The sequence below is a fragment of the Brevibacterium sp. CFH 10365 genome, from assembly GCF_009299785.1.
Lineage (GTDB): Bacteria > Actinomycetota > Actinomycetes > Actinomycetales > Brevibacteriaceae > Brevibacterium > Brevibacterium limosum.
Genome location: NZ_VIGO01000005.1, coordinates 171,816 through 229,486, shown reverse-complemented (window position 1 = coordinate 229,486; position 57,671 = coordinate 171,816). Strand labels below are relative to the sequence as shown.

General features: G+C 65.8%; 46 protein-coding genes (2 of these 46 cut by a window edge). 18 read left to right on the top strand and 28 right to left on the bottom strand.

Translation table 11 applies throughout. The annotated features are described in order from the left end of the window. A protein-coding gene (locus FHG09_RS11820) for a hypothetical protein (RefSeq protein ID WP_152347859.1) crosses the window boundary here: on the bottom strand, nucleotides 1–92 show its start. Its footprint begins 424 nt before the window's first position; only the first 92 of its 516 coding nucleotides appear in the window; its start codon is at nucleotides 90–92; its stop codon lies off the left edge, out of view. 149 nt (nucleotides 93–241) lie between these two features. On the opposite strand from FHG09_RS11820, the gene FHG09_RS11815 reads away from it, so the two are divergent. Both FHG09_RS11815 and FHG09_RS11810 read left to right on the top strand, forming a co-directional pair. Further along, nucleotides 242–1,081, top strand: a complete 840-nt coding sequence (locus FHG09_RS11815; RefSeq protein ID WP_152347858.1) for a LysM peptidoglycan-binding domain-containing protein — start codon at nucleotides 242–244, stop codon at nucleotides 1,079–1,081. Then, nucleotides 1,078–1,548: an Rv3235 family protein gene (locus tag FHG09_RS11810; RefSeq protein WP_152347857.1), complete on the top strand. Its 471-nt coding sequence runs from the start codon at nucleotides 1,078–1,080 to the stop codon at nucleotides 1,546–1,548. The genes FHG09_RS11815 and FHG09_RS11810 overlap by 4 nt, the downstream gene beginning before the upstream one ends. Nucleotides 1,549–1,566: 18 nt before the next feature. Here FHG09_RS11810 and secA read toward each other — a convergent pair whose 3' ends face one another. From secA to mtrA, 7 genes are all read right to left on the bottom strand, one after another. Further along, nucleotides 1,567–4,257, bottom strand: coding sequence for a preprotein translocase subunit SecA (gene secA / locus FHG09_RS11805; protein ID WP_152347856.1), 2,691 nt, complete (start codon nucleotides 4,255–4,257; stop codon nucleotides 1,567–1,569). 54 nt (nucleotides 4,258–4,311) lie between these two features. Next, complete coding sequence (locus FHG09_RS11800; RefSeq protein WP_152347855.1) at nucleotides 4,312–5,553, bottom strand: winged helix-turn-helix domain-containing protein; 1,242 nt, start codon at nucleotides 5,551–5,553, stop codon at nucleotides 4,312–4,314. An 87-nt stretch (nucleotides 5,554–5,640) separates the two neighbouring features. Further along, nucleotides 5,641–6,303, bottom strand: coding sequence for a ribosome hibernation-promoting factor, HPF/YfiA family (hpf, locus tag FHG09_RS11795; RefSeq protein ID WP_152347854.1), 663 nt, complete (start codon nucleotides 6,301–6,303; stop codon nucleotides 5,641–5,643). 65 nt (nucleotides 6,304–6,368) lie between these two features. Further along, nucleotides 6,369–7,091 (bottom strand): ComF family protein, encoded by a 723-nt coding sequence (locus FHG09_RS11790; RefSeq protein ID WP_152347853.1) that lies wholly within the window; start codon nucleotides 7,089–7,091, stop codon nucleotides 6,369–6,371. A 53-nt stretch (nucleotides 7,092–7,144) separates the two neighbouring features. Next, nucleotides 7,145–8,869, bottom strand: a complete 1,725-nt coding sequence (locus tag FHG09_RS11785) for an LpqB family beta-propeller domain-containing protein (RefSeq protein WP_227492728.1) — start codon at nucleotides 8,867–8,869, stop codon at nucleotides 7,145–7,147. Further along, the gene (gene mtrB / locus FHG09_RS11780) at nucleotides 8,866–10,842 is read right to left on the bottom strand and encodes an MtrAB system histidine kinase MtrB (protein WP_227492727.1); all 1,977 of its coding nucleotides are present in this window, start codon (nucleotides 10,840–10,842) and stop codon (nucleotides 8,866–8,868) included. Before mtrB ends, FHG09_RS11785 begins: the two co-directional genes overlap by 4 nt. Continuing rightward, nucleotides 10,839–11,519 carry an MtrAB system response regulator MtrA gene (gene mtrA / locus FHG09_RS11775; RefSeq protein ID WP_135807711.1) on the bottom strand — a complete coding sequence of 227 codons (681 nt, stop codon included), beginning with the start codon at nucleotides 11,517–11,519 and terminating at the stop codon, nucleotides 10,839–10,841. The genes mtrB and mtrA overlap by 4 nt, the downstream gene beginning before the upstream one ends. Nucleotides 11,520–11,778: 259 nt before the next feature. On the opposite strand from mtrA, the gene FHG09_RS11770 reads away from it, so the two are divergent. Genes FHG09_RS11770 through FHG09_RS11750 form a run of 5 tightly spaced genes read left to right on the top strand, consistent with a single transcriptional unit; the run spans nucleotide 11,779 to nucleotide 17,175 of the window. Next, entirely contained in the window at nucleotides 11,779–12,828 is a 1,050-nt protein-coding gene (locus tag FHG09_RS11770; RefSeq protein ID WP_152347852.1) for a hypothetical protein, read from the top strand. Further along, nucleotides 12,825–13,559 carry a DUF4129 domain-containing protein gene (locus FHG09_RS11765; protein WP_152347851.1) on the top strand — a complete coding sequence of 245 codons (735 nt, stop codon included), beginning with the start codon at nucleotides 12,825–12,827 and terminating at the stop codon, nucleotides 13,557–13,559. Before FHG09_RS11770 ends, FHG09_RS11765 begins: the two co-directional genes overlap by 4 nt. Beyond that, entirely contained in the window at nucleotides 13,556–14,812 is a 1,257-nt protein-coding gene (locus FHG09_RS11760; RefSeq protein ID WP_152347850.1) for a DUF4350 domain-containing protein, read from the top strand. Before FHG09_RS11765 ends, FHG09_RS11760 begins: the two co-directional genes overlap by 4 nt. After that, complete coding sequence (locus FHG09_RS11755; protein ID WP_152347849.1) at nucleotides 14,809–15,888, top strand: AAA family ATPase; 1,080 nt, start codon at nucleotides 14,809–14,811, stop codon at nucleotides 15,886–15,888. The genes FHG09_RS11760 and FHG09_RS11755 overlap by 4 nt, the downstream gene beginning before the upstream one ends. Further along, entirely contained in the window at nucleotides 15,889–17,175 is a 1,287-nt protein-coding gene (locus FHG09_RS11750; protein ID WP_152347848.1) for a DUF58 domain-containing protein, read from the top strand. A gap of 12 nt (nucleotides 17,176–17,187) precedes the next feature. Here the strand turns inward: FHG09_RS11750 and FHG09_RS11745 are convergent, their stop codons facing one another. After that, complete coding sequence (locus FHG09_RS11745) at nucleotides 17,188–18,186, bottom strand: stage II sporulation protein M (protein WP_152347847.1); 999 nt, start codon at nucleotides 18,184–18,186, stop codon at nucleotides 17,188–17,190. A 115-nt stretch (nucleotides 18,187–18,301) separates the two neighbouring features. Between FHG09_RS11745 and FHG09_RS11740 the strand changes: the two genes are divergently transcribed. Then, nucleotides 18,302–19,126 (top strand): RDD family protein, encoded by an 825-nt coding sequence (locus FHG09_RS11740; RefSeq protein WP_227492726.1) that lies wholly within the window; start codon nucleotides 18,302–18,304, stop codon nucleotides 19,124–19,126. A gap of 71 nt (nucleotides 19,127–19,197) precedes the next feature. On the opposite strand, the gene ahcY is transcribed toward FHG09_RS11740, so the two are convergent. The 3 genes from ahcY to FHG09_RS11725 all read right to left on the bottom strand — a co-directional run bounded on the left by ahcY (nucleotide 19,198) and on the right by FHG09_RS11725 (nucleotide 22,650). Further along, a complete protein-coding gene (gene ahcY / locus FHG09_RS11735) occupies nucleotides 19,198–20,658 on the bottom strand; it encodes an adenosylhomocysteinase (protein WP_152347846.1) in 1,461 nt (486 codons plus the stop codon). Nucleotides 20,659–20,812: 154 nt separating this feature from the next. Further along, nucleotides 20,813–22,297 carry a phosphomannomutase/phosphoglucomutase gene (gene manB, locus FHG09_RS11730; RefSeq protein WP_152347845.1) on the bottom strand — a complete coding sequence of 495 codons (1,485 nt, stop codon included), beginning with the start codon at nucleotides 22,295–22,297 and terminating at the stop codon, nucleotides 20,813–20,815. Then, nucleotides 22,294–22,650, bottom strand: coding sequence for a DUF3499 domain-containing protein (locus FHG09_RS11725; protein ID WP_152348043.1), 357 nt, complete (start codon nucleotides 22,648–22,650; stop codon nucleotides 22,294–22,296). The genes manB and FHG09_RS11725 overlap by 4 nt, the downstream gene beginning before the upstream one ends. Before the next feature lie 88 nt (nucleotides 22,651–22,738). Here FHG09_RS11725 and FHG09_RS11720 point away from each other — a divergent pair, with 88 nt between their 5' ends. After that, nucleotides 22,739–23,101 carry a metallopeptidase family protein gene (locus FHG09_RS11720; RefSeq protein WP_152347844.1) on the top strand — a complete coding sequence of 121 codons (363 nt, stop codon included), beginning with the start codon at nucleotides 22,739–22,741 and terminating at the stop codon, nucleotides 23,099–23,101. A 15-nt stretch (nucleotides 23,102–23,116) separates the two neighbouring features. On the opposite strand, the gene FHG09_RS11715 is transcribed toward FHG09_RS11720, so the two are convergent. From FHG09_RS11715 to FHG09_RS20275, 3 genes are read right to left on the bottom strand one after another with little or no spacing between them, the layout of a single operon-like run. After that, nucleotides 23,117–24,574, bottom strand: a complete 1,458-nt coding sequence (locus FHG09_RS11715) for a DUF5719 family protein (protein ID WP_152347843.1) — start codon at nucleotides 24,572–24,574, stop codon at nucleotides 23,117–23,119. After that, the gene (locus FHG09_RS11710) at nucleotides 24,571–27,675 is read right to left on the bottom strand and encodes a glycosyl transferase (protein WP_152347842.1); all 3,105 of its coding nucleotides are present in this window, start codon (nucleotides 27,673–27,675) and stop codon (nucleotides 24,571–24,573) included. Before FHG09_RS11710 ends, FHG09_RS11715 begins: the two co-directional genes overlap by 4 nt. Further along, complete coding sequence (locus FHG09_RS20275) at nucleotides 27,672–28,112, bottom strand: WhiB family transcriptional regulator (protein ID WP_319803259.1); 441 nt, start codon at nucleotides 28,110–28,112, stop codon at nucleotides 27,672–27,674. Before FHG09_RS20275 ends, FHG09_RS11710 begins: the two co-directional genes overlap by 4 nt. A gap of 347 nt (nucleotides 28,113–28,459) precedes the next feature. Here FHG09_RS20275 and FHG09_RS11700 point away from each other — a divergent pair, with 347 nt between their 5' ends. From FHG09_RS11700 to FHG09_RS11685, 4 genes are read left to right on the top strand one after another with little or no spacing between them, the layout of a single operon-like run. After that, nucleotides 28,460–29,587, top strand: a complete 1,128-nt coding sequence (locus tag FHG09_RS11700; protein WP_152347841.1) for a coenzyme F420-0:L-glutamate ligase — start codon at nucleotides 28,460–28,462, stop codon at nucleotides 29,585–29,587. 44 nt (nucleotides 29,588–29,631) lie between these two features. Continuing rightward, on the top strand, nucleotides 29,632–30,324 hold the full coding sequence (locus tag FHG09_RS11695) for a hypothetical protein (RefSeq protein WP_152347840.1): 693 nt from the start codon (nucleotides 29,632–29,634) through the stop codon (nucleotides 30,322–30,324). Further along, nucleotides 30,312–31,082, top strand: a complete 771-nt coding sequence (locus tag FHG09_RS11690) for a CoA transferase subunit A (RefSeq protein ID WP_152347839.1) — start codon at nucleotides 30,312–30,314, stop codon at nucleotides 31,080–31,082. Before FHG09_RS11695 ends, FHG09_RS11690 begins: the two co-directional genes overlap by 13 nt. Before the next feature lie 12 nt (nucleotides 31,083–31,094). Beyond that, nucleotides 31,095–31,757 carry a 3-oxoacid CoA-transferase subunit B gene (locus FHG09_RS11685; RefSeq protein WP_152347838.1) on the top strand — a complete coding sequence of 221 codons (663 nt, stop codon included), beginning with the start codon at nucleotides 31,095–31,097 and terminating at the stop codon, nucleotides 31,755–31,757. A 344-nt stretch (nucleotides 31,758–32,101) separates the two neighbouring features. Here the strand turns inward: FHG09_RS11685 and manA are convergent, their stop codons facing one another. From manA to FHG09_RS11645, 8 genes are all read right to left on the bottom strand, one after another. Further along, complete coding sequence (manA, locus tag FHG09_RS11680; protein ID WP_152347837.1) at nucleotides 32,102–33,421, bottom strand: mannose-6-phosphate isomerase, class I; 1,320 nt, start codon at nucleotides 33,419–33,421, stop codon at nucleotides 32,102–32,104. Between the two features lie 285 nt (nucleotides 33,422–33,706). Next, nucleotides 33,707–36,487, bottom strand: a complete 2,781-nt coding sequence (locus FHG09_RS11675; protein WP_227492725.1) for an NlpC/P60 family protein — start codon at nucleotides 36,485–36,487, stop codon at nucleotides 33,707–33,709. Nucleotides 36,488–36,752: 265 nt separating this feature from the next. Then, a complete protein-coding gene (locus FHG09_RS11670; RefSeq protein WP_152347836.1) occupies nucleotides 36,753–38,273 on the bottom strand; it encodes an LCP family protein in 1,521 nt (506 codons plus the stop codon). 334 nt (nucleotides 38,274–38,607) lie between these two features. After that, nucleotides 38,608–39,756, bottom strand: coding sequence for an acyl-CoA dehydrogenase family protein (locus FHG09_RS11665; protein WP_152348040.1), 1,149 nt, complete (start codon nucleotides 39,754–39,756; stop codon nucleotides 38,608–38,610). A gap of 38 nt (nucleotides 39,757–39,794) precedes the next feature. After that, nucleotides 39,795–40,322 carry a 5-(carboxyamino)imidazole ribonucleotide mutase gene (purE, locus tag FHG09_RS11660; protein WP_152347835.1) on the bottom strand — a complete coding sequence of 176 codons (528 nt, stop codon included), beginning with the start codon at nucleotides 40,320–40,322 and terminating at the stop codon, nucleotides 39,795–39,797. A gap of 117 nt (nucleotides 40,323–40,439) precedes the next feature. Beyond that, a complete protein-coding gene (locus FHG09_RS11655; RefSeq protein ID WP_152347834.1) occupies nucleotides 40,440–41,642 on the bottom strand; it encodes a 5-(carboxyamino)imidazole ribonucleotide synthase in 1,203 nt (400 codons plus the stop codon). A gap of 14 nt (nucleotides 41,643–41,656) precedes the next feature. Then, nucleotides 41,657–42,766: an alkaline phosphatase family protein gene (locus tag FHG09_RS11650; RefSeq protein WP_227492724.1), complete on the bottom strand. Its 1,110-nt coding sequence runs from the start codon at nucleotides 42,764–42,766 to the stop codon at nucleotides 41,657–41,659. An 80-nt stretch (nucleotides 42,767–42,846) separates the two neighbouring features. Next, nucleotides 42,847–43,434: a DUF5998 family protein gene (locus FHG09_RS11645; RefSeq protein WP_152347832.1), complete on the bottom strand. Its 588-nt coding sequence runs from the start codon at nucleotides 43,432–43,434 to the stop codon at nucleotides 42,847–42,849. A gap of 80 nt (nucleotides 43,435–43,514) precedes the next feature. Here FHG09_RS11645 and FHG09_RS11640 point away from each other — a divergent pair, with 80 nt between their 5' ends. The 3 genes from FHG09_RS11640 (at nucleotide 43,515) to FHG09_RS11630 (ending at nucleotide 49,907) form a co-directional block, all read left to right on the top strand. Beyond that, nucleotides 43,515–46,187: a bifunctional GNAT family N-acetyltransferase/acetate--CoA ligase family protein gene (locus tag FHG09_RS11640; RefSeq protein WP_152347831.1), complete on the top strand. Its 2,673-nt coding sequence runs from the start codon at nucleotides 43,515–43,517 to the stop codon at nucleotides 46,185–46,187. Between the two features lie 276 nt (nucleotides 46,188–46,463). Continuing rightward, a complete protein-coding gene (locus FHG09_RS11635; protein ID WP_152347830.1) occupies nucleotides 46,464–47,018 on the top strand; it encodes a TetR/AcrR family transcriptional regulator in 555 nt (184 codons plus the stop codon). A 147-nt stretch (nucleotides 47,019–47,165) separates the two neighbouring features. Beyond that, nucleotides 47,166–49,907 carry a DNA topoisomerase (ATP-hydrolyzing) subunit A gene (locus FHG09_RS11630; RefSeq protein ID WP_152347829.1) on the top strand — a complete coding sequence of 914 codons (2,742 nt, stop codon included), beginning with the start codon at nucleotides 47,166–47,168 and terminating at the stop codon, nucleotides 49,905–49,907. 92 nt (nucleotides 49,908–49,999) lie between these two features. Here the strand turns inward: FHG09_RS11630 and FHG09_RS11625 are convergent, their stop codons facing one another. Beyond that, nucleotides 50,000–51,586 (bottom strand): adenylate/guanylate cyclase domain-containing protein, encoded by a 1,587-nt coding sequence (locus FHG09_RS11625; RefSeq protein WP_227492723.1) that lies wholly within the window; start codon nucleotides 51,584–51,586, stop codon nucleotides 50,000–50,002. Then, nucleotides 51,586–52,458: a biotin--[acetyl-CoA-carboxylase] ligase gene (locus FHG09_RS11620; protein WP_152347828.1), complete on the bottom strand. Its 873-nt coding sequence runs from the start codon at nucleotides 52,456–52,458 to the stop codon at nucleotides 51,586–51,588. The genes FHG09_RS11625 and FHG09_RS11620 overlap by 1 nt, the downstream gene beginning before the upstream one ends. A gap of 67 nt (nucleotides 52,459–52,525) precedes the next feature. Between FHG09_RS11620 and FHG09_RS11615 the strand changes: the two genes are divergently transcribed. Together FHG09_RS11615 and FHG09_RS11610 are read left to right on the top strand one after the other, a co-directional pair. After that, nucleotides 52,526–54,106, top strand: coding sequence for an acyl-CoA carboxylase subunit beta (locus FHG09_RS11615; RefSeq protein WP_152347827.1), 1,581 nt, complete (start codon nucleotides 52,526–52,528; stop codon nucleotides 54,104–54,106). Continuing rightward, nucleotides 54,103–54,477, top strand: coding sequence for a hypothetical protein (locus tag FHG09_RS11610; protein ID WP_152347826.1), 375 nt, complete (start codon nucleotides 54,103–54,105; stop codon nucleotides 54,475–54,477). Before FHG09_RS11615 ends, FHG09_RS11610 begins: the two co-directional genes overlap by 4 nt. Before the next feature lie 104 nt (nucleotides 54,478–54,581). Here the strand turns inward: FHG09_RS11610 and FHG09_RS11605 are convergent, their stop codons facing one another. The 3 genes from FHG09_RS11605 to FHG09_RS11595 form a co-directional block, all read right to left on the bottom strand. Then, nucleotides 54,582–56,423, bottom strand: a complete 1,842-nt coding sequence (locus tag FHG09_RS11605) for an MDR family MFS transporter (RefSeq protein ID WP_152347825.1) — start codon at nucleotides 56,421–56,423, stop codon at nucleotides 54,582–54,584. Next, a complete protein-coding gene (locus FHG09_RS11600; RefSeq protein WP_152347824.1) occupies nucleotides 56,420–57,127 on the bottom strand; it encodes a TetR/AcrR family transcriptional regulator in 708 nt (235 codons plus the stop codon). The genes FHG09_RS11605 and FHG09_RS11600 overlap by 4 nt, the downstream gene beginning before the upstream one ends. Before the next feature lie 153 nt (nucleotides 57,128–57,280). Then, on the bottom strand, nucleotides 57,281–57,671 hold the end of the coding sequence (locus tag FHG09_RS11595) for a carbon-nitrogen hydrolase family protein (protein WP_152347823.1). 407 nt of this gene lie beyond the right edge of the window; 391 of the gene's 798 nt are visible here — the last part of the coding sequence; its start codon lies beyond the right edge, outside the window; it ends in the stop codon at nucleotides 57,281–57,283.

Genomic DNA, 57,671 nt, shown 5'->3' with positions numbered 1-57,671 from the left:
TCATCACCGAACTCACCTCTCCGGGCGTGCGCCTGTGCCGCTGAGTCGGCGGCTTCGATATCCGCCAGAAGTGCGTCGATGCGATCGTCCATAATCGCTAAGCCTGCCCCAGCTGTAGTCCACTTTCAAGACTTGAAACGACGGCGCCTCGAACTACAGTCATGTAGTTAGAGTGGATCCATTGACATCAAATTACATCTAACGGCATCATTATGTTCAATATCCAATGGAGGATGTCTAGATGTATCTCTTGATTGCATGTGCGGGTTCATGGCTGGTTCTGCTCGGTTCGTTCTTCACCGCTTGGACACAGTTGCCCCAGCCACGGACGACCAGCGACATCGTCGTCATCGTCATCATCGGCGCGGCAGCACTCATGTTCGCTCGGCTCGGCCTCGTCTCTCTGCTGGCGCTGCTGCTGCGCGTTCTCCCGTCAGGTCGGCTTCGGGCGAGGCTTGCAGGACTGGTCGTGAAGGTGATGCCGCGGATTCTGGCGTCGAGCGTTCTTGCCATCGTCTCTGCCGGCCTGGTCGTTCACTCCGCTCAGGCGGCACCGGTCGGACCACCCGGGCCCGACACATCTCCGACGGAGGCGTCGGCCGCCCCTGCCGATCCCGGATGGCCGACGGTCGACGATGACGGCCGGGGCGAGGACTCCCCTGACCGAGCGGAGCAGACCGATGGTGCAGGGTCGCCAGCGGGATCCGAGTCACCAGATCGAGCACAGCTGCCCGACCCCGGATGGCCCACCGAACCGCCGTCGGGCGATGTGCCTTCATCACCACCGGGTGACCGAGGCGCGGACAGGTCCGGAGACTCAGCTCAGGATGACGAATCCGACCACGGTGGGAGACCGGATGAGCCCGGTGACGGCGCCGACGCCTCTGTGCCCGCAGGTTCCCGATCCTCCGCACATGTTGTGACTCAGGGCGAGAGCCTGTGGTCGATCGCGGCCGAGCTGACCGACGCTCCTGAAGAGATTCCGCAGCTCGTCGCTGACATCTATACCGCCAACGAGGACACCATCGGACCCGATCCGAGCCTCATCATTGCAGGTCAGAGATTGGAGATCCAGACATGACCGCCCCGCTCACCCTCACCCGACCGCAGGCTCCGACGCCGCCCCGGCGACAAGTCGCTCCGCTGTCCACGGCACAGTCTCCTCGACGGGTCAGCAAGCAGATCCGGGGCCAGGACATCGCAGACGATCGCGCGCGGATCGCGGCCACGGCCACCTCGTTGGCGGTTGCCTGCCTCGAGGTCCTCTCCGGGGTCAGGCGCAGCGAGACGATCGCCCGCTGGGTCGAACCGGAGCTGCTGGCGAAGATCGATCACCGCTGTCAATTGCGCGCCGAGGTGGCTCCGCAGCGGACGACCGTGCCCGGCGCCCGCACGGTACAGCCGGGAACGGCACATGTGTGCCAAATCAGCCCCGAGATCGCCGAGGTCACGGTCATCGTCGCCGCCGCAAACCGCGTCCGGGCGGTAGCAGTCCGCTTGGAACTGCTCACCACCCGGTGGACGCTGACTGCTCTGCAGACGATGTGAGCAGCCGAGGGCCCTGTGTCAGTTCTTCGCCTTCTTCTTCGCGCGACGTTCAGCGCGATTGGCCGGGGCCGGGTCGTCCTCGTCCTCGGTTTCGGAGACCGAGGAGGAACCGGACTCGGACGGGGCCGACAGCTGCATCTTCGGAGTCTTGTGACGCAGCTCCTCAGCATCGACCTCGACCTCGGGCTCGCCATCGTCGGAGCCCGCCGATGAGGTCACCTGGACCTGCAGTGTGTTGGTCAGGCGGACGACGTCCTCCTTGATCCCATCCTGCATGGTCTTGAACATGTCGAAGCCCTCACGCTGGTATTCGACCAGCGGGTCCTTCTGGGCCATGGCGCGCAGTCCGATCCCGTTCTTCAGATAGTCCATCTCATAGAGGTGTTCGCGCCAGCGCTTGTCGATGACGGAGAGGACGACGCGGCGTTCGAGTTCGCGGGTGGCTTCCTCACCGAGTTCCTCTTCGCGCTGGGAGTAGAACACGGCGAGATCGGACTGGATCTCCTGGTTGAGGCGGTTCTTCGAGAGGTTGCCGAGTCCGCCGAGCTCCTCGGCGAGGTCTTCGGAGGTGATCGACGGTGAGTAGATCTTTCCGAGGGCCTCGAAGAGCTCGTCGATCTGCCAGTCCTCGACCGGTCCCGTGGTCGCTTCGGCAACGTAGGCGTCGATGACCTCCTCACGGAACTTCGCGACCTGCTCCTCGAGGTCGGCCCCGTCGAGGACGCTGCGGCGCTCGTTGTAGATGACAGTGCGCTGCCGATTGAGCACGTCATCGTATTTGAGGACGTTCTTGCGCTGTTCGGCGTTGCGCTGTTCGATCTGGGACTGAGCCGACAGGATGGCCCGGGAGACCATCTTCGATTCCAGCGGCACGTCATCGGGAACATTGGCGGTGGCCATGATCCTCTCGGCGGCACCGGAGCCGAACAGGCGCATCAGATCGTCGGTCAGGGACAGATAGAAGCGACTCTCCCCCGGGTCGCCCTGGCGCCCCGAACGACCGCGGAGCTGATTATCGATGCGCCTGGATTCGTGCCGTTCCGTGCCGAGCACGTAGAGCCCGCCGAGCTCGACGACCTCTTCGGCCTCTTCCTTGACCTTGTCCTCGGCCGCTTTCAGCACCGCCGACCATTCGGACTCGTACTGATCCTCATTCTCGGCCGGGTCGAGACCGCGACGTTCCATTTCCGCGACCGCGAGGAACTCGGCGTTGCCGCCGAGCATGATGTCGGTACCGCGGCCGGCCATGTTCGTTGCCACGGTGACCGAGCTCTTGCGTCCGGCCATCGCGACGATCGAGGCCTCACGGGCGTGGTTCTTCGCATTGAGGACCTCATGCTTGACGCCGCGTTTGGCCAGGTGCTTCGACAGGTATTCGCTCTTCTCGACGCTGGTCGTGCCGACGAGGACCGGCTGTCCGGTCTCATGGCGTTCGACGATGTCGTCGACGACGGCGTCGAATTTCGCGACCTCGTTCTTGTAGACGAAGTCGGACTGGTCGGCGCGCTGCATCGGCTTGTTCGTCGGAATCGGGACGACGCCGAGCTTGTAGGTGGACATGAATTCCGCGGCCTCGGTCTCGGCCGTACCGGTCATGCCGGAGAGCTTCTCGTAGAGACGGAAGAAGTTCTGCAGGGTGATCGTCGCCAGGGTCTGGTTCTCGGCCTGGACCTTCACCCCTTCCTTCGCCTCGATGGCCTGGTGCAGGCCTTCGTTGTAGCGGCGGCCCTTGAGCACACGACCGGTGTGCTCGTCGACGATGAGGACCTCGCCGTCGAGGACGACGTAGTCCTTGTCCTTCTTGAACAGCTCCTTGGCGCGGATGGAGTTGTTGAGGAAGCTGATGAGCGGGGTGTTCTCCGCATCGTAGAGGTTGCCGATGCCCAGGTAGTCCTCGACGCGTTCGATGCCGGGTTCGAGGACGCCGACGGTGCGCTTCTTCTCGTCGACCTCATAGTCGCGGTCGGTCTTCAGCCGCTTGACGACCTTGGCGAATTCGCCGTACCAGCGGTTCGCATCGCCTTCGGCAGGACCGGAGATGATGAGCGGGGTACGTGCCTCGTCGATGAGGATCGAGTCGACCTCATCGACGATGGCGAAGGAGTGTCCGCGCTGCACGAGTTCGTCGGCCGACCACGCCATGTTGTCGCGCAGGTAGTCGAAGCCGAATTCGTTGTTCGTGCCGTAGGTGATGTCCGCGGCGTACTGTTTGCGACGCAGATCCGAGGGCATGTTCGCCTGGATGCAGCCGGTCTCCATGCCGAGGAAGCGGAACACGCGTCCCATCAGTTCGGACTGGTAGGTGGCCAGATAGTCGTTGACCGTGATGATGTGGACCGGATTGCCGGTGAGAGCGTTGAGATAAGCCGGTGCCGTGGCGACCAGGGTCTTGCCCTCACCGGTCTTCATCTCTGCGATGTTGCCCAGGTGCAGGGCGGCGCCGCCCATGAGCTGAACGTCGAAGTGCCGCAGACCCAAGGTCCGGCTCGATGCTTCGCGCACGGCGGCGAAGGCTTCGGGAAGCAGGGAGTCGAGGCTCTCTCCGTCCTTGTAGCGCTCCTTGAACCGGCCGGTTTCCTCCCGCAGTTCGGTGTCTGTCATCTCGCTGAACTCATCGGACAGCTGGTTGATGGCATCCGTGTATCGGCGGAGCTTCTTCAGAGTTCTGCCTTCACCTGTGCGCAGAAGCTTCTCGAGGAAATTAGCCACTTTTCTCCTAATCGGCATGTCTGCCGGACAACAACTCGAACGACTGTATAGCCCCTAGCTTAATGGCAGGTGAGTACCTTCGAGGTCCACGGCGGTCAGACCCAGCCATGCGGCCATCGTCTTGAGCTCGTCAGCCAGTTCCGTGGTGTGCTCCTCCCCCGGCTCCCATGTCACCGCGTGAGCGCGGAGGATTCCTGCAGCCCGGTCCCGGTGCAGATCGACTCGCCCGACGAGTCGTTCGCCGAGGAGGAACGGAGTGACGTAGTAGCCGTGGACACGCTTGGCAGCCGGAGTGTAGATCTCGATGCGGTAGTGGAAGTCGAAGAGCCATTCGATGCGCGGACGGTAGAAGACCAACGGGTCGAACGGGGCCAGCAGCGCTCGAGCGTTCACCGTGCGCGGAGTTCGTGCGTCATGCCATTTCAGGGCCCGGACCCCCTCGACGTCGACCTCACGCAGCTCGCCCGAGGCGATGAGATCGGTGATGGCGGCGTCGGTCGGTGCGCGCCGCTGCCGAAAGTAGTCGGCGATGTCCTCGGGTCTGGCGACCCCCAAGGCACGTGCGGCGATGCGGGTGAGCTCGACGACCTCGTTCGCGACCCCGGAGATTCCGCGCGGAAGCTGCGCGGTCGGGTCGAGGCCCAAACGAGGATCATCCGGTGGGCCATAGCTCAGAGGGATCTCCGGCAGCTCCGGTGAGACGTCTCGAGCCAGCGCATAGATGCGTTCGAAGTGGTCATTGCGTCCCGAGGCGCTGATGATTCCGCCGGCGAACAGTGCTTCGAGTGCGACTTTCACCTGGCTGGGATTCCAACCCCAATGGCCGCGGTGCGTCTCCGGCAGATCGTGGTCGACCACCTCGGCGACTTCCCGCGCCGTCCGGGGCCCGGACGACAGGGCGGTGAGGACGGAGGACTGGAGGTTTCGGAACTCCTCCCCGGTCTCGGGGTGGCGCTGCCCGAAGTCGTTGCGCCACCATTCGCTGTGGGCACGGGCGAAGTGCTTCCACGTCTGCGGTGGGACGAAGGCCGCGGCATGCGCCCAGTATTCGACGCCCATGCGCGGTGAGGAGTAGAACAGACGGTCCAGGGTCTCCCGCGGATAGGGGCCCAGGCGAGAGAAGTAGGGCAGGTAGTGGGAGCGGACGACTCGCGCGACGGAGTCGATCTGGGTCAGGCCCATGGTGGCGAAGACTGATCTGAGGTGTCGGGCTGTGACCTTCGCCGGTCGTGGTCGGTCCAGTCCGGTCGCGGCGATCGCCGTCCGGCGGGCCGCGGCCCGTGTCATCCTCTGCATAACCCCACGCTATACCCCTATTGCTACCTGACGGCGGCCCAGCAACCTTGCGCAAGGTTGCTGGGCCGCCGTCAGGTAGTAATTGGGTCAGTCGATGGCTTCTTCGAGTTCGTGGTCGAGGGCGATGACGCCGTAGCTCCAGCCCTTGCGGCGGTAGACGACGGAAGGTTTGCTCGACTCCTCGTCGATGAACAGGTAGAAGTCGTGTCCGACGAGCTCCATTCGGTTCAGGGCCTCTTCGATGCCGATCGGTGAGGCGGTGAAGGTCTTCTCACGCAGAACCACCGGCGAATCGCCTTCGGCCTTGATCCGACCATTCGTCTGATCGACGCTGCGGTCCCCGTCAGCCTTCGCAGCATCGGCGTCCGCGTCGGGGATCATCGGTTCGGCCACCGGCATCTTCGCCAACACCTCGGCCGTGGATTCCTTGCGGTGATGGCCCGAACGCGGCACCTTGTGCCGGTCCCTCGCCCGCCTCAGACGTTCGACGAGCTTCGCCCATGCCAGATCGAGTGCCGCATATTTGTCGCTTGCCATGGCCTCTGCCCGAATTGCCGGTCCCTTCGCCACAACCGTGAGCTCAACCCGCTCGCTCGTCTCGGGCTGGCGGGAGTTCTTTTCGTGAGTGACATGTACTTCGACACGCTGAGCGCGAGGGGCAAGCTGTTCGACTTTGGCGATCTTGTCCTCGATGTGGGCTCGAAAGCTGTCGGAGATGGTCAGTTGACGGCCGTTGACAACGATATCCATGATGTGTCCTTAGCGACTCGTTCTTCGGATTCATCCGATCCCATGCCCTTGGATGGGTACCACCGTTATACAGTAAAGGGAGAGACAAATCGAGTGCCCCCGCGTCCGAGACCGAGAACAGCTCCCACAGCGGGTCTGATCTGCACCGATGCTAGCAAACGTGCGCTTTCTGCCAAGGTTGCTCCCGTGGTGGAGAAGTCGTCGATGAGCAGATCTGCAGACGCGGAGTCTGCGCCCGAAGCCGGGCACGGAGCAGAGATCTCAGCAATCCTCCTCCGGTCGAGATATTGAGTCCGTTCCGCGTTCTGTGCCCGCTCGATCGCGCCCAGTCCGACCTGGTCGCGTGAGCGCTTCGCTGAGAGCACATCGTGGACTTCCATAGGCAGCTCCGGTGCCAGCTCCTTCGCCCGATTCGCCAAGACCGCCGTATGCGATCCGCCTCGGCGACGTCTGGCCCGATCCGAGCTGGGGGCTGGGAAGAGTCGGACGGTTCCGCCGGAGTATCCGATGAGGTCGAGTGCGGCGACGATCGAGCGGGTCAGTGCCAGAGCCAACGGGTCGAGGATGTCCCGACGGCCTTCGTCCTTGAAACCGACGACCATCCGCGAGATCTGCGAGTTGTATTCGCAGACCCCGACGATCGGGATCCTGCCGTAGCGCGGTTCCATCGCCCGCGGAATCCCACCGAGCAGCTGCAGGCAGCGAGTGCACAGGGAGACGTTCTCCCGCCCGCATCCGGCGCACCGGCGGGGCAGGAGCAGTTCGCCGAACTCCCCGAGCAGCCCCATGGGAGCAATCTACTATGCCGAGGCGGACCGGTCAGCTGTGCCCAGCCGACCGGTCAGCCGGGATAGGAGGGATCCTTCGCGGCGACATCGACGAGTTTCTGCCACGCGTTCGAGTTGTAGCTGTACAGGGCGCCATCGGAACTGGTGACCAGGATCGAGCGTCCATCCACCCCGCCGGCGATGCGGCTCCCACCCGAGACTTCGCCGAGCTGTTCTGCAGGTCCGGTGACTCCGATGCGGAACGGCTGCGCAGAATCGCCTTCCTCAGCGGCCAGCGCCACCAGAGAGGTCGACCCTGCCCAAGAGACGTCCTTGATCTCGTCGAAGCTCGCTCCCACTTCGATCGGCGATTCGGAGACATGGCCGGACGGATTGCCCGCCTTGTCCCGCGGCACACCGACCACGTCGACGCGGTCCGGCTCCCCCTTGTGCCGACTGAGCAGAGCGACACGGGTTCCGTCTCGCGAGACTTCGATATCGACGAGCTGCCGATCGTTGAGGAAGTCAGCGGCCACGGTGAAGACCTTTCCGTCACGGCCGACGGCCTTGAGTTCGCCCTCGTTCTCCGCCTCACCGGTCCAGGTCGTATTGAACCGATCGATGCTGGGGCGCACGAGCTTCTTGCCCTTGAGGATCGGAGTGGCGTCGACGGCGTCGGACTTCAACCGCATGAGCTGCTTGCCGTCATCGGCCAGGTACACGTACAGGGAGTCGTCCAGCGACACCGCTGGGTCACTCGCCTTCGCCTTCTTCAGGTTCGGACTGTTCTCGACCTTGGCGACGGTCGTTCCCGAGACACGGGAGAGTCGGTCATCGGCGAGCACGACGGGTGGCCCATCCACTTGGACCGAGGTGTCGGTCTTCGGCTGCAGGCTGGTCGGCACCGTCTGTCCGCCGATGGTCAGCTCGATCGCCGAGATCGAGGGAATGACCTGCAGAGTGGTGGCGATCTGCTGGCGGATCAGTCCCTTCTCACGGTCGGACGGGGCCGGATTCTGCTGTCCCAAGGACACATGGGCAACACCGTTCTCGATCGTGACCACATTCGATTCGCTCAGCTTCGCCCCGTCGGTGATCGCAGTGATCACCGCTCCGGAGAGGTAGGGGGCGGGTCCGCTGAGCAGCTCGTTCATCAGCACGGTCGGGGTCGAGGAGGACCGGAGGAACCAGCGGGAGTCAGGGACGAGATAGGAATAGTCCGAGGTGAAGAACTGCAGCGAATAGTTGAGGAAGATCGTGCGGAAGTCGGTCTGGCTGATGAGCAGACCGTCCGGCGCCGAGGAGATCCTCCACTCCCCGTTCTCCTGCCGCAATGAGAACTCCAGGGTCGACTGGGTGCCCGGTTTGGTGGAGTTGTACACGCCGGAGGAGTCGACGAGGCCGACGACTGGAGCCGAGATGCTCATCGTCTTCTGATCGGAGGTGACCCCGACGTTCAAGGAGTCGAGGTCAGTGCCGTTCGGCAGCACCGACACCGATTCCTGTGGGCTCCATTTCTGTGCCTCGCCCTCGGTGAGGAATGACCGGGCCACGGAGAAGTTGTTGCCTGTGCCGGCTCCTGCCCGAAGGAATCCGCGCACGATGTCCGATGGGCTGTCGCCGGGTTCCGGGCCGTCGGGGATCCGCGCGTTGTTCGCACCCTGGTCACCCGAATCGTCTTCGATATGACCGATAGGTGATGAGGTCGGGATCGACGAGCAGCCGACGAGGGCCAGGGCTGTGAAGACGGAGACCAGCATGGTCCTCACCCGGAAGCCCCGGGGCATCGTGCGCATCATGGCCGTCCTCCTTCTCTGTCGTTCACGCTGGCGTCGCTGTCGTCGTCGCCACCCAGGTCCGGATCAGCGCCACCCAGGACCGGATCAGCGCCATCCAGGTCCGAAACTGCGCCGCCCGGGTCCGGATCGGTCTCGGCAGCGGACAGCTGCCTCGCCGCATCGGTGTCCGGTTCGGCGGTGTCTGTTCGGGCTGTCACGGTATTCGGCTGAGCCGATGCGGAATCCTGCGGGGCCGCCTCGGCGGGGGCGTCGTGGTTCGCCTCGAGCATCTCCGGCTCGGTTTCGACGACGATCGGTATCGACCCGGTCTGAATGCGTACGGAACCGTCCGAGGACAGCGGTCCGGCAACGAGCGCGGAACCGCGGATCTGCGCGTCACGGGGCGGCAGCGGCAGAGGTGACGAGGTGATCTCCTGATCGGGACGCCGCGGAATCGTCAGCCGGAAGCACGATCCTTCACCGGGCTTGCCCCAGACCTGCAGCCAGCCGTTGTGCAGGTGAGCATCCTCGAGCGAGATCGCCAGGCCCAGACCGGATCCGCCGAGGGTGCGCTTGCGGGCCGGATCGGCACGCCAGAAACGGTCGAAGACGTGCTCGACCTGTTCTTCGTTCATGCCGACACCGTGATCGCGCACGCTCACCGCCACCGCCTCGGCGTTGGAGGCGACATAGATGTCGACCGGGTTGTTCTCACCGTGTTCGATGGCGTTGACGACGAGGTTGCGCACGATCCGGGTGATGCGCACCCGGTCGACCTCGGCCATGACCGGTGATGATGGAGCGTGGACGACGATGGCCGTCGACATCTGCTCGGCCACCATCGACACGGTCTCGATCACAGAGGTCACGATCGCCCCGATGTCGACGGGTTTGGCCACCAAGGCTGCGGCACCGGCATCGTAGCGGGAGATCTCCAGCAGGTCGGAGAGCAGATTGTCGAAGCGTTCGGCCTGCGAGTTCAGCAGTTCGGCGCTGCGGGCGGTGACGGGATCGAGGTCCTCGCGGGAATCGAAGATGAGGTCGGCCGCGGCACGGATCGTCGTCAGCGGTGTCCGCAGCTCATGGGAGACATCGGAGACGAACTGCCGCTGCAGCACGGACAGGCGTTCCATCTGCTCGATCTGATGCTGGAGGGTGTCGGCCATATCGTTGAAGCTCTCGCCGAGAACGGCGATCTCATCATTGCCGTGCACGGGCATGCGCTCATCGAGGTCACCGTCGGCGATGAGCCTGGCCACCTCGGCGCCGGTGCGCACCGGGGTGACGACGAGGCGGGTGACGATCCAGGCGACGGCGCCGACGAGGACGACGAGGACGAGTGCGGCGACGAACATCGACCGCTGCACGAAGTTCAGCGTGTCCTGCTGTTCGCTGAGGTCGCCGAGGTAGTAGAGCTGAAACTGACCGGCACCCGGGATCTGCAGCTCCTGGGTGATGAGCAGACCCGGCCCGGTCCCGTCGGGCAGGCTCACCGACTGGTAGAGCTTGTCATCGGACGGGGCCTTGCGGATGGCCTCGCGGAGCTCATCGGTGATCGGCACCTGCGACGCCTCACCGTCCTCGCCCGGCCCACCGGCGGTGATCGTCGAGAACGAGGAGTTCGGGTCCTTCGGCTGCAGGGTCAGCGAGTACACCGACCCGGCCGAACGGTTGTAGATCGATGACAGCTGCGAGCTCAGCGTGTCCTGGGTGACCGCCTGACCGTCGACCGGCGCCAGGGAGCGCAGCTCGGCCAGGATCGACCGTGTCTGCGAGGACAGGGAGTCCAGACGGGTGTCGAAGAGACCGCGGGCGATCTGCTGGGACATATAGGTGCCGACACCGAAGATCGCCACCGAGGTGAGCACGATGGTGAGCACGACGATGCGGACCTGCAGGGAGTGGCTGAACGATCGGAGAATGAAGTTCCAGAACGTCTTCAATGCCGAGGCCGCGGTGCGGACGGGCCCGTCCGCGGCTGACTCGGTGGTCACGCCGCTCGGCCGGCCTTATAGCCGACGCCGCGGACGGTGACGATGATGTCCGGCTTCTCCGGATCGCGTTCGATCTTCGACCGCAGACGCTGCACATGGACATTGACGAGTCGGGTGTCCGCGGCGTGGCGGTAACCCCACACCTCTTCGAGCAGGGTCTCGCGGGAGAACACCTGCCAGGGCTTGCGGGCCAGTGCGACGAGCAGATCGAATTCGAGCGGAGTCAGTGACACCGGGGATCCGCCCTTGGTCACCGTGTGACCGGCGACGTCGACGACGACATCGCCGACGGTCAGCAGTTCGGGAGCCTGCGGTTCGGAGATCCGCAGCCGAGCCCGGACGCGGGCGACGAGTTCCTTGGGCTTGAACGGCTTCGGAACATAGTCGTCGGCACCGGATTCGAGGCCGAGGACGACATCGACCGTGTCGGACTTCGCCGTGAGCATAATGATCGGCACCGAGGAGATCTCGCGGATCTCCCGGCACACTTCGAGTCCGTCCTTGCCGGGAAGCATCAGGTCGAGGAGCACGAGGTCCGGGCTGACCTTCTGGAACTCTTCGAAGGCCTGGTCTCCGGTGGCGCAGAAGAAGGGCTCGAAGCCTTCACTTTTGAGCACAATTCCGATCATTTCGGCCAAAGCCGTGTCATCATCAACTACGAGGATTCGAGCGTTCATGCTCCCATTGTCCCTTATGTTCGCGTGTTCTTCGGTTCTCGACACTCCTACCCTATCGGGCGGAGTCGTCCGCCTCGTGCACCGAGCCCGATGACAGCGATGATCGTCGCCTCGGCCCCACCGCCGACAGAGCCCCGACGAGAGCCGGCCCGGGCTCCCGTCCGACTCCCGATTCCTCGGTTCGACGGGGCCGACGCGGCCGGTATGAAACAGGGAGACCTCTCGGCACGTGCAGACGAATCATGGCAGGATTGGCGTGATGGGACAGACGAATGCATGGACCTCGGAGGTCGACTGGCACACCGGCCGGTGGCAGCGACGTTCACCGTCCCCTCCCTCACGCGGCTGGCAGCCGCCGCCACCGCGCGGGCTCCTGCCCAAACGTCCGCTGACGTTCATCGAGGCACTGGATTCCGGCTTCCGCCTGCTGCGCTTCATCCCGAGCCTGTCCGTCGGCTCCTCCCTCATCGTCTTCGCCCTCTGGAGCCTGCTGCTCACCGCGATCGGCGCCCTCATCGCCGTCCAGTTTCTGCCGTTCTTCAACGACCTCAGCGGCAATGACGATGCCGCTTCGGGCTTCATCGCCCTGGCCCAATTGGGATCGGTGGCGCTGAGCCTGCTCAGCCTGGGGTTGGCCCATCTGCTCTCCGGACTCATCGCCACCGGCACCCGCGCCTCCTTCGGGGCCCGCAGAACCACCCTGTCGATGGCTTGGAAGTCCCTGCCCGGTCGCCGCTGGCGCCTCGTTCTGGCCACACTGCTGATGTCCGGAATCAATCTCGGCCTGCTGCTGGCCCTCACCGCTCCGACGCTGCTCTTCTCAGGCGCCGATTCGGTGATCCTCGCCTTCGTCTGGGCGGCATTGGCTGCGCTACTGTGGTTCATCGCACTCGTCTGGATCAACCTGCGCCTGGCCTTCCTCGGTTCGGCGATCGCGGTGGAGGATCTGAGCGTGCGCGCCGGGATCCGCCGCTCCTGGAGGCTGACCGGTCGCGGGTTCTGGCGGATGCTCGGCCAACTGGCGCTCGGGTACTTCCTGTCCAATCAGCTCGTTCAGCTCATCATCACCCCACTCGTCTTCGTCATCTCGCTCGCCCTGGGCATCGGCATGTCGACGACCACCGACTCGACGACCGCGCAGGCTGCCATCGCGCTCGTCTCCGTCGGCCTGCTGCTCGGACTCACACTGATCTCCTCAGCCGTCCTCTTCGCCTATTTCGCCTGCCTGGTGACGGTCTGCTTCTTCGATCAGCAGATGCGCTCCGAGGGTCTCGACCTCGTCCTCATCCGCGCTGAGGAGGACCGATGATCCTCTCCCCCGTCACCGAGGCGGCCGCTCACCTCCGCACCGTCGTGTCCTCCCAGCCGGGCGGCGCCCAACTCAGCGCCGCCTCGGCGAGCATCGACCGGGACACCGGTCGCGAATGGGTCGAACACGAACTGTCGAAGTCCGAATACGCCGCCAACGACCTCACCCCCTTGGAGCAGATCGGCCGGTGGCTGTCCTCCCTGTGGGATTCGCTGGTCGGCGCCGCCCTGGGCGCGAATTCCCCGTGGCTGCTCATCGTCGTCGTCCTCGGTCTCGCCGCGATCATCGCCCTCATCGTCTGGCGTGTGCGCCGGGCCGGATTCCGCCGCGCCGGAGTGCCGCTGTCGGCCTTCGACCCGGTAGTGTCCCTGCCGGAACCGGGTCCGTGGCGCGAGAGCGCGGCCAGGGCCGCCCGCGTCGGGGACTTCGCGACCGCGGTCATCGACGAGTCCCGTGCGATCTTCGCCGTCCTGTCGGTCAAGCAGATCGTCTCGCTCGAATCCTCGGCCACGGCCAGTGAGATCGCCCGATCCGCCGAGGCGGCCCTGCCCGAGCACGGACCCGCCGTCCACGGTGTGGCCGAGGTGTTCAACGACCTCCGCTACGGGGAGGAACCCGCGCGGACGACGCGTGCCGGTCGCGGCCTCGACGACGTCTATGCGGATCTGTGCGCGCTGGACCGGTCCCTGAGCGCACTGCCGGTCCGCCATCACCAGGGGGCACCGGTATGAGCGCACAGTTGGATGTCGCCGCCCGCGGCACTCGTTCGAGTGCGCGGATCCCGCTGCGGGCCCGTCTGCGTTCGGCCTCGGTCTGGATCGTCGCGGCCTTCGTCATCCTCATCACCGTGATCGCGCTCGTGCTGCTGACCGGTGACGATGAGTCCGAGGAACCGCTGCACTATGATTCGACGGCACGCACCGGCACGAAGGCCCTCGTCGAGACCCTGCGCGACCACGATGTCGACGTCACCACCACCGAGGATCAGGAGCAGGCCCGCACGGCCGCTGCCCGACCCGGCACCACTCTGCTCATTCCCACGAACACTGCGGCGCTGTCGCACGGGGACATCGCCGGCCTCCAGTACGCTCTGCGCACCCACGGCAACCGGCTCGTCCTCGTCGATCCGGGTGCGACGGTCTCGGAGTTCACCGACCGGATCACCGTCAACGACAATCTCAGCCCGCTGGCCGACCCGGATGCCACGTCCCTGCCGGCATGCGACTCATCGATCGCCCGCAGCGCCGGCGCCGTGACCACCGGCGATGTCGAATACGCGGAGACGAGGAAGGCCACGAACGGAATCACCGCCTGCTACCCGTTCGCCGGGCCCGGGGTCGATGAGATCGACGGCGCCGAGGTGGCGCCCGGGTCCGCACGCGGACAGCTGCTCACCGATTCGCGAGGTTCCGTCCCGCTGACCGTGCTCGGCAATCGCGACTGGGTGACCAATGAGCACATCGACGAAGAGGGCAACGCCTCCCTCGTGCTCTCACAGCTGTCGGAGACGCAGAACCTCGTCGTCTACCACCCGACCTTCGACGATTCCGGGCAGCAGCAGCCGTCGTCGCCCATCGATTTCGTGCCCGGCTGGTTCCTCGCCGGCGTCCTGTGGCTGATCCCCTGCGTGCTCGTCCTCCTGCTCGTCATCGGGCGCCGGTTCGGCCCATTGGCTCTCGAGCGTCTGCCCGTCATCGTGCCGGCGGTGGAGACCGTGCACGGCCGAGCCGCTCTGAGCTCCCGCAGCCACGACCGGGACGGGGCCCTGCACACTCTGCGGACGAGTGCACTGCTGCGCATCGCCAAACGGCTGAGCCTCAGACCCGATGCCCGCACCCCGGACATCATCGCCCGCATCGCGACCACCACGGGAGTCGACTCGGGCCACCTCCACCATGTCTTCGTCTCCGCTTCGGCACGCACAGACGCCGAACTCACCGAACTCGTCCATCAGCTCACCCAGATCGAAAGTGAGATCCCATGACCCAGCCGCCCCATGACCCCACGAATCCTCAGGAACCGGCCGCGCCGCAGGCATCGGCAGCGCCTCAGGCATCGCCTGCGCCGCAGGAACCGGCCGCCGAGACTCTGCAGACCCCGGCGGCCGAGCCGGATCCGGTGCGTGAGGCGTTCACCGGTGTGCGCACCGAGATCGCCAAGGCCGTCGTCGGCCAGGACCAGGCGGTGACCGGAATGCTCATCGCGCTGCTGTGCCGAGGCCATGTGCTCCTCGAGGGAGTCCCCGGAGTGGCGAAGACCCTGCTCGTGCGCAGCTTCGCGGCCGCGGTCAGTCTCGAGAGCTCGCGTGTGCAGTTCACTCCCGATCTGATGCCCAGCGATGTCACCGGGTCGTTGGTCTACGACGCTTCCGCATCGGACTTCTCGTTCCGTCCCGGCCCGGTGTTCACGAACATCCTCATCGCCGATGAGATCAACCGCACCCCGCCGAAGACCCAGTCGGCTCTGCTCGAGGCGATGGAAGAGCATCAGGTGTCCGTCGGCGGACGGTCCCGAAAGCTGCCCGAACCGTTCCTCGTGGCGGCCACACAGAACCCCGTCGAATACGAAGGCACCTATCCGCTGCCGGAGGCCCAGCTCGACCGGTTCCTCTTCAAACTCGTCCTCGACCTGCCTGAGCGGGATCACGAATTCGAGATCCTCGACCGCCATGCCCGCGGCTTCGATGCCGGAGCCCTGTCATCGGCAGGTCTGCGTCCGGTCGCGGACGCCGAACTCATCGGCCGGGCACGTGAGGCGATCGCGAAGATCTACATCGCCCCGCAGATCATCACCTATATCGTCGACCTCGCCCGAGCCACCCGCCAGACTCCGTCCCTGGCCCTGGGCGTCTCCCCCCGCGGAGCGACGAGGATGCTCGGTGCCGCCCGTGCTCATGCGTGGCTCAGCGGCCGACACTATGTCACCCCCGACGATGTCAAGGCCCTGGCCCATATGTCGCTGTCGCACCGGGTCATCCTGCGTCCCGAGGCGCAGATGGACGGCTTGGACGTCGGTCAGGTCCTCGATTCGATCATCGCCACGACCGAAGTGCCTCGCTGAATGACCACCCGGCTGCTCCTGCTCACCCTCCTCGGCCTCGTGCCCGTCATGCTGGTGCCCACGTGGCCGACGGCACTGATCGTGGCCGGCGTGATCATCGCGGTCGCGGTCTTCGACTTCTTTCTCGTGCCCCGGATCCACGGACTGGAGGTCCAGCGCACACCCGGTCCGATGGTCCGCCTCGGCGATGGCACCCACAGCACGCTGACTCTGATCAACGGGACGGATCGCCGACTGCGGCTCCATGTCCGCGACGCCTGGGCCCCGAGCGCCGGGGCGGTCGAGACCCGTTCTCGCCACGTGCTGGGACCAGGTGAGCACACACAGGTGCGCACCGAGCTGGAGCCGACGCGGCGAGGGGCGCTGCCCGGCGATCTGGTCACGGTGCGCAGCCGCAGCGTGCTCGGGCTGATCCACCGCCAGAAGAGCATCGACGTTCCCGCCTCGGTGCGCGTGCTGCCTCCGTTCGTGTCACGGCGCGAACTGCCGTCGAAGACGCAGAAGCTGCGTGAGCTCGAGGGACGGTCTGCGGTGATGATCCGCGGAATGGGCACCGAATTCGATTCGCTGCGCGACTATGTCGACGGTGACGATGTCCGGTCCATCGATTGGCGGGCAAGTGCCCGCGCTCAGAACCTCGTGGTCAAGACCTGGCGGCCGGAGAAGGACCGTCGAGTCGTCATCGTCGTCGACTCTTCCCGTTTCGCGGCCCGCCGCTGTGGTGAGGGCACGGTCTTCGATGCCGCACTCGAGGCCTCGCTGCTGCTGACGGCTCTGGCCGCAGGTGCCGGCGACCGGGTCGATGTCATCGTCGCCGATGCCCGGGTCCGCGCAGTCGCATCGAGCCATCGGGCCCACGATCCGGTCCATGACCTGTCGGTCGCGCTGACGCCTGTGCACCCGGAGCTCTATGAGGCGAACTGGGAATCGATCGCCGCCGCCGTTCTGCAGACGTCCAGGCAGCAGGCGCTCGTCGTGCTGGTCACGCAGCTCGACGAAGCGACCTTCGCCGAGGACATCCTGCCGGTGCTGCCCACACTCACGAGTCATCACCGGGTCGTCGTCGCGGGAGTCGAAGATCCCACGCTCGAGGCCCTGGCTGCCGAACGCGGCGACGTCGAGGACGTCTATACGGCGGCGGCCGCTGAAGCGGAGATGCTGGCCACGGCGTCGCTGCAGACTCGGCTGCGCGGGCTCGGCGTCTCCTCCGTCCATGCACTGCCGGAGAAGCTTCCCGGAGCGTTGGCCGATCTCTACATCCGGCTCAAGGTCACCGGCGGACTGTGACCGGGGCGCCGGTCAGCGGTCGGTGGAGATGACCGAATAGCCGGCCTGGTGCTCGTCCAGATCGGCACTGAGTCCGGCCGCGGCCGCGCGACTGCCGAAATACCACGCGTAGACGACGACCGCGGCGGTATACGCCACTCCGATTGAGATCTTGATCGCCGGCGGAATCGGGTTCGGAGTCACGAAGCCCTCGATGAGGCCCGAACCGAGCAGCAGAAGCACAAGACCGCCGGCGACGACGAGCAGCGACCGGGCCTCACCGGCGAGTCGGTCACGCCGCAGCCGCGGCCCCGGCACCACCCACGCGAAGAACAGCCGCAGACCCGCGGCTGCGGCGAGGATGATGCAGCTGATCTCCGGGATGCCGTGCGGCAGGATGTAGAGGAAGAAGTCGGAGGCCCGGTCGAACTCGAACATCATCGCCCCGGAGAAGCCGACGTTGACCGCGTTCGAGAACAATCCGACGATGACGTAGCCGCCGGTGATGCCGAGGAGGACGAACTGGACGGCGATCCACGCGTTGTTCGTCCACACGCCGACAGCGAAGAATCCGTTCGGGTTCTCCTTGTAGTAGTCGACGAAGTCGTGTTCGGCGAACTGTCGTCTGTACTCGGTGCTGCCGAAGGTCTCGAGCACTTCCGGATGCGTTCCCGCCCAGATCCCCGACAGGACAGCCACGGCGAGGAACCCGGCGGCCACGATGACGAAGTCCCACCGCAGCCGGTACAGAGACAGCGGCAGGCTGATGACGAAGAACCGTGCGAGTCCCGACAGTCCCCCGCTGGGCACGGACGAGAGATGGTTGTGGGAGCGATGGACGATCGCCGAGAGTCGCGCGGCTTCGAGCGAATCGGGAGCCACGGTCGTGATCTGTGACAGATCCTTCGACGCGGCACGGTAGAGCTCGAGAAAACGGGTCGTCTGCTCGGGTGTCAGCGTGTTCCTCTTCGCCAACGCCGACAGCTCCAGCCAGTCATCGCCGTGCAGCTGGGCCAGCAGGTTCGGATCCATCCCTCCACCCTATCGGAGACCACCGACCGGCACCTCCGACGCGGCGAGAGATCACACGGGCATGCTCTCGGCGAAACGCCCACCTCGGCGCTCTCGGATATGACACGATGGTCGGGTGAGTACTCTGATCACCGGCGAAGCCGTCGAACTCAATGTCCAGCCGGCCGCTCTGGCGGCTCGCGCACTGAGCTGCCTGATCGACTACATCGTCTATTCGCTGGTGAACATCGGGCTTCTCATCGCCATGTTCTGGCTGATGCTCAAGGTGTTCGACCTCAACGGACTGCTCCTCGGCTCGCTCATGACCGTCATGACCATCTTCGTGTTCGTGCTGCTGCCGATGCTCGTCGAAGTGCTCAGCCGCGGTCGTTCGCTGGGCAAGCTCATCCTCGGGCTGCGTGTGGTCCGCGACGACGGCGGTGCGGTGCGGCTGCGGCATTCCTTCATCCGAGCCCTGCTGTGGCCGTTCGAGATCGTCTCCAGCGGCGGCGGCATCGCGGCCCTGTCCGGGCTGCTCTCGCCGCAGGCCAAACGCCTCGGCGACTACCTGGCCGGAACCATTGCCGTAAGCGAACGCAGCCGACCGCTGCCGCCCATGCACACACATGTGGCCCCGCATCTGCACGACTGGCTGAACCGCACCGACGTGACCACGATCCCCGACGGTCTGCATCGGCGCATCGCCGCGTTCCTCGCCATGGCACCGCAGCTCGGCGCGGAGTCGCGCTGGCAGCGAGCGATCGAGCTCGCCACCGAACTCAACCCCTATGTGGCGCCGGCCCCGCCGGAGGGGACGTTCCCCGAACAGTTCCTGTCCGCGGTCATCCATCGGCAGCGCATCGCGGAGGTCGAGAAGCAGCGCCGGCGTGCGGACCGTGCGCATGCGTTCCGGTCCGGGGTCGACACGCTCCCCTACGGTCTCAGCCTCACCCGCCGCTGATGAGTCGGCCCGACAGCCGATGGAGCGGGCCTCCCTGCAGAAGGGTTCGGCCCGCTCCGCCGCCAGCCCGATCAGTAGCGATAGTGGTCGGGTTTGAACGGTCCCGCGACGTCCACTCCGATGTACTCGGCCTGTTCCTTGCTCAGCTCGGACAGCTTCGCCCCGAGCGCGGGCAGGTGGAGGCGCGCCACCTTCTCGTCGAGCTCCTTCGCCAGCCGGTGCACCGAATTGCCGTAGTCGTCGTGGGCGTGCCACAGCTCGATCTGCGCGAGCACCTGGTTGCTGAACGACGCACTCATCACGAACGACGGATGACCGGTGGCGTTTCCGAGGTTGAGCAGGCGCCCCTCGGAGAGGACGAGGAAGTCCGTGCGATCGCGGCCGAGTCCCGCCTCGGCGGGCACGGGCACGCTCCACTCGTGGACCTGCGGTTTGATCTCGATCTTCTCCACCCCGGGCAGCCGGGACAGACCGGCCAGATCGATCTCCTCATCGAAGTGGCCGACGTTGCCGACGATGGCGCCGGGCTTGAGAGTCTGCAGCACGTCGACGTCGAGGACCCGGGTGTTCCCGGTCGTGGTGATGATGATGTCGGCCTGGGGCGCCGCCTCGGCGAGGAGGTCGACCTGGTAGCCGTCCATCGTCGCCTGCAGCGCACAGATCGGGTCGATCTCGGTGACGATGACGCGTGCACCCTGCCCGCGGAGGGCCTCGGCCGCCCCCTTGCCGACATCACCGTAGCCGATGACGACGGCGATCTTTCCTCCGATGAGGACGTCGGTGGCGCGGTTGAGGCCGTCGGGCAGCGAATGGCGGATGCCGTAGCGGTTGTCGAACTTCGACTTCGTCACCGAGTCGTTGACGTTGATGGCCGGGAACGGCAGTGCACTCTGCTCGGCGAGACGGTAGAGGCGGTTGACTCCGGTGGTCGTCTCCTCGCTCACACCCTTGAGACCCGCAGTCAGGCGAGCGAACCGGCCGGGAGCGGCCTCCATGGACGCGGCGATCTGCTTGAGCAGGACCGTGTATTCCTCCGAGTCCTCGGCTCCGGCGGTGGGCACTCCCCCGGCGGCTTCGAATTCGGTGCCCTTGAGCACGTACATGGTGGCGTCGCCGCCGTCGTCGAGGATGAGGTTCGGCCCGTCCTCGAAGTCGAAGATCTTGTCCGCTGCCCACCAGTACTCGTCGAGGGTCTCGCCTTTCCACGCGAAGACCGGGACACCGGACGGGGACTCAGGGGTGCCGGAGCCGACGACGACGGCTGCTGCGGCTTCGTCCTGAGTGGAGAAGATATTGCAGCTCGCCCACCGGACTTCTGCGCCGAGCGCGACGAGGGTTTCGATGAGCACTGCGGTCTGCACGGTCATGTGCAGGCTGCCGGCGATCCGAGCCCCGGCCAGCGGTGCGGTCGAGGCATATTCCTCACGCAGCGCCATGAGGCCGGGCATCTCTCTTTCGGCGAGGCGGATCTGGTGTCGGCCGGCCTCGGCCAGGCTGAGATCGGCGACCTTGAAGTCGGTGGAATCGAGCACGGTACCTCCATACGGCGGGCTGTCGGATCGACTTCGAGTCTATTGCCGGGCAGGCGGCTTGTCGCGTCGTGCCCGATCCGCGGACAGCACATCTGCTGCGGCATGCGTGCGTCCCCGCGCGCGCGTCCCGCACGCGTGCCGCAGAGAACCGGCCTCAGGCGCGAGCGGTGACGAAGTCCGTGACCTGGCGGGTGAGCGCGTCCATCTGCGCCGAATCGGCGGCTTCGACGTTGAGTCGGATGAGAGGTTCCGTGTTGGACTTGCGCAGGTTGACCCACCAGTCCGCCCCCTGCAGGCCGATTCCGTCGAGGTCATCGACAGTGCTGTCCGGGAAATCTCCCGCATGGGCGGCGAAGTCGGCGAGCACGGCATCGGGATCGGAGACGGTGAAGTTGATCTCCCCGGACTGCACGAACCGATCATAGTCTGCGACCAGCCGGGAGGCCGGGGCCCGTGATTCGGCGAGGGCGGCGATGAGGTGGCAGGCGGCGAGCATCCCCGAGTCGGCGCCGTAGAACTGATCGAAATAGAAGTGCGCGGAGTGCTCGCAGGCGAAGACGGCTCCGGTGTCACGCATGAGAGTCTTGATGCCCGAATGTCCGACCTTCGACCGCAGTGCATGTCCGCCGGCGGCGGTGATCGTCTCGGCCACGCTGCGGGAGGTGATGAGATTGTGGATGACGGTGGGGCGGTCGTCGCCGAGCGCCCGGGCCCGCGCGATCTCCCGCTCGGCGACGAGTGCACCGACGGCAGAGGCCGACATCGTCGCTCCCGTCTCGTCGATGAAGAAGCAGCGATCGGCATCGCCGTCGAAGACGAGCCCGAGGTCGGCGCCGGTGTCGACGACCGCGCGTGCGGCGTCGACGAGGTTCTCGGGTTTCAGCGGATTCGCCTCGTGGTTGGGGAAGGTGCCGTCGAGTTCGGTGAAGAGTCCGATGACGTCGAAGGGCACCGAGGCGGCTCCCGCGTCCGTGCCGAAGACCTCCCCGAGGAGGCGCCCGGCCATGCCGTTGCCGGCGTCGAGTACGATCGTCAGTCCCGTGACCTCATCGACGTGGGTGAGTTCGCGGACCCGTGCCGCATACTGCTCCCGCATCCGGGACGCGGCCGCCTCGTCCTCTTCGACGGTCCGACCGTCGCCCTGTGGTGCAGTGACCGCGAGCTCCTTGACCCGGGCGAGGCCGGAGGCGAGGCTGACGCCGGCCGCGCGGGGTCCGCAGATCTTGATCCCGTTGTAGTCGGCCGGGTTGTGGCTGGCGGTGATCATGGCGCCGGGCAGGTCGAAGATGCCGGAGGCGAAGTAGAGCTGATCGGTCGAGCACAGCCCCAGCAGGACGGCCCTCGATCCGGCGGCATCGACCCCGGCGGCGAAGGAATGGGCGAACCCGGGAGAGCTCGGTCGCATATCGTGGCCGATGACCACCTCGGTGATGGCATGGATCTCAGCCATCGCGCGTGCCGTCGCCCAGCCGAGGGCGAACAGGATGTCCTCGTCGAGCTGATCGGGGATGCGCCCGCGGATGTCATAGGCTCCGACGGCGGCGTCCAGGGCAGTCGTTCGAGCCCGGCCCGACTCGGAGCCCGGGAGAATCTGCGGTGCGGGATCGGACCCGGCCGAGCTCGGTTCGGGGTGGCTCATGAGTCGCCGATGATGCGCAGATGACCGTGTCGGCGCCCCGAGGCAGCCGGGTCGTCGGCCGGTCCGGGTTCTCGACGCGGCGGGGTTCTATCGGCACGGTCGGCGGCTTCCCGGACGGCGTCGGCGATGGCCAGCAGGTCATCGTGGCTGCGTTCGGGCGGGGCCTGCCCGGAGTCGATCCGGATGAGCTGCCAATCCACGGGTGGGGTCAGCTTCGCCGCATGTTCGGCGCACAGGTCATGAGCGCCCGGCTCGGCCCGCCTGCCCAGAGGTCCGATGACGACGGTCGCATCAGCGTGCACGTACGTCATAGTGGCGGCGGCAGGGCGCGAACAGCTGACCTTTGAACACATTCTCACGGCTGACACAGTCCCACACTCTACACGCCACGACCCGCCGATTCGCTCAGGCACGGCGGCCCCACACGTAGAATGAAGTGCTATGAGACCAAGGCGACATCGCGACCGACATGGGCGGGGTCTGCGGTCACCGATGCACCGGGCCGAGGTGCCTGCGCGGCTGAGTCGGCCGGAGAGTTTCGCCAAGGTCGCAGCCGCCGAGTTCGCCCGGGTCCGCGGACGCGAACCCGATCTCCTCGCCGAGGTGGTGCTGGCCGTCGATTCCGTCCCACCGGCGAGCTCGACCGAACCGAGCTTCGGTCGCGTCTTCCCGGCGGCCGGGAACCGTCCGACCCATATCGTCCTCTACCGGCGGGTCATCGAAGACCACGCCGGCAGCGAAGCCCGGGATGCGCTCATCGCCGAGGTGGTTGCCGACCAGGTCGATATCCTCCGCCGCACCTGAGATGGGCCGCGGGAGTCAGCCGAGGCGGATATCCCGGTAGGCCACACCCGCCGGGGCAGGTGCCGGGACGACAGTGGAGATTCCGTCCTCAGTGGTCACGACCAGAGTCGCATGCACCCCGTCGGCCTGCGAACCCGAAGCCTGGGGCCCCTTGAGGACCAGCGCGCGCACCGAGTCGTCGGAGACGTCGCTCGGGTTGAACACGGTCGTACCCGTCGGGTTGAGATCGATCGATTGCGGATCGGTCAGCGAACCGTCATCGAGCATTCCCTGCACCTGCACGTGCCCCTGGCCGGGTGAGAGTTGCAGGGAGGACTCACCGGTGCGCGGCAGCGCCATGAGCTGAGTCTCGGCGAGGGAATCGGTGGACGGGATGCTGCCGAAGTCGGCGGCTCCCTTCTCGCCGTCCTTGCCGATGAAGGCACCCGCCTGGATGCGTCGCGGCGATTCGACGACGAGGCTCGTGGCATCGAGATCGCCGAGTTCGGCTTCGGCGACGCCGCGGCCGACCACGGTCATCGAGGAGCGGGGAATGTCGATCTCGCCGTCGGGACCATAGGCCTTCAGCGAGACCTCGGCGAGATCGCTGCCCGGGTTCGCGACCCGCACTCGCACATCCTTGCCGCTGAGTCCGGTGAGCACCTGCTGGCGGTCGGCTCCGGCGCCGCCGGCGGCGAGGTCGATGCCCTGCGGTCTGAGCCCGTCGAGGACGGTCTCCTGAATGGAGCCGGCCAGGACTCCGCCGTCGACAGTGACGTCGACGGCCAGGGCTTCGGCGCCTCCGGCCAGGCCGCCCAATGGGACGGCACGCTGTTGACCGGCCTTGATGCTCAGTTCGGTCGGCTCGGCAGATTCGCCACCGGGAGTCATGAGGTCGACCTTCGCTTGGACGGGAACGTCTCCCGGGTTGCTCAGCAGCAGTTGCGAGTTCGAGCCGGTGTCACCGGATCCTGCGACGATCCGGAAGCTGCTCGAGGCCTGGGCACAGGTGAGCGTGGCGAGTCCTGTGAGGTCACCGGAGCTGCCTTCGACGGTTTCGAGGCCGGTCGTCAGGGCCGGTGCGCCGGGACGGGCGAAACCAGTGACGAGTTTCGTCGAGTCGATGCTGTCGTCTCCGGAGACGAAGCCCTGACCGGCGGGGTTGTCGAAGTCGACCGAGCCGCCGAGGTCGGCGACCTGCAGGCGGGCCGATGAGGTCGATCCGTCTGCCGCGCCGATCGGCGCGGAGGCGGAGACGGCGCGGGTCGAGACCTTCGAATCGTCGACGAACTCTGCGTCTGTGCCCTCGGCTTCTCCTGCTGTGAGCAGGGGCCCGGGGCAGACGACGCGGGTGTCGGCGGTGGGCATGCGCACCTGTTCGGGACTGCGATCCAGTGTGCCGGGGGTCAACGGGGTGAGGAACGAGGTCATGGCCACGAGCACTCCGGGCACGGCGATGGCCGCGAACGTGACGATGCTGCGCTGATGCTTCATGCTTTCGCCTCCTCACGGCCGGACTCGGTCGTCTTCGCGTTCCCTGCTCGACCGAAGGGAATGGCCACGATGAGGCTGAGCAGTCCGAACACCCATCCGACGATGACTCCGACCGGATAGAGCGGTGAGTTCAGTGAGATCTCGACCGTTCCGCCTGCGGCGGGCAGGTCGAATTCGCTCGCCCACGCCTCCTCACCGGGTTTCGGCTGCGGCAGCGGCTCACCGTCGATGCTCGCGGTGATTCCGTCCGCAGCATCGGCGATGGTCAGGGTCCGGCCCTCCTGGCCGGCAGGCACCTTCGCAGTGGTGCCCTTCATCGCCGCTGTGGACACCTGCCCTTCGGCATCGCGGATGAGGAAGCGGCCGCTGTAGGGCTTGTCGACCCGCCACAGCTGTCCCGACGAGGTGGGTCCGACGGGCAGCAGCCCTTCCGAAACGGACACGGAGTTCGTCAGGCTCCCGGCGTTCTGGCCGACGAGGACGAAATCGACACCGAGTTCGCCGAGGATGCTCCCGAGGTCACCGGCGTCGTCGGCCGAGAGTGCGGACGCGGCCTGGGCCACGAGCACCTGGTCGGAGGTGATCGGCAGGGGGCGGCGCTGCCACGGCCACCCTCCGACGGTCTCGGCCGAGGTCACGGTCGATGTGCCCAGCACTGTGCCGTCGGCAGAGGAGATGAGGGTTGCCAGGACCTCTCCGTCGACATTGTCCAGACGCAGAGTGCGCGCCTGGGTCGCACCTTCTGCACGATCGGCGGCCAGGGCGGGGACGATGCTCTCGGAAGTCGCGGTGACCGCATCGTCCGAGGTCGCGGCCTGTCCGCCGCCGATGGCGATGATCCCGACGGCGGCCACGGTGACGAGCCCGACGAGGCCGCGCATGGGCAGCCGGCCGGAGGCGGCGGAGCGCCCCTTGGCCCCAGTCTTCGCCGTGCTCGCACCGACGGTGCCTCTGCGCACGGATCGTCGGCCGGCGGTGCGATCGGCACCGAGGGACAGCAGCAGGATCGACCCGAGACTGACCAGGGTCAGCCCCGCTGCCGGATACGAGCCGATGAGGTGGAACGGCCCCGTCTGCGCGGGCAGATGCACTTGGATCGCGGAGAGGATGAGTCCGCTGAGGTAGAGACCGACCGCCCAGGTCAGACGGGAGAGTTCGAGCCTGGCTTCGATGAGGGTGAAGAAGGCCAGAATGAGCATCGGCAGCACCAGGACCGGAGCCCAGAGCTGGAGGATGCCGGCCGAGACATGACCGAGGCCGAGGTCTGCGATGAGCTCCGCCAGCCAGGACAGGTCGATCGGCGTGGGGAACCCTACTGCCAGCAGGTACGTCGGAGCCGATTCCGCGGCCACGGTCTGTCCGGGCATCGTCAGGAGGGCTCCAGGCTCGCGGACCACGGCCCACAGCCACGGCCATCCCAGGAACACGGTCGGGGCCAGCAGCCACAGATGGTGCAGACCGCGGCCGGCTGCCAGCAGCACCACGGTGCCGAGGACTGCGACCGGCAGGAGGAGCGGAACTCCGGCGGTGATGACGAACAGCAGCAGGCCCGTGCCGGCTGCTGCGGCGATCGATCCGGCGGTCAGGCTGCGGCGCAGAGTCAGGGCCACCAGCGGCGCACAGATCCAGACGAGGACCACACCGAGGCGTCCCTCCGACAGTGCGGCCGTGAACAGCGGAGACGCGATCCACAGCAGAGCGGCGAAGCCGCGCACCCACCGTCGCGCAAGTACGCTGCCGGCGCCCGCATACGCGGCGACAGCGCCCAGAATCGGTGCCGCCAGCAGCAGGGAGCGGACCATGACGTCGACATGGCCGAAGAAGAGGAGGGAGAGGACGCCGATGACGAGGTGGTAGGGGTCGGCCGGCACGGCGGAACCGGTCGAGACATCGAGGTGGCGGCCGAGCAGGCGATCGAAGATCTCGCCGAGACCGAGATCGGTCGACCCCAGGGCACCGCCGTCGAGGTGGCCGGGGCCGAAGAGTCGGTAGCTGATGAAACCGCTCATCACCACGGCTGCCAGGATGACATAGGTCAGGGGTGCGCGGAGCAGGCTCGAACCGCCGGTGATCTCCAGGCGGGAGAAGGAGTCGATGGCCTCCTCGGTGTCGCCGACCGGGTTGAGTTCGGCATCGGCGTCAGGCCCGCCGGTGGGAACCTCTGCCGGTCGCAGGTCTTCGCTCTCACTGCTCATCGTCCGGCGTTGGACGGCGAGTTCATCGTCGTCGGCGTAGAGCGCGGCGACGTGGGCGGTGCTCGATCGTTTGGCTGCCTTGTTGCGGCGGGCGTTGGCGCGTCGCAGCCTGGCGGTGGTCGACACATCGGCGGGAAGGCCGAAGAGCGCGGAGAGATGCCACCCGGCAGGACGGAGATTGTTCGCCAGCAGCTCTCCGACGATGCGGCCGAGGTGTCCGAGGGCGAGGAGGGAGAACAGAGGGAACAGCCCCTGCCCGGCGAGGCTGAGACGGTAGCGCTGTTCGGTGCGGATCTGTGTCTGCGAGGTCGGCGGATGGGGTGAGGAGCCGAGCCGTGCGGCGGAGGCGGAGGAGATCTCCATCCGAGCGCGCGGAGCCAGCAGCACACGGGCGCCGAGGTCTCGGAGGCGACGAGAGTATTCGAGACCGGAATAGGCGGGACCGAGCACCCGGGAAGGTGCTCCGATGCGCTCGAGTTCGGTGGAGGCCAAGAGCAGGCCGGGCAGATCGAGACCCAGCGTCTCGATCTGGCTGTCGCGCTGTCCCTGGTCGATTTCGCCGGAGCCGACAGGGTTGAAGCGCTCCCCCGCCGAGGTCGTGCTCACTCCGGCAGAGACGATGCGGCCGGAGCACATGAGCTTCGGTCCGACGGCGGCGATGGATTCGGTCTCCCCTATGGCGTCGAGCAGCTCATCGAGGCAGTCGGGCTCGGGACGGGAGTCAGGGGTGAGGAACCACAGGTAGTCCGATTCCGCGATCTCCGGCATCTCGCCGGCATCGCGGACCGTCCGTCCCCCGAGATCCACCACGGGGATCTCGGGGAAGCGCGGACGAAGAGCTGTTTCGAGCTCGACCTTGCTGGCATCGTCGCCGGAGACGACGACGATGGTGACGGCTGGACTCACACGACCTTTTTCTTGAGCCGGCGGCGTTCGCGTTCGGACATTCCGCCCCAGATGCCGAAGCGCTCATCGTTGGCGAGAGCATATTCGAGGCATTCGGAACGGACGTCGCAGGAGGCACAGACACGTTTGGCTTCGCGAGTCGATCCGCCCTTCTCGGGGAAGAACGCCTCGGGGTCGGTCTGAGCGCAGAGGGCTTGGTCCTGCCAGGACAGTTCGCCGTCGTCTGCGGCGCCCAGGAGCAGCGACAGCGGCGAGACGGCTGAGTTGTCCGTCGGCAGCGGTGTCAGATCACTCGGGTCGACGGCCAGCGGATCGGGCAGCGTCTCGGGTGTACGCGCGCCCGGTTCGATGAACCAGTCTTCGGCACGGCGGGAAGTGACTCCCGGTGCGGCGGCGAAGTCTTCTCTCTCCCGCCATTCTCTCTGTGCACTTTGCACGGTTTTCCCCTTTCTCACGCTCGAGCAGGTCCGTTGCCGTGACTGAGCCGATCAGTCCGATGTACGGTCGAATCCACAGGATCCATGCTCGGCGCGTTCCCCTTAGGTATAAATTACACGTGTGTCATTACCGCCCCGTCAAGCCCTCATGGAGTACTGAGATGACTCGTGAGACGCTATTCGAACATGCGTTCACATGCACACGCACTCAGAACCCATATATAGGCAATTCCCCTGCCGTCGGGCACAACCTGTGGGATTCGCCTGAGCAAACCTGAAGAATTTCGAAAGTGGGCGCCCCCAATGGGATTATGGAGGAATGAGAGTGGAATCACCGGTGACCCGGCATGAATGATCGCCTGCTCACCGTCTACGCGCCTCCCGTCGACGAGGAGATCGCGCCGGGTTCCGACCTCTCCGCGATTCTCATCAATGCTCTGCGGCGCAACCGCATCGACCTCAAGGACGGCGATATCCTCGTCGTCGCCTCAAAGGTCGTCTCCAAGGCCGAGGGCCGGATGCGCACGGTCGCCGATCGGGCCGAGTTCGAGGAACTCGTCGCGGAGACCGGCACCCACTTGGTCGCCGAACGCTCCTATCGTTCCGGCACCACCGTTCAGATCGTGCGCACCCCGGCAGGCACCGTACAGGCCGCGGCCGGTCTCGATCAGTCGAACTCCGGCGGTGCCGTCATCCTCCACCCGCGCGACAGCGACCGGTCCGCCGACGGCCTGCGCCGACGGGTGGAGCAGGCCTTCGAAGTGCGCATCGGCCTGGTCATCTCGGATACGAGTTCACGCCCGTGGCGGGTCGGGGTCGGCGATATCGCCCTCGGCCTGTCCGGATTTTCCGGCCTCGACGACCAGCGAGGCCGTCCCGACGACGACGGACGCGTCCAGACCGTGACCGTCCGCGCGATCGCCGACGAGATCGCGGCGGCCGCCGACCTGGTCAAGGGCTCCTCCCGCGGACTGCCGATGGCATTGGTCCGCGGGGCCGGCGGGTACCTCGACAACGGCCGCGAAGGTGCCCGAGCACTCTCCCGCGAACTCGGCGAAGACTGGTTCCGCCACGGCCATGTCGAGGCCATTCAGCGCGGGCTGGGCGTCACCGACCCGCCCGGCAGCGCCCCTGCCGGCGACAACAGCGACGACATCCTCGAACGCGTCTCGCGGGCGATCCGCGTCGTCCGCGCCGGACAGTCGCGGACTCCCGGCCATACCGCGTGGCGGATGCGCATCGAAGGCTCCGGGTCACGGATCACGCTGAGTCCCTCGGACTCACCGGCCACCGCTCAGTCCGGCGGTCCCCCGCTGCTCGAGGCGATGGTCGGACTCGGGTCTCTCGTCGAACGTCTCCACACGGCACTCTTCGCCGAGGATCTCAGCGCCTCCACGCGCTATCACTGGGTCGATGGCGAGCTCGGGGCCTTCCCGCGCGGAGTGACGATCGACATCGGCCTCATCGTGCCCTGACCCACTCGACCGGCACCACCCGACGAACAACCATGGAAGCGGATATGGATCTCTCAGTCATCGCTCACACCGGTGGACCCGTCCTGATCTGGCGCGGGCCCGATTTCGATCGCCTCGATCTCACCGGCCCCGTCGTCTCGAATTGGGTGAATAAGGGAGTCGGTCTCTTCGGCGACTACGACCTCGGCCCGGACTTCACTCTCTTTGCTCCGCTGCCGCAGGGGCTGCACTGGCGCGAAGTCGTCGCGATTCTCAGCGTTCTGCTGGCCGGCGGCCGCGTCGTCATCGCGGCCGAACCGCCTGAAGAGGACTTCGTGGCCATCGTTCCCTTCGGTCATGAGGACGATGACTCGGCGGCCGATGCCGACGAGGTCTTCGTCTTCAATCCCCCGGCCCTGGCACTGAGCACCCCGGTCGATTCCGACTTCATCGACGTCAACTCCGCCATCCGCGCCTACCCCGATGTCGCTGCGCGTCGCCTCGATGCTTCGGGAATCCTCGAAATCGATGGACAGGTCATCGATTGGAGGCGCTCCCAGGCGACCGACCGGGTCCGCCCGCAAGGACTGATCGCCTCGAACTCGACCCCGCTGCCGGCCGAGTGGCCGCGCTTTCTGCAGCACCTCCTCGGCGGTGGCGAGGTCCTGCTCACCAGCAGAGTCGACGATGCTCGCATCACGGACCTGGCCGACGGACTGGGCGTGGTCCATGGCACACTGGGCACATGGACAAAGTAGTTGATACCCCCGCAGCAGCGGTGGCCGACATTGCAGATGGATCATCGATCGCCGTGGGCGGCTTCGGTGTCGTGGGCGTGCCTGAATTCCTCATTCGTGCGCTCCAGGACCAGGGAGCCAAAGACCTCGAGGTGATCTCGAACAACGCCGGAGTCGACGGCCGCGGACTGGGCATCCTGCTCGCCGACGGACGCCTCCGCCGCATCATCGCCTCCTATGTCGGCGAGAACAAGGAATTCGCCCGCCAGTACCTCTCCGGCGAACTCGAGGTCGAACTCACCCCGCAGGGCACCCTGGCGGAGAAGCTGCGCGCCGGAGGCGCCGGGATCCCGGGCTTCTACACCATCACAGGCGCAGGCACGCAGGTCGCCGAGGGCGGCATGCCGTGGAAGTACGACACGGAAGGCAACGTCGTCAAGGAATCTCCGGCCAAGGAGACGAAGGTCTTCGACACCTTCGGCGAAGAGGAGGAATACGTCCTCGAGAAGTCGCTGGCCCCTGACTACGCACTCGTGCGCGCCGCCGTCGGCGACCGCCACGGCAATCTCGTCTTCCACTCCTCGGCACGGAATTTCAATCCCCCGGCCGCGCAGTCGGCTCGAATCACCATCGCTGAGGTCGAGAAGCTCGTCGAACCCGGAGAGATCGATCCCGACGACGTCCACGTGCCCGGAGTCTTCGTCCACCGAGTGGTGCCTCTGACTCCAGAGCAGGTGGCCGACAAACCCATCGAGAAGCGCACCGTCCGAGAAGCCTGAGGAGACACAGAAATGTCATTGACACGCAATCAGATGGCGGCTCGTGCCGCCCAGGAACTCGAAGACGGCAGCTACGTCAACCTCGGCATCGGCATGCCGACGCTGGTTCCGAACTTCCTGCCCGAGGGCGTCCACCTCGTCCTCCAGTCCGAGAACGGCCTGCTCGGAGTCGGCCCCTATCCGACCGAGGAGGAGATCGATCCCGACCTCATCAACGCGGGCAAGGAGATCGTGACGATGAATCCGGGCGCCGCCTACTTCGACTCGGCGGCGAGCTTCGGCATGATCCGCGGCGGCAAGATCAACGCCGCGATCCTCGGCGCCATGCAGGTGGCCACGAACGGCGACATCGCGAACTGGATGATCCCGGGCAAGATGGTCAAGGGCATGGGCGGTGCGATGGACCTCGTCCACGGCGCCCAGCGCGTCATCGTCATCATGGACCATGTGGCCAAGGACGGTTCGCACAAGCTGCTGGGGTCCTGTGATCTGCCGCTGACCGGAAAGGGCGTCGTCGAACGCATCATCACCGATATCGCGGTCCTCGACGTCTCGGGTGATTCCTTCACCCTCGTCGAACTCGCCCCGGGCGTCACCGTCGACGAGGTCAGGGAGAAGACCGGCGCCGAGGTGATCGTCCCGTCCGAAGTGCCCACCATCGAGGTCGCCGCCTGACGCACCCGCCGATCGTCCGGGACGCGGCTCCGCTCGCGTCCCGGACGATCGGCGGGAGGAGTAGCCCGGATCGAGAAGTGGTCACGTTCGGATACAGAATCCCAAAATCAGTATCCGAACGTGACCACTTTTTCATGTTCGGGGCTGCGTCTCTCTCTGCCCGCCCTTGAACAGCGCCTCCAACCGGCGGAAACACAATTGACTGGTCGATCCGCGGTGATTCCCTCTCGAAGAAAATCGCCGCGGATCGACCAGACAATTTCTGTTCAGGGGCCCTGCACTCCGGTTCGCAGGGGTGAGTCAGCAGACGAACTCAGCCGCCGGTGCTGGCGGACAACGCGTGCTCAGCGGCCGGCTGCCCCGGAGCTCAGTCCGGTGGTCGCCACGAACAGATCGCCGTGGCCGTCTGCCGTCACCGTGGGTTCGTTTGCCGCGATGAACGCGCTGTGACCACGCTCGAGGGTGAGCGTCGAACCGAGCGAGCTGAGCGTGACAGTTCCCGCGGTGCACAGCGCGATCGCCGCGCCCCGCCGCTCCACTGTCGTCAGACGCGGGCACCGCAGCGCCTGCAGTGCGAAGTCCTCGGTGGGGCCGTGCAGCATTCCGGCGCGGTCCGGCTCGACCATTCGCGGCGCACCCGCGTGGAAGTCCGTGATCTTCGACAGCTGCTCGATGTCGACGTGTTTCGAGGTCAGTCCGCCGCGCACGACGTTGTCGCTCGAGGCCATGATCTCGATGCCGGTGCCGAAGAGGTAGGCGTGCAGCACTCCGGCGTCCATGGTCAGTGCCTCACCTGGCTGCAGGTGGACGCGGTTGAGCATGAGTCCGACCAATGCACCCGGATCGTGGGGGTAGTCGGTGACGAGTTCGCAGAACGTCTGCGCCGGGTCGACTGCGCTGCCGGCTCGGCTGACGTGCCCGATGGGCAGTTCGTCGATTCCGTGGACGGCCACCTCGTCGACGAGCCCGGGCGTCCGCGGGTCGCTGAGGATGATTTCGACGGCGCGCGAGAGCGCCTTGGACTCGCTGAAGGACTTCAGGGCAGCGAGGATCGCCCCGAGGACGTCCAACGACGGCGGCGTCAGAGGCTGGGAGAGCATCCGTTCGAACGTCGCCCGCACGGCCTTACGAGGGCGGAAGCCCGTGAGCGCGTGGAAGTCCGTGAGCGCGTAGATGAGCTCGGGTTTCGCCGAGGCGTCCTTGAAATTGCGATCGGGTGCGTCGAGGGCTGGTCCCGCCTCCTCCTCGGCGGCGAAGCCGACGCGCGCCTGTTCCCGATTCGGGTGCACCTGGATCGACAGGGCTTTGCGGGCAGAGAGCACCTTGAGCAGGAACGGCAGTCGAGCGCCGAAGGAATCGAGGGAGTCGTGACCGAGCAGGCCCTCCGGGTCCCCTGCCAGGTATTCGATGAGGTTGGGTCCGAGCCGACGCTCCGTCTCGGTCGCCACGCCGCCCGTCGACTCCTGCTCGCCGAGGCGGTTCTGCCGTTCCAGCGGAGCCTGGGTCCGCGCGTGGCCGACGTCGAGGCGAGAGGGGCTGACCGGGTGGGCTCCGAGCCAGAGTTCCGCGCAGGGGGTGCCGTCCGGAACAGTGCCGAGGATCGCGGGAATCGCGTCTGTGCTGCCCCATTCGAAGTTTTTGACCGTGTTGTGCAGACGATGCACTGCGGGCCCCCTTTTAGACAGGATCGAGTCGGATTCACATCCGGTGAGTTCCGGCTGTGCTCCGTCCAGCCTAATCCCACCGTCACTCGCGGAGCTGGCACTTCACTGACTGTTCAGGCGAAGTCATCATCTGTTCACCGCTTGTCACCTGGGCGGATGCATTCTGCTCGGTAAGCACCGCTCACAGAATCGTCCGGAAAACCCGACAGTGCCCCGAGGACGATCCGCAGTGGGATCGTCCTCGGGGCGCTGTCTCTCTGTACGCCCTGTCCTCGATGCCGGCTGTCAGCCGACTACGCGGATGACCTTGGCTCCACGGTCGAGCATCCAGCTGTAGCTGCGCTTCGTGGTGTTCGTCCGGGTCGAGCCTGCATCGTACATCTGACCCTTGGTCTCGGAGATGATTCCGATATGACCGGGGATCCAGATCATGTCGCCGGCCTTGGCGTCCTTGAGGGAGATCTCCTTGCCGGCGTAACGCTGCTGACTGGTTGTGCGCGGCAGTTTGATGCCGTTCTTGCCGTAGACGTACTGGGTATAGCCCGAGCAGTCCCAACCGGACTTCGGCGAGGTGCCGCCCCAGACGTACTTGACGCCGAGGTTGGCCTTCGCATCCTTGATGATGGACGCACGCTGGGCCGCAATCTTCTCGGCCTTGGTCGGCTTGTCCTTCTTCTTGGAGTCGTCCTTTTTGGAATCGTCCTTGGACTTGTCGTCCTTCTTGGAGTCGTCCTTGGACTTGTCGTCCTTCTTGGAGTCATCCTTGGACTTATCATCCTTCTTGGAGTCATCCTTGGACTTGTCGTCCTTCGAGTCCTTGTCGTCTGCAGAACCTTCCCCGGAGTCTGCAGGCGACTTGTCATCGGTGGACTTGTCTCCAGGTGGTGTCGTGCCGCCCGGAGCATTGTCGTCGCTGACTCCGCCGGCGATCGAACCCTTGGCGGAGAACTCGGTGGTTCCGTAGCCTTCGGCCCAGACGAGACGTGCTCCCTGGAAGAGCTGCTCACCGCGGCCCTTCTTATAGACCACGTCCGACTTGGGGTAACCGAGGTGACCCTTGACGGTCCCCTTGTCACCCCAGTACTTCATGATCACGCCGGAGGTGTAGTGGGCGCCGGTGTCCTTCGACCAGTAGAACGAGCCCTTTTCGAAGCGCTGCGCGGCGCCCCCGCCCTTGAGGCCGCCCTTCTCCGCAGAGGTGGGCAGCCCCAAGTCGGTGACTGCATCGCCCTTGTATGCCGAAGCGATGGCCCCGGACAGGTGGTAGGCGCCGGTCTTCTTGGACCAGTAGACGGTGCCCTTCTCGAACTTCTGCGCCTTGGCGCCCGAGACGCCCTTGACGTCGTATTCCTTGCCGAGAGCCTTACCGAGCTTGTTCTTCTCGGCGTACTTCTCGATCGAGGTCTTCGCCTTCGGCTTCTCGGTCTTCTTGTCGTCGTCCTTCTTGGAGTCGTCCTTCTTGTCGCTGGGCTGTTCGCCGGTCTTCAGAATCGAGTTGACCGTCGAGCGCATTTCGCCCAGCTTCGCGTAGAAGGCATCGCCCGGGCAGTCGGTCTGGCCCAGGTCGCGGTGTCCGACCAGGTTCGACTTCGTCGCCTTCGAGATTCCGTTGAGGGAGAACTTCCAAGCGATCGCCGAGGCGACGGCATCGCGAGTCTTCTTCGGCGGAGCCGCACTGTTGTAGGTACCCAGCACGGAGATGCCGAAGGTGCCGGTGTTGTGTCCGGCGACGTGGGCACCGATGACGGCCTTCGAGACGTCACCGCCGCGGGCGTGCCAGAGGCGACCGTACTTGTCTGCGACGACGTTGTATCCGATGTCGTTCCAGCCGCGGCCCTGCTGATGGTAGGCCTGGATACCGCGGATGATTCCGGGAACGTCGGCAGCCGAGTAGCTGTTCGAACCGGAGGTGTGGTGGACGACGGCCTGCTTGATGCCGCTGGCATAGTCGGGGCTGCCACGGTAGGCCTTGGCTCCCCACGAGCTGCGCGAGCCGATCTTCGGCTTCGACACCTTCTTCGCCACGGTATCCACCGTGGACGACCCGGGCACGTAGTTCTGGTTGGTCACCGTCGCACCGGCGGCCGCGTCCACATTCTCTGCAGATGTCGCTTCGGCGTCAGCCGAGTCCTCGGTCGACTGCTCCGGTGCGGATTCCGTCCCGGCGGAGTCGCCGCTCACCTGATCGTCGAGTTCGACAGGAGCATTCTCGGCGACGGCCTGAGCGTCACCGGCGTCCCGTTTCGGGTCGACCAGCACGAGTTCGGCCTCGCTCGGCGCGGAATCGCCGAGGATGCGCATCTGAACAGCGGACGCGTTCGACACCGTCATCGGCTCCGAGCCCTTGTTCTGGGCTTCTTCCTGCTGCTCTTCGTCCAGCGTGTCCCAATTGCCCCAGTCCGATCCGTGCTTGATGCGGACCTGGATGCGGATATTGGACTTCGCCTGGGAGAACGTGAACCCGACGAGACTCGGATTGTTCTCGGGAACGTCGAGGACATCGGAGATGAGGGCGATATTCACTCCGTCTTCGGTCTTCTGACGGACCGAGCCGGAGATGTCGTCTTCGTCCTGAGTCTCCGACTCTTCGGACGAATCCTTCGCGCCTTCGTTCCCCGCATCGTCGGACTTCTCGTCGTCGGACTTCGGGTCCTCGTTGTCTGCGTCTTCGGCAGGAGCCTGCTCTGTCTCTGACGGAGCCGATCCTTCGGACGGCACGGCCTCGTCAGAGCCGGACGTCAGTCCGGCAGAGACGTTGTTGACCGAACCCGCAGATGCCGACGCTGACGCGTTGACGATATCGGGCACCTTGGCCGAGGCCAGCGCTGTCTGCGACTTGAAGATATTCGGCAGATTGCTCGTGGCGCTCTGGTTGGCGGCGGTGGCGGTGGAATCACTGGAATCGCGGGCGCCGGGGACGTTGAGTCCCTCTTTGCTGACGTTCAGCGCCTCTTTGGACACATCAGGCGACGTCGTGGCTGCAGAAGCCGTCGGTGCCGTGACCGCTAAGGTGCCGATCAGCGCAACAGAAGCGCAGCCCGCAACAGTGGGCAATAGATATTTCATCGTTACAGCCTTTTCGAGGAAGACAGGGAAGTTCAGGCCTCGAGGTCCCCTGCACCGTTGGCAGAACGGTGGGCAACCCCAACATCTCAAAATTGTTACACATTTTCGGCGTGTCAGACTAGCCACAGAGCAGAATATTCTAATTACACGAGTGTGGTTCCCAGTATTGGCAAGGGACACACCGAGCAAAAGAATTTCTCGGAATCGTCGTGGTATCGACCGATTCGGTCATTGACCTGATCACGACCGGTCCCACAGCGGTGCCTCAGGGCACGTAGCAGATCGCCTTTGCGTCGGCTTCGTCGCCGTTGTCAGCCGAGGTCTCGCCGGCACCCTGTGCCAGCAGCTGCGGCCCTGAACCGGAGTTCGGATCGAGTCCCGCATCGACTCCGGCAGCGGCTGACAGGTCGCCTCCGGGAACCGAGAACGCGCCTTTGTCCCCTTCGGAGGACTTCGACGACTCCTCGATCTTATCGGCTACCAGCTGATGTGCCACATCGAAGTCGGGATGCGACGGAGTGATGCGCGGCGGGGTGAGGTCGACGGATTCGATCTTCTGGGACTTCACCTTGAGTGCGAGGTCGACGAACGAGTCGACCTGAGACGACGGGATGTCCGTCGACACGGCCCCCGGGGTGGCTTTCGCGATCGACTGGTAGCGGGTGAGCACGGTGGCCGGCTCGAGCTGTTTGACCATCGCGGTCTGCACGCAGCGCTGACGAATCATCCGCTCGTAGTCGCTGGAGAACTCTCGGGACCGGGCGAACCACAGCGCATGGTAGCCGTCGAGCTTCTGCTTGCCCGGTTCGATCCAGCCCTTGACCGGCCCGTGCTCGCCCGTGTTCGGATCGACCTTCGACGAGATCGGCACCCGCTTGCCGGAGACCAGAGTGATCCCGCCGAGGGAATCGATGAGGTTCTCGAACCCCTTGAGGTTGATCATCGCGTAGTACTGGACCTCGAGACCGGTGACACCAGACACGGCGTCCATCGTCGCCTGCTCCCCGGCCTTCTTCGGGTCCTCGAACTCGTCCTTGTGCTGTTCGCCCTGTTGGAAGACAGCGTTGAGCAGGCATTCGTCTCCGCAGTTGTATCCCTGCGGATAGTGCTTGTGCAGCGGAGAATCGTCCGGGAACGGCACGTTCTCCATATTCCGAGGCAAACCGATGATGACCGATTTTCCGGTCTTCGCATCGATCGAGACCAGCGACAGCGAGTCCGGGCGGATTCCCGTCCGACCCTTTCCTGCATCCGAACCCAGCAGCAGGATGTTGTATCGGCCGTCGACGGGCTTGAGCGCCTGGCCCGAGGCGAACAGGTCGCTCATCAGACCGCGCTGGGAGTTGAGAATCGTCGTCCCCCAGGCCAGAGGGCCCACGACGATGAGCAGGAGGGCGCAGAAGGCCGCCACGAAGCGTTTGCGGGCCTTTCGGGAGATGGTGACGATCCGGATACGGCGCAGGGTGTCGAACAGGCACAGCGCCCAGTTGATCGCGATGACGGGCACCCAGATGGTCAGAAAGGTGAGGATGAACGGGTTCGTACCGATGGTGAACAGGAATGTGCGGCTGATGAGGACGATCGCTCCGGCAGCCAGGGCCAGAATCCAGCTGATGGCGGTGATCGACAGTGAGATCTTCGCCCAGCGGCGATGACCGAACAGGAGCTGCACTCCCCCGGGGACGATGACTGTGACGAGCAGCAGGAGCCATGCCCGCACATCACGCGTCGGCTGCGAAGCATACGACGGGTGGCGGATCGGATCCACGAATCTCGTTTCGGCCACTGACTTCCCTTCGCTTCGGGCTCTGCTCACGGACACTGCTGCTGACGTCGACATCCGCCGGGGATCACGCACAGGTCGCTTCGACTCATCGGGTCTCCACCGCAGACTACTGTGCCAAAGACAGTTCAGAGTCCACTGTGTTCACCTATTGTGTCGCGTGAGAACCGTCGATTCCGGCACATCCGCGCCGCGCATGTCGCATTCTTATGCCTGTGCGATTCTTCACAGGCAGACGAACGGGCACTGCAGACTCCCGTCTGGGAACCGCCAGTGCCCGTTCGACACGGCCCGGCCGTCGTCGTACGCCGCCTGCAGCAGAGGGCTCGAACCCGGTTCAGCCGAGGAGCTTGCGCCCCATCACCATCCGCTGGATCTGGTTGGTGCCTTCGTAGATCTGAGTGATCTTCGCGTCGCGCATCATCCGCTCGACCGGGTGGTCGACGACGTAGCCGGCTCCGCCGAGCAGCTGCACGGCGTCCGTGGTGATCTCCATCGCGGCATCGGAGGCGAATGCCTTCGCTGCGGCTCCGAAGTAGGTGAGGTCGTCGTCGCCGCGTTCGCTCTTGGCAGCGGCGGTGTAGGTGAGCTGGCGAGCAGCCTCGAGCTTCATGCCCATATCGGCGAGCATGAACTGGATCCCCTGATTATCGGCGATCGATCTGCCGAACTGCTGGCGATCCTTGACGTAGGCCACGGCGTAGTCCAGGGCGCCCTGGGCGACGCCGACGGCCTGTGCGGCGATCGTGACTCGGGTGTGGTCAAGTGTGCGCAAGGCGATCTTCAGACCCTCTCCGGGCTCGCCGACGATGCGGTCTCCGGGCAGGCGCACATTGTCGAAGAGGAGTTCGCGGGTGGGTGAGCCCTTGATGCCGAGCTTGCGTTCCTTTTCGCCGAAGGTGAATCCCTCGTCCGACTTCTCGACGACGAAGGCCGAGATATTGCGTCCACGCGCTCCGTCGGGGTCGGTCACGGCCATCACCGTGTAGTACTCGGACTCTCCAGCGTTGGTGATCCAGGTCTTGACCCCGTTGAGGATCCAGTCGTCGCCATCGCGTTCGGCGCGGGTCTTCATCGACGCGGTGTCGGACCCGGCTTCGCGCTCCGACAGACCGTAGGAGAATCCTGCTTCGCCGGCGGCCACGGACGGGAAGTACTTCTTCTTGATCTCTTCGCTGCCGCCGAGCTGGACCGGCATGCTGCCGAGCTTGTTCACAGCCGGGATGAGCGAGGACGAGACGCAGCCGCGTGCGACTTCCTCGATGATGATCGACACTGCCAGCGCATCGGCTCCCATCCCCCCGTACTCTTCGGGAATGTGCGCGGCGAAGAAGTCCGTCTCCACGAGGGCGTCATGCGCTTCCTGCGGGTAGCGGGAGTCCGCGTCGACCTCGGCGGCGAACGGGGCGATCTTCTTCTCGACGACGTTGCGAACCGCGGCGCGGATCTCTTCGTGCTCTTCGCTGGGCTGGTAGAGGTCGAACATCATTCTCCTAAGACTTATCAAACGTTCAGCAAGGGCTATTATTCCTGCAGTGCCCGGCCTTTGTCGAGGGCGACCTGCCGCAGCTGGCCCCGGTAGTCGTCGAGACGGGAGCGCAGAGCCTCAGCTTCCGCGCCCTGACCGACCCCGAGGATGCGCGCCGCCAGCAGCCCGGCGTTCTTGGCGCCGCCGATCGAGACGGTGGCCACGGGGACGCCGCCGGGCATCTGCACGATGGAGAGGAGGGAGTCCATTCCGTCGAGGTATTTCAGCGGTACGGGAACGCCGATGACCGGCAGCGAGGTCATCGAGGCGATCATCCCGGGCAGGTGGGCCGCTCCCCCGGCTCCGGCGATGATCACGCGGATGCCGCGATCGGCCGCCGTCTTCGCCCACTCGATCATGTCCTCGGGCATGCGGTGGGCGGAGACCACCTCGGCGCTGGATTCGATGCCGAGCTCAGCGAGGGCTTCGGCGGCGGCCTTCATCGTCGGCCAGTCCGAGTCCGAACCCATGACGATGCCGACCGGAGCCTCGGTCGGAGTGGAGCCTTCGTTCGCTGTGGTCATCTGTGCTTCCTTCGTTGCAGGCGGTTCGGTCCCGACGGTGCGGATGAGTTGCGGATGGTCCCCGGGCCGGATGGTTCCCCAGCCCGGAGGGTCCCGGGGTCAAGATGGTTCCGGGGCTCAGTGGGTGCCGGAATCCCCGTCGGCCCGCAGGTCCTCCGGAGCAGGCATCTGCGGATGCGGATCGACATCGACACCGGCGATGAAGTCCGCGGCGTGCCGTGCTCGGGCGATCACGAGCTGCCGATCCTCGCCGTAGGCATTGACGTGGCCGACCTTCCGACCCGGGCGCACACCCTTGCCGTAGAGGTGGACCTTGACGGCCGGGTCGTGGGCCATGACGTGCAGGTACGGCTGGTAGAGGTCCTCGTGATCGGCACCGAGGATGTTGACCATCACGGACACGTCCTCCCGCGCCGCTGGGCTGCCCAGGGGGAGATCGAGGACGGCGCGCAGATGCTGCTCGAACTGGCTCGTCACCGCCCCGTCCTGAGTCCAGTGCCCCGTATTATGCGGACGCATCGCGAATTCGTTGATGAGGAAGCCCTCAGGTGTTTCGAACATCTCCATTGCCATCACGCCGGTGACCTCGAGGGTGCCGGCGACGGTGAGGATCGCCTCGGTGATGGCCCGCGCCTTCTCGGCAGGCAGATCGGGTGCCGGGGCGATCGCCTCCTTGCACACTCCGTTCTGCTGCCAGGTCTCGACGACCGGCCACACTGCGGTCTGTCCCATCGGGGAGCGCCCGACCATGACGGCGAGCTCCCGGGTGAAGTCGACCTTCTCCTCGGCGAGCAGCTGCGGCACCTCGTTCAGCCACTCGACGGCCTCTGCGAGGCTGTCGATGACGCGCACGCCCTTGCCGTCATAGCCGCCGCGCGGCGTCTTGAGGATGAAGGGGTAGCCGACGCGCGCGGCGAAGGCCTCGACATCGGCTGCCGAGGTGATCTCCGCCCATGCGGGGTTCGGCAGCCCCAGCTCATCCATCTTCGTGCGCATCCGGATCTTGTCCTGCGCGAAGATGAGGGCATCGGGTCCCGGGCGCACGGCGTGTCCGGCCTCGACGAGTGCCAGCAGATGCTCCGGCGGGACGTGTTCGTGGTCGAAGGTGATGACATCGACCGTCTCGGCGAACGCCTTGAGGGTCGGATAGTCCGTATAGTCGCCGACGGTCACCTCATTGATGACCTGGGTGGCGGGGGCGTCGGCGGTCTCCGCAAGAACGGAGAAGCGGACGCCGAGGGCTTCTGCGGCAGGGGCGAGCATGCGTGCCAATTGACCGCCGCCAATGACACCGATTCGAGGAAAAGTCACGTGTGCCATCCTAACGCGGGCAGTCAGACGAGGAGGAGCGGGATCTGCAGTTCCTGCTCCGTGGTGGAACCGTGGTGGCCGATGAGCGCCAGCGCCGAGGCGGATTCCACATCCGAATCGACCACGGCGAAGCCATCGGTGCAGATGACGAGGAAATCCCCGATCCGCGGATAGACGTGCGGGGCGACGGGGCCGAAGTAGCCGCGGGCGATCGCCTCGGACTTCGGCAGGATGAGTCCGCGGTCGCCGATCGTCTCCTGCCAGGCCGCGAGCACGTCCGCCTCGGCGCCGTCAGCGGCGTAGAGGTGCAGTGCTCGCGGTTCCCCGCCGACGTGGCGCAGACCGGCCTTGAGTTCCGGGGCCTCGGCGAGGTCGAGGCGGCGTTCGTGGTCGACGTCGACCATGCCGTGGTCGGCGGTGATCAGCATGGTCGTATCGTGCGGGAGATCGGAGGCGAGCCGGGACAGGGCGAGATCGACGCGTTCGAGCTCCTCGGTCCAGGCCGCGGAGTCCGCACCGTGCACGTGTCCGGTCTTGTCCAGGTTGCCCCAGTAGAGGTAGACGAGGCGACGGCCGGGAGCCTTCACTTCGGCCAGGGCCTGGGCGCAGCGCTCCTCCAGGGTCTTCGAGTCGCGGAACCTGCCGCCGCGCAGCGAGGCCCGGTTGAGCCCGCGACCGGCGAATTTCCTCTCCCCGAGGCTGACCACATCGACCTCGGCATCGGTGAGCCGTTCGAAGAGCGTCGCGTCGGGGACCCAGGCGATCGGGTCGACGTCGAGGTTCCACGTCAGCTGGTTGAATACCGCGTCCTTCTCCGGGTCGAGGACCCGGTAGCCGACGACACCGTGCGCACCGGGCAGACGGCCCGTGGCCAGAGAGGACAGAGAGTTCGCCGTCGTCGAAGGGAACCCGGCGGACAGGGTCTGGCGCGTCCCGGCCTGTGACCGGAAGAAAGGAGTGTAGCCGCTGTAGCGGCGCAGCTGCTGCTCGCCCAGACCGTCGATGAGCACGACGATCGTCGCCCGGGACTCCCGGTCGAGCCCGAGCACACGGGCCCGATCGGACATCGGCGCATCGAGTGCGTCTCCGGCTCCGAGGCCCAGCGCTGCGGCGGGCACGACATCGGAGAGCATGGGGCCCGTATAGTTCGGAGGCCCCAACAGCACACTGCCGGGGTGAGACTGCGGCCCCTGCTGTGTTGAGTTCTCGCTCATCAGCGACGCGACCGCAGCCGAGCGTGGAAGACAGCGGCACGCAGTCTGCCGGCGAAGTCGGCCATGCGATCGACGGCGGCCTGCCCCTCGGCCTCGGCCGAGACCCGGAGCATGACATCCTCGGCGAAGATCGACCCGCCGTAGCCGTGATCGCCCATGCAGTTGGGGTCTCCGCAGGTCTCGGGGAAGGCCTCGATCCGCTTCGACGCGCCCCACGACATCGTCAGCGAGACCTCGACGGGCTTGTCGCCGGGTTTGTAGGCGGCCGGATCGGCGAACGTGCGACCGACCATCACGGTGCCCAGGCGGTCGAGCTCGATGTCCTCGCTGCTCGTGACCGCCCGAGGTTTGGATCCCGGCTCCGCATTCGGATCGTCATCGACATGCGCCAGCAGCAGCCGGGTCTCGGTGAGGACGAAGGCGGTGACATGCCGGTGGATGGATTCGATGTCGACATGAGTGTCGATGTGGACGAAGTGAGCCAGTACCGGTTCGTCATAGAGCGAGTCGGCGAGTATGCCTTGAGTGAGCTGGGGATAGTAACCGGCCGACTGCAGATCGTGAACGAGAACCTCGGGTAATGCCATGCCCACCATTGTGCCCCACTCCCCTGACACTTCCCAGCGAGGTCGGCCATATCCGGGCGCCTGACGCATATGCTGGAACCATGGAAGACTATCCTGCCGGGTGGGAAGCCGATGTCGTCCTCCGCGACGGCGGCACCGCCCATCTGCGTCCGATCACCCCTGACGATGCCGCCGCCCTGGCCCGCATGCACGAAGCCCAGTCGCCGGAGTCCGTCTATCTGCGCTTCTTCGCTCCGCTGCCCCGGCTGCCGCAGCGCGACCTCGATCGTTTCGTCAACGTCGACCACCGGGACCGGGTGGCGCTGATCATGCTCATCGGCGACGACATCATCGGCGTCGGTCGCTTCGACCGGATCAGCGACACCGACGCCGAGGTGGCCTTCAACATCGCCGATGCCCACCAGGGCCGCGGGATCGGCTCGATCCTCCTCGAACACTTGGCCGCGGCCGCACGCGAATCAGGGATCCAGCGCTTCACCGCCGAGGTGCTGCCCCAGAACCGTTCGATGCTGCAGGTCTTCCAGGCCGCCGGCTATGAGGTCTCCCGCGGATTCGACGACGGCGTCGTGGCTGTGAACTTCGACATCGATCCGACGGCACGGTCGATCGAAGTGCAGGCCTCTCGGGAGCACAGGGCCGAGGCCCTGAGCGTGCGCACGGTCCTCCACCCCGCCTCGGTGGCGGTGATCGGCGCCAGCCGCAAACGCAACTCCACCGGCCATCTGCTCATCCGCAACATCACGGCCGCGAAGTTCGCCGGCGACCTGTGGGTCGTCCACCCCGAAGCCGATCAGATCGCCGGAGTCCAGGCGTATCCGAGCCTCGACGAGCTGCCGGGCAAAGCCGACCTCGCCGTCATCGCCGTGCCGGCCGAGTCCGTCACCGAGGTGGTCAAGGACTGTGCCGTGCACGGGGTCAAGGCCGTGCTCGTCATCTCCTCCGGGTTCGCCGAGACCGGCCCCGAAGGCGCCGAACTCCAGCGCCGCATGGTCGCGACCTCCCGCGCCTACGGAATGCGCGTGGTCGGACCGAACTCCTTCGGTCTGGTCAACGAGGCCGCCGACATCTCGCTCAACGCCTCCTTGGCCCCGTTCCTGCCCGCTTCAGGAACGCTCGGACTCTTCAGCCAGTCCGGGGCGCTGGGCACCGCTCTGCTCGCAGCGGCGAAGAATCGCGGACTGGGCGTCTCCACGTTCGTCTCCGCCGGCAACCGAGCCGACCTCTCCGGCAACGACCTCCTCCAGTATTGGGAGGAGGATCCGGCCACGCAGACCGTCGGCCTCTATCTCGAGTCCATCGGCAATCCGCGCAAGTTCTCGCGCATCGCCCGCCGCGTCTCTCGCGTCAAGCCCGTCGTCGTCATCAAATCCGACCTCACGGGCCGGGAGCTGCCGCCGGGGCACATCGTGCGCACCTCATCACTGGCGCCGAACACCCTCGACCAGGTGCTCGAGCAGGCGGGAGTGATCCGCGCGGAGACGATCCACCAGCTCTTCGACCTCGCCCAGGTGTTCTCCACGCAGAAGCTGCCCGCGGGCCGGCGAGTCGGAGTCATCGGCAACTCCGCGGCGATGAGCACCCTGATCATGCAGCGCGCACGCTCCGAGGGTCTGCGCGTCGACACCGACCCCGTGTCCCTGCATCCCGAGGTCGATGCGGAGACCTTCCGGACCGAACTCGATGCGATGTACGAACGTGACGACGTCGATTCGGTCATCGTCACCTTCACTCCTTCGACCGGTGCGGAAGAGACCGAGATCGCCGGACTGCTGTCCGAATCCGCGGCACGCTCCGGAAAGACCACGGTCGCCTGCTTCCTCGGCATCCACGGTGTCCAAGACGAGCTGACCTCGTTCCTGACCGATGCGGACGGCGACCGGGTCTCCCACACCGTCCCCAGCTACATCGGTCCCGAAGACGCCGTATGGGCTCTGGCCCGGGCCACGGACTACGCCCGCTGGAGGGCGGCCGATCATGGTCGCTACACCGAACTCGACGATATCGACGACAGGCAGGTGCGGGCGATCATCGACTCCGCGCTGGAAGGTGCGCAGCCGGGCGCGCCCGTCCGGCTCGAACGCGATGACACCCGGGACCTGCTCAGCGCCTACGGCATCGAGGTGCTTCCCTATATTGCTGCCTCCTCGGTGGAGGAAGGCATCGCTGCGGCCGAGAAGATCGGCTATCCCGTCGCACTCAAGGCCGTAACGAAGGTTCTGCGGCACCGGATGGAGCTCGGCGGTGTGAGACTGAATATCGATACTCCCGAGGAGCTGGTCGAGGACTTCACCGCGGTCCAGGAGACCATCCGGCAGCTGGCCGGTGAGGAGGAGCCGCTCGTCGACGTCCAGGCCATGGCCCCGCACGGTGTGCCCTGCGTCCTCCGCGCCGGAGAGGACCCGCTGCTCGGTCCGCTGCTGGCGTTCTCACTGGCAGGAGACACCACTGAGCTGCTCGGCGATGTCGCTCATCGGGTCGCCCCGATCACCGACAAGGAGGCCGGGGACATGATCCGGTCGATCAAGGCCTCGCCCAGACTGTTCGGCTATCGCGGTCTGCCGCCGATGAACATCGAACCGCTGCGCAATGTGCTGGAGAGGCTCGCAGTGCTGGTGGAGAACCATCCGCAGATCCTCGAGCTCGTCATCCATCCGATGGTCGCCACGGAGACCGAGTCGCATGTGCTCAGTGCCCACGTCGACCTGCTGCCAGACCCGACTCGGATCGACGGAACCCGCCGTCTGCTGAGCTGAGACCATTCGCGAAGAGACCCGCTGAGCTGAAAGGAGAATCCACACCCGCCGCAGGCTGTCTTCGAATTTCACCGACCGAGCGCCACATTGGCGCGTCCTATACCAATTCGCAGACTTGCCGGGTAGTGTCTGTATCCGTTCACCACGAAATGTTATGAATTCGTGTTTTAGTGAGTGGCCGCTTCGGCGGTCGCTGTCTGTGGCCAGTCACTGGCCATCCACCGTCCCAGGCGTCCGCGCTCCGCGGGTGTCCCATGAGAGCGAGGCCTCACAGTCATGATTTCGCGCAGAGACGTCGTCACCGACTCCGCGATCGCCGTAGTCGCCGAACAAGGAGTCCGCGGACTCACCCACCGGGCAGTCGACGCGCTGGCCGAACTGCCGGTGGGGTCGACTTCGAATGTCTACCGCACCCGCGATGCCCTGATCACCGGAATCATGGAGCGCATCGGAGAATTGAACTCCCAGCAGCTCGAGCGCCTGCCGGAGCTCATGCGTGCTCCGGGCGCCGATCCCATCGAAGTCGCCATCGACTTCTGCATGAACTGGCTGACCACCGACCGCAACCGGTTCTACACGATGATGATGCTCAGCCTGGATCCGGCGCTGCCGCCCGAGGCCGTGATCGCCAAGGAGAAGAACCTCCGGGCGATCAAGGATTTCATCATGCGCTTCGCCGGCATCGACGCGGAGTACGCGCAGCGGGTCAACAGCTCTGTCGCCGGCATGATGTTCAGCGAACTCGTCGCCGGCACGGCGGATCGTTCGCGTGTCGAGGCCTACCTCAAGGAGTTCTTCCAGTGGCTGCGCGGCAGCCGCGAAAGCGCCTGAGCTCCGACACGGACCCTCCGGGAACGCCCGATTGAGCAGGAGTTCGCAAATCGAACGCTAGAATCGACGGGTGCCCTCCCCCGCTGAGGTCAGGCTTCGGCGCGGGCGGGTGTTCGAATCGAACAGTTCGTGCGTCAAAGGAGTTCCATGCCCGAAGGCAGAGTCATCGAAGTCGACGTCTCATCAGAGATGGAGAGTTCGTTCCTCGAATATGCGGTCTCGGTCATCCACTCCCGCGCCCTGCCCGATGCCAGGGACGGTCTCAAGCCCGTCCAGCGCCGCATCGTCTACCAGATGGGCGATATGGGTCTGCGCCCTGAGCGCGGTCATGTGAAGTCCTCTCGCATCGTCGGTGACGTCATGGGCAAGCTCCACCCGCACGGCGACACCGCGATCTACGACGCCCTCGTCCGCCTCAGCCAGGGTTTCATCATGCGTGTGCCGCTCGTCGACGGCCACGGCAACTTCGGCTCCCTCGATGACGGGCCTGCGGCCCCTCGCTACACAGAGGCGCGCCTGACCACGGCGTCTATGCAGATGATCGCGGGTCTCGACGAAGACGTCGTCGACTTCGTGCCGAACTACGACAACACGCTCACCCAGCCCGAGGTCCTGCCCAGCGCCTTCCCGAACCTGCTCATCAACGGCACCTCGGGCATCGCAGTCGGAATGGCCACGAACATGGCCCCGCACAATCCCGGCGAAGTCATCGCCGCCTGCGCCCACCTCATCCGCAGCCCGGAAGCCGGGCTCTCGGAGCTCATGCGCTACATCCCCGGCCCGGATCTGCCCACCGGCGGGCGGATCATCGGCCTCGACGGTGTGCGTGAGGCCTATGAGACCGGTCGCGGCACGTTCCGCACCCGGGCCACCGTGTCCTTCGAGAACATCAGTGCCCGCCGCAAGGGCATCGTCGTCACCGAACTGCCCTACCTCGTGGGACCGGAGAAGGTCGTGTCGAAGGTCAAGGACGCCGTCGGGGCGAAGAAGCTCACGGGAATCGCCTCGATCGACGACTACTCGGATCGCAAGAACGGCATGCGTCTGGTCATCGGAATCAAGAACGGCTTCAATCCCGAGGCCGTCCTCGCCGAGCTCTACCGCCAGACACCGCTCGAGGAATCGTTCAGCATCAACAATGTCTGCCTCGTCGACGGGCAGCCGCGGACCCTGGGACTGCGCGAGCTCCTCACCGTCTACCTGTCCCACCGCATCGACGTGGTGCGCAGGCGCACGGTCTTCCAGCTGCGCAAGGCCAAGGACCGGCTCCACCTCGTCGAAGGTCTGCTCATTGCGATCCTCGACATCGATGAGGTCATCCAGCTCATCCGCTCCTCGGATGATGCGGCCACGGCGCGTACCCGCCTCATGGACGTCTTCGAGCTCTCCGAGCTGCAGGCGACGTACATCCTCGATCTGCAGCTGCGTCGGCTCACGAAGTTCTCCCGTCTCGAACTCGAGGCCGAACGTGACGAGCTGAAGAAGACGATCGAGTACCTCGAATCGCTGCTGGCCGATGAGGCGAAGCTGCGTGAGCTCGTCGCCGCCGAGCTCGAGGCCACCGCCGAGATCATCGGCACACCGCGGCGCACGGTCCTCATCGAAGGGTCGATGAAGGAGCTGACGGCCAAGGGCAAGAAGGCTCCGGCGAACCTCAAGATCGCCGATTCCCCCTGTCGGGTGCTGCTGTCGACCTCCGGACGCATCGCACGCACCTCGGACGCCGCTCCCCTGGCACGCGAGGGCCGACGCTCCAGCCATGATGCGCTGGTCTCGGAGGTCGTCACCACGACTCAGGGCAAGGTCGGCGCCATCACCACCACCGGTCGCCTGCACATGGTCGATGTCGTCGACCTGCCGGCCCTGCCCCCGGCAGCGACACGGCCCAATGTCGCCGGTGGGGTGAAGATCGCCGAATATGCGGCCCTGGAGAAGAACGAGAAGATCATCGGTCTGGTCGACCTCGACCGCGAGTTCGTCCTCGGCACCGCCGAAGGCGTCGTCAAACGGGTGTCGGTGGCCGGTCGTCCGAACAAGAACGAATGGGAAGCCATCACTCTCAAGGGCAAGGACTCCGTCGTCGGGGTCGCCCAGCCCGAGGACATCGACGATTCCCTCTCCGTGTTCGTGACCTCGAACGCCCAGCTGCTCGCCTTCGACGCCTCCGGTCTGCGTGCGCAGGGCTGGAACGCCTCCGGTGTGGCCGGAATCAAGGTGGCTGCCGACGCGAAGGTGATCTTCTTCGGAATGACCCCGAAGGCGGCGAAGACCGACGAGGACGGTGCCGCGGATGCCGAGCTCGGCAGCTTCGCTGTTGTCACCGTCGCCAGCGGTGAGAACTTCTACGGCGCCCCGTCGTCGTCGATCAAGGTCAGCGAATTCTCCGAGTTCCCGACCAAGGGGCGGGCCACCTCGGGCGTGCGTGCCCACAAGTTCCTCAAGGGCGAGACCGAACTGTCGTTGGCCTGGGTCGGCGACTCTCCGCAGGCTGCCGCCTCTGCCGGCGGTGCCCGCTCGCTGCCGGCCGAACTGTCCCGCCGCGACGGGACGGGGTCGCCGCTGGAGTCGAAGATCGATGTCATCGGCACCCTGCCCCGCCTCGGCGGCGCCGAATCCGTCGACCATACCCGGACGGCCGACGATGCTGCCTCAACCGGCGCCGAGGCGACCGCGGGGCCCGCGTCCGATGCGAAGACGGCGAAGTCCGGCGGCAAGCGGTCCGCGGGCAGGGGACAGCAGGGTCAGCAGGGTCTGGCGACGAGCTTCGATGAGCTCGAGCTCGACCTCGAGGAGGCCAAGGATGAGATCGCGCGGTCGAAGTTCGACACCGAAGGTGCCGTGATCGTCTCCCACGATGACGATGACGACGACGACTCGGCTCTGTTCTGATTTCTGAGTCTGACTCTGACTCTGACTCTGATGTCGAGTTCGACGGCTGAGCCCAGCACCTCGGTGCTGGGCTCAGCCGTCGGTCGCTGGTCTCAGGTCTCGGGTTCGTCGTCGAGGTCGAGGCGCATCTGAGCCGCGGTGCCGCGTTTCATCTCACCGATGGAGGTCTCACCGAGTCCGTGCAGCGAAATCGAATCGCGAGGTTCGAAGACGTAGTCGTCCGAGGCCGAGAGCACTCGCGCGGTCTCCTCGTCGGTGAAGATCGTTCCGGGATCGGCCACGGCCGTCAGACGTGCCGCGAGGTTGACGCTGGAGCCGAAGATATCGCCGAGGCGGGAGAGCACCCGGCCCCAGACGAAGCCGACGCGGGCCTGGGGCAGGTCCTCGGCGGCGGTGACGCGCTCCATCAGCGTCATCGCGATCTCGGCTCCGGCCAGCGGTGTCGAGGCGGCGAAGAACACCTCATCGCCGACGGTCTTGATGACTCGTCCGCCGCCGGTGGCGACGATGTTGTAGGCCATGCCCTGGAACTCCTGGACCATGTCCGCCAGCTGCCGCGGCTCCATCTTCTGTGACAGACGGGTGAAGGAGACGAGATCGATGAACCCGACGGCACGGGCCAGCGGCATCGAGGAGTCGTACCAGCCCTGCCGGTTGTCCATGGCCAATCCGTCGGAGACGTTGACGTTGAGACGGCCCATGACGTCGGCGAGGTTGCGCCGCCAGGAGTAGGTGAGCATCTTCTGCAGCGGGTCGATCATCTCTTCGACGACGGCCAGGGCATCCCGCCGGGCTTCCGGATCGGTCAGCCCCTTCTCCTCGGTGAGGAACTCGACGAGGGTCTCCATCTGCCAGACGACGAGGCGGTCCGTCGTCTGGCCGATCGCCCGGGCCAGGGACAGCGCGGTGGTCTGGTCGATGAGGCCGTCGGCGACGGGTTTGGCCCAGATCCGCAGGGCGTGGGCATCGCTGACGGTGTAGGCCTTGTCCGTCGGCTTCGCCTGGGACATGCCGAGCGCGCGCCACATCTTCCGGGCCGAGACCGTGGAGATTCCGCCGAGCTTGGCGGCCTCACGCCGGTCGAGGACGCGTTTGCCGTCGAGCAGGATCTCCTCGAGGCGTTCGGCCGCGGTCCGTGTCTCATAGATCGTGTCGTCGAAGTCGGGCCCATCGTCGTCAAGGGCGTCGTCGACGTCGTCCTCGTCGATGATCGGCAGCGCCGTGGTGCGCGGGTCCTCACGCAGTCCGCTGAAGAAGTCCTCATCGACGCCGACGCCCGGTTCCGCATCGGCGGAGTCGGCGTCCGCAGCGGCTGCGTCCGGATCGGCCGTCACCTCGTCGGCGAGCTCGCCGCCGGTTTCCCCGGCCTGAGGAGCGGATCCGGTCAGGCCGGCCACCGGTTCTTCGTCGGTTTCGGCATCGCCGAACAGATCGTCCGCACTCGACTCGGCATCATCACCGGTGAAGGCCCCCGCGGAACGGTCGGCCGCCTCGGTGCCGGACCGAGGCTCGGCATCTGACTGAGAAACAGCGCCCGACGGTGTTTCGCTGTCCCTCGGTGTTTCGTCGTCGGGCGTCTGCCCGTCTGTGGAGCCGTCTTCGGCGTCTGCCGCCTCGGGGGTGCCCGACATCTGCGGATCGACGATGTCGAATCCGGCGGTGAAGTCCGAAACCGCCATCAGCGATCGTTCCTCTCCGGAGCTGTCGGGGATGCGGCGGGACGCAGATGGTGGACGTCTCCGGCGCTCAGCGACACACGATCGTCGATGATCAGGTCGGCTCCGGAGTCCAGCCCCGTGGCGATGCCGACGATGTCCGAACCGTCGGGCTTCTCCACTCGGACCTTCGACCCGAGCGTCACCATATGATCACGCACTCTCCGCGCTGTGCGGCTGTCGCGGAAATCCTCATCTCCATAGTCGACCAGCTCTCTGTAGCAGGGGATCAATGTGCTCAGAATCGAGACTAGCAACGCTTCATGATCAATTTCTGAACCATCGACGCCGGTTTCGATCGCCAGAGAGCTCGCGTCCGTCCGCGGCAGATCCGCAGGCTCCAACCGGGTGTTCAGGCCCATTCCCAACACGATCTGCGGGCCGCTGGCCAGGGGTTCGACACGAGCGAGGATTCCGCACAGCTTCTTCCCGTCGGCGGTGAGCACATCGTTGGGCCATTTGATCGCGGCGGGCACCCCCGCCTCGGCGACGGCGGTGTGCACGGCCTCACCGGCGATGAGCGGGATCCATCCCCACTGGGAGAACCCCGCCGGGGGTGTGAGCAGAATCGACCACGTCAGGGACCGTCGGGCGGGCACCGTCCAAGTCCGGCCCAGACGGCCGTGTCCGGCGTTCTGAAAATCTGTGCCGCGGATGGTGAATTCGGCCATGGCCGCACCGCTGTCCGCGCGTTCCCGGACCACCCGCGCGAGTTCGTCATTCGTCGATGTGCAGGCATCGTCCCAGATCAGAGGAGGGAGCGAGAGACCACGATCCGCAACGGTGCGGTGCACTGCGTCGACGTCGACGAGGAGAGAAGTGTGTTGGCTGTTCACCAGTCCACTCTAGATTCTTTTGGTGAGAGTGCACAATGAAGTCTCACGTCATCGTTATTGTGGAGACATGACGGATACTCCACGGACCACAGCCGAGCGCATCGACGCTTTCACCCAGCGCCGAGAAGCGGCCCACACCGGCAACCAGCGCTCGGTGGACAATCAGCACAAGCGCGGCAAGCAGACCGCCCGTGAACGCATCGCAGCTCTCCTCGACGCCGACTCCTTCCAGGAGATCGACGAATTCGCCCGCCACCACAACCACCAGTTCGGGATGCAGGACAACCGCCCCGACGGTGACGGAGTCGTCTGCGGTCTGGGCACGATCGAAGGCAAGACCGTCGCGGTCTTCGCCCACGACTTCACTGTCCTCGGCGGGTCCCTCGCCGAGGCGAACGGACGCAAGATCGTCAAGGTGCAGAAGCTCGCGCTCAAGCTCGGCTGCCCGATCATCGGCATCAACGACTCCGGCGGCGCACGGATCCAGGAAGGCGTCGGGTCGATCGCGCTCTTCGCCGAGATCTTCCGCCTCAACGTCGCCTCCTCCGGCGTGATCCCGCAGATCTCGCTGATCATGGGACCCTCTGCCGGCGGCGCCGTCTACTCCCCCGCACTGACCGATGTCACGATCATGGTCGATCAGATCAGCCACATGTACATCACCGGTCCCGACGTCATCAAGACCGTCACCGGTGAGTCGGTCGGCCATGAGGACCTCGGCGGCGGACGGACGAACAACACCGTGTCCGGAAATGCTCACTACCTCGCCGCCGATGAGGATGATGCGCTCAACTATGTGCGCGATCTGCTCTCGTTCCTGCCGCAGAACAACCTCGATCCGGCGGATGCCGACGAGTTCGAGTCCGATCTGTCGCTGACTCCCGAGGACGAGGCGCTGGATAAGCTCATGCCGGATTCGCCCTCGCAGCCCTACGACATCCTCGATGTCGTCACCACGATCCTCGACGACGGCGATTTCCTGCAGGTCTCGGAGCTCTTCGCCCCGAACGTCGTCACCGGCTTCGGACGTGTCGAGGGAGTCAGCGTCGGCGTCATCGCCAACCAGCCCATGCAGCTGGCCGGCACCCTCGACATCGATGCCTCGGAGAAGGCCGCCCGCTTTGTGCGCCTCTGCGATGCCTTCAACCTGCCGATCCTCACCTTCGTCGACGTGCCGGGATTCCTGCCGGGCACCGATCAGGAGTTCGGCGGCATCATCCGCCGCGGGGCGAAGCTCATCTATGCCTACGGTGAGGCCACTGTTCCGCTCGTCACCCTCATCACCCGCAAGGCCTACGGCGGCGCGTACTGTGTGATGGGATCGAAGCAGCTCGGTGCCGATATCAACCTCGCCTGGCCGAGCGCTCAGATCGCGGTCATGGGTGCTCAGGGTGCGGCGAACATCGTCTACCGACGCAAGCTCAAGGCCGTTGAAGAGGCCGGTGAGGACGTCGAGGCGGCACGTGCCGAACTCATCCAGGATTACGAGGATGCCCTGCTCAACCCGTACCTCGCCGCTGAGGAAGGCTACATCGACGCCGTCATCAGGCCCAGCGAGACGCGCAGCCGGATCGTCCGCTCCCTGCGTGCACTGAAGAACAAGCACGTCGACGCTCCTGCTCGCAAGCACGGTAACATCCCCCTATGAGCGATGATCTGCAGACCGATGCCGAGGCGAACCTGCCCAGCGATGTCGACGTCGAGGTGACTGCCCCCGGTGAGGATTCCGCCACCGAGGCGGCCCCGACCTCGGCCGAGACGCTGCGGGCGCCCTCGGTGGAGGGACGGTCACAGGTGCGTGCCGATGACGGCGAACCGATCAGTGACGAGATGGCCAGTGCCGCGGCCGTGGCCGCGGTCGTCGCGATCCGTCAGGTGGCGATCGCCTATGCGGCCCAGCAGGCCAGTGCGGAAGCCGAGTCCGAGATCCGCAAGGGTGATCGGGCCGGTTTCCGGGCCCCGCGCCGCAATGTGCGCAAGCGCCTCCCGCAGACCTGGGACCAGCACCTGGGCCGCTGAAGCAACCACAGCCGCGAACCGACGCAGAGGGGCCGGCGGAAGAGGATTCCTCTTCCGCCGGCCCCTGCTCGGTCTGCGTCCCGGAGGCCGATCGCTGAGACCGATCACTTCAGCCGGTACTGCTCTTTGGTCGGGTCGAGCCACGGACGATCCGCCTCGTCTGCCGCGGGGTGGTCTGTCGCGACGAGACCGCGGCCGCCGTCTGCTCCTGACCGCACCCCATCGCCGGTCGCCTCCGGCCGAACGCCGTCGACGCGGTGGATCTCTCCCGCATCGACGCCAGGGCCCGTCCGGGCTCCGTCGGACACGGAGATCGTGGCGACACGGCCCTCGTTCTGTGCGGTGCCCGCACCGGCGTGCCCGCCCATGTCCTCTCCGTAGACGGCCTCCCCGCGGGCAACCATTCCGGCGACGTCGGAGAGTCTGAGCTGCGGGAGGAACCACGCGAGCACGAAGGCCACGAGGAAGACCGGGACCATGTACCAGAACGACGGTGCCAGCGCATCGGCATACGCTCCGACCACGAGGTCGTGGATCGGGCCGGGCAGATCGGCCACGGATTCGGGCGTGAGGGAATCGGTCGATGGAGCCCCGGCGGCCGCATTGGCCGCATCCGCCGGCAGACCCTGCATCGCCTCGGCGATCTTGTCCGACAGGCGGGTGGTGAAGATCGACCCGAACAGGGCGGTGCCGACCGAGGCTCCGATCTCTCGGAAGTAGTTGTTCGTCGAAGTGGCCGTGCCGACCAGCTTCGGATCCACGGAGTTCTGGATGACGAGGACGATGATCTGCATGACCAGGCCCAGACCGAAGCCCATCGTGAAGATCATGCTGCCGATGAGCACCATCGACGTGTCCGCCGTCATCGTCGTCATCCACGCCAGCGCCGCACCGGCGATGAGAGTGCCGGCGAGCGGGTAGATCTTGTACTTGCCCGTCTTCGACACGATGATGCCCGAGACGATCGAGGTGAGCATGACGCCGGCCATCATCGGCAGCATGAGCAGCCCGGATCCGGTGACATCGGTGCCCGCGGCCATCTGCAGGAAGGTCGGCAGGAACGCCATCGCGGAGAACATTCCCAGCCCCAACAGCAGGCCGATGGTCGTCGAGAGGACGAACGTCGGATTGCGGAACAGGTGGATCGGGATGATCGGGTTCGACACCTTGGACTCGACGAGGACGAAGAGGGCTCCGGCGACGATGGTGCCGATGATGAGGCCGATGATCGTCGGGGAATCCCAGTCGTAGTCGTGACCGCCCCAGCTGGTGACGAGGATGAGCTGAGAGGTCGTGGCGACCATGAGGACGATTCCGAGGACGTCGACCTTCTGATCCGATCGATGGCTCGGGAGCTTGAGCGCGAAGAGGGCGATGAGGAAGGCGACGATGCCGATCGGCACGTTGATCCAGAAGCACCAGCGCCAGTCCATGTGCTGGGTGAAGAAACCGCCGAGGACCGGTCCGAGAACACTCGAGATCGCGAACAGCCCACCGAGCGGACCCATATACTTTCCGCGTTCGCTGGCGGGGATGATGTCGGCGATGATCGCCTGGGACAGGATCATCAGTCCGCCGCCGCCGAGTCCCTGGAAGCCGCGCCAGGCGATGAGTTCCCAGAAGTTCTGCGCCATGCCCGAGCCGAACGAGCCGACGACGAAGATCGCGATGGCCACGAGGAAGATGATCTTCCGGCCCCACATATCGCCGAACTTGCCGTAGAGGGGCATGACGATCGTCATCGCCAGCAGATAGATCGTGACCAGCCAGGCCTGATGCTCGACGCCGTCGAGTTCGCCGACGATCGTCGGCATCGCCGTGGACACGATCGTCTGGTCGAGGGTCGCGAGGAACATCGCGGCCATGAGCGCCGAGAAGATGAGGATGATCGTCCGCTTCGTCAGGACGAGCGGGGCCTTCTCGGCCGCCTGTGATGCAGCACTCATGCTGGTTCCTCCTTGAAGATCGCGCGCAGTTCATCGAAGAGCTCTTCGATGATCGGGTTCGGATCCCCCTCGAGCCTGCGCAGCCGGGTGAATGTCGCCTTGAGCGCCATCATCGCCAACGCGGCGACGGCCTCGGCACGCACCGACACCGGCTCCTCCTGCTCGGTCGGACAGGAGGCCGTCGTCCCGTCGAAGGGTGCGACAGGCGCCGAGGCGGTCCGTGGTCGGCCGTCGAGGCGGCGTTGGATGATCTGCCGGAAGAGGCGTTCGTTGTTGCCCATCCGCGCCATCTGCAGCTGCAGCAGGGAGGAGTCCTGCTTGAGCATGAGGTGGTACTGGTGCATCTCCTCGCGCTTGTTCATCCGCGTGGCCACGATGAAGCTCAGCAGGTGTTCGAGATCGGCGATGAGACTGCCGTGGGGTCCGCCTGCTTCGAATTCCTCGATGGCCGGCTGGTCCTCTTCGTCGAACACGGTGTCGGCACGCCCGAGGAGGGCCTCTTCCTTCGACGAGTAGTAGTTGAAGAAGGTGCGCCGCGAGACACCGCAGCGTTCGCAGATGTCTTCGACGGTGACGTTGTGATACCCCTTCTCCAGGGCCAGATCGATCGCGGCGCGGCGCAGGGCCTGACCGCGTTCGCGTTTCTTGCGCTCGCGCAGACCCTCTGTCGGAGCCGGGGTCTCGCTCTCTGAGCTGGAAGTCATGACACTATTGTTGCACTCAGTGCATTTTTGCCTCAAGTGCAATTATTGTGTTCTCGGACACATCCGTTCGAGCACCGCCGCTCGGGCAGGGCGCCGCGTCAGTGCGGCCCCGGTCGAGCACGGCTGCAGTCGAACACCGGGTCGCGGCGCGGCTCAATACCCGAGCTTGGCGTTGGCCAGGACGGGCACGGTCTCGGCCGCCTTGTCCGCGCCTGCCAGGTCGACGTCGATGATCTCGAGGCGTTCGGCTCCGTCGAGCGAGGCCAGAACGTTCCCGAAGGGATCGGAGACGAGGCTGTGGCCGACTCCCGTCGGCCCCTTCTTCGGCACGTCGACCCCGGAGACCTCAGGATCGGCCTGGCCGAGCGCGGCGACGAGCATATTCGAATCCAGCGCCCTGGCTCGGGCGAGGAGCTCCCACTGTTCGACTTTCCCGGGACCGGCGCCCCACGAGGCGGCCACGACCGCCAGTCGTGCACCGCGACGGCTGAGCTCGGCGAAGAGCTTGGGGAAGCGGATGTCGTAGCACAGAGCCAGACCGATG

What these genes read in the sequence shown, in the direction of transcription:
- FHG09_RS11815 (WP_152347858.1), top strand. Translation starts at nt 242, where the DNA reads ATGTATCTCTTGATTGCATGTGCGGGTTCATGGCTGGTTCTGCTCGGT.
- hpf (WP_152347854.1), bottom strand. Translation starts at nt 6,303, where the DNA reads ATGGATATCGTTGTCAACGGCCGTCAACTGACCATCTCCGACAGCTTT.
- FHG09_RS11645 (WP_152347832.1), bottom strand. Translation starts at nt 43,434, where the DNA reads ATGGCATTACCCGAGGTTCTCGTTCACGATCTGCAGTCGGCCGGTTAC.
- FHG09_RS11760 (WP_152347850.1), top strand. Translation starts at nt 13,556, where the DNA reads ATGAGCGCACAGTTGGATGTCGCCGCCCGCGGCACTCGTTCGAGTGCG.
- FHG09_RS11725 (WP_152348043.1), bottom strand. Translation starts at nt 22,650, where the DNA reads ATGTGTTCAAAGGTCAGCTGTTCGCGCCCTGCCGCCGCCACTATGACG.
- FHG09_RS11765 (WP_152347851.1), top strand. Translation starts at nt 12,825, where the DNA reads ATGATCCTCTCCCCCGTCACCGAGGCGGCCGCTCACCTCCGCACCGTC.
- FHG09_RS11770 (WP_152347852.1), top strand. Translation starts at nt 11,779, where the DNA reads ATGGGACAGACGAATGCATGGACCTCGGAGGTCGACTGGCACACCGGC.
- FHG09_RS11745 (WP_152347847.1), bottom strand. Translation starts at nt 18,186, where the DNA reads ATGGATCCGAACCTGCTGGCCCAGCTGCACGGCGATGACTGGCTGGAG.
- FHG09_RS11750 (WP_152347848.1), top strand. Translation starts at nt 15,889, where the DNA reads ATGACCACCCGGCTGCTCCTGCTCACCCTCCTCGGCCTCGTGCCCGTC.
- purE (WP_152347835.1), bottom strand. Translation starts at nt 40,322, where the DNA reads ATGACCACAGCGAACGAAGGCTCCACTCCGACCGAGGCTCCGGTCGGC.
- mtrA (WP_135807711.1), bottom strand. Translation starts at nt 11,519, where the DNA reads ATGAACGCTCGAATCCTCGTAGTTGATGATGACACGGCTTTGGCCGAA.
- FHG09_RS11605 (WP_152347825.1), bottom strand. Translation starts at nt 56,423, where the DNA reads ATGAGTGCTGCATCACAGGCGGCCGAGAAGGCCCCGCTCGTCCTGACG.
- FHG09_RS11715 (WP_152347843.1), bottom strand. Translation starts at nt 24,574, where the DNA reads ATGAAGCATCAGCGCAGCATCGTCACGTTCGCGGCCATCGCCGTGCCC.
- FHG09_RS11600 (WP_152347824.1), bottom strand. Translation starts at nt 57,127, where the DNA reads ATGACTTCCAGCTCAGAGAGCGAGACCCCGGCTCCGACAGAGGGTCTG.
- FHG09_RS11610 (WP_152347826.1), top strand. Translation starts at nt 54,103, where the DNA reads ATGAGCGATGATCTGCAGACCGATGCCGAGGCGAACCTGCCCAGCGAT.
- FHG09_RS11720 (WP_152347844.1), top strand. Translation starts at nt 22,739, where the DNA reads ATGAGACCAAGGCGACATCGCGACCGACATGGGCGGGGTCTGCGGTCA.
- FHG09_RS11785 (WP_227492728.1), bottom strand. Translation starts at nt 8,869, where the DNA reads ATGATGCGCACGATGCCCCGGGGCTTCCGGGTGAGGACCATGCTGGTC.
- FHG09_RS11810 (WP_152347857.1), top strand. Translation starts at nt 1,078, where the DNA reads ATGACCGCCCCGCTCACCCTCACCCGACCGCAGGCTCCGACGCCGCCC.
- FHG09_RS11700 (WP_152347841.1), top strand. Translation starts at nt 28,460, where the DNA reads ATGAATGATCGCCTGCTCACCGTCTACGCGCCTCCCGTCGACGAGGAG.
- FHG09_RS11630 (WP_152347829.1), top strand. Translation starts at nt 47,166, where the DNA reads ATGCCCGAAGGCAGAGTCATCGAAGTCGACGTCTCATCAGAGATGGAG.
- FHG09_RS11790 (WP_152347853.1), bottom strand. Translation starts at nt 7,091, where the DNA reads ATGGGGCTGCTCGGGGAGTTCGGCGAACTGCTCCTGCCCCGCCGGTGC.
- FHG09_RS11690 (WP_152347839.1), top strand. Translation starts at nt 30,312, where the DNA reads ATGGACAAAGTAGTTGATACCCCCGCAGCAGCGGTGGCCGACATTGCA.
- FHG09_RS11615 (WP_152347827.1), top strand. Translation starts at nt 52,526, where the DNA reads ATGACGGATACTCCACGGACCACAGCCGAGCGCATCGACGCTTTCACC.
- FHG09_RS11675 (WP_227492725.1), bottom strand. Translation starts at nt 36,487, where the DNA reads ATGAAATATCTATTGCCCACTGTTGCGGGCTGCGCTTCTGTTGCGCTG.
- FHG09_RS11800 (WP_152347855.1), bottom strand. Translation starts at nt 5,553, where the DNA reads ATGCAGAGGATGACACGGGCCGCGGCCCGCCGGACGGCGATCGCCGCG.
- FHG09_RS11695 (WP_152347840.1), top strand. Translation starts at nt 29,632, where the DNA reads ATGGATCTCTCAGTCATCGCTCACACCGGTGGACCCGTCCTGATCTGG.
- FHG09_RS11625 (WP_227492723.1), bottom strand. Translation starts at nt 51,586, where the DNA reads ATGGCGGTTTCGGACTTCACCGCCGGATTCGACATCGTCGATCCGCAG.
- FHG09_RS11650 (WP_227492724.1), bottom strand. Translation starts at nt 42,766, where the DNA reads ATGCTCTCCGATGTCGTGCCCGCCGCAGCGCTGGGCCTCGGAGCCGGA.
- manB (WP_152347845.1), bottom strand. Translation starts at nt 22,297, where the DNA reads ATGAGCCACCCCGAACCGAGCTCGGCCGGGTCCGATCCCGCACCGCAG.
- FHG09_RS11635 (WP_152347830.1), top strand. Translation starts at nt 46,464, where the DNA reads ATGATTTCGCGCAGAGACGTCGTCACCGACTCCGCGATCGCCGTAGTC.
- FHG09_RS11640 (WP_152347831.1), top strand. Translation starts at nt 43,515, where the DNA reads ATGGAAGACTATCCTGCCGGGTGGGAAGCCGATGTCGTCCTCCGCGAC.
- FHG09_RS11655 (WP_152347834.1), bottom strand. Translation starts at nt 41,642, where the DNA reads ATGGCACACGTGACTTTTCCTCGAATCGGTGTCATTGGCGGCGGTCAA.
- FHG09_RS11755 (WP_152347849.1), top strand. Translation starts at nt 14,809, where the DNA reads ATGACCCAGCCGCCCCATGACCCCACGAATCCTCAGGAACCGGCCGCG.
- FHG09_RS11685 (WP_152347838.1), top strand. Translation starts at nt 31,095, where the DNA reads ATGTCATTGACACGCAATCAGATGGCGGCTCGTGCCGCCCAGGAACTC.
- FHG09_RS11665 (WP_152348040.1), bottom strand. Translation starts at nt 39,756, where the DNA reads ATGTTCGACCTCTACCAGCCCAGCGAAGAGCACGAAGAGATCCGCGCC.